Here is a 57,671-nt window from a genome sequence, read left to right on the forward strand (position 1 = left end):
GGCTTGCAAATAGAGCTAGTGATGCAGAGGTTTCAGTTGGAGAGATTAAAAAACGTGCACTTGATATTAAAAATAAAGCTTCAAAAAATATAGATGAAAGTAATATTATATACCTAGAAAATCGTACTAACATTTTGACTGCGATTGAAGAAGCTAAGGTAGTAGAAGAGATAAAAATTATGGCAGATTCTATTGGAGATATATCAGAACAAACTAATTTACTTGCATTAAATGCTGCAATAGAGGCTGCAAGAGCAGGTGAACAAGGTAAGGGCTTTGCTATAGTTGCAGATGAAGTAAGAAAGCTTGCAGAACAATCTTCGGGAGCTGTTGCGAATATTCAGGAGTTGGTTAATCAAGTGCAATTTGCAGTTACTAAACTTTCGCTAAGTGGAGAAGATGTACTTAAGTTTATGGATAATAATGTAAAACCAAACTATGAATTTCTTCATAACACAGGCATTCAGTATGAAAATGATTCTGAATTTGTTAATAAGATTACACAAGAAATTTCGTTTTCTTCAAAGCAAATGAATGATGTAGTTGAACAAATAAGCTCTGCAATACAGAGTGTTTCTGCTACAGCAGAAGAATCAGCTGCAGGTTCTCAAGAAATATCTAGTAGTGTTAATGAAATAACTATTGCCATTAATGATGTAGCAAAATCAGCTCAAAGTCAGGCAGAATTAGCCCAGAGACTTACTGCTATGATACAAAAATTTAAAGTATAAAAAAATCGCAGGCGACTGTGGAGTCGAAGATTTTTTTTACGCATCTGCCTTTTCGAACGTATGTGAGAAAAATGTGCACATTAGAAAAGGCAGCTATGCTGCATATAAGAACATTTTATTAGAAAAGGCAGCTATGCTGCATATAAGAACATTTTATGCAGGCGAATATGATTTGTTTTTTATTCTTTTCTCATACACAACTCAGTTAAAGAGTCTTTTTTATATATTATCCACAGATTTTACTGCACTATAAATTCCTAAAGAATAAAAAAATCCTTCTGTATTATTGATAATCTATTATATCAGTAATATAGAAGGATTTTAATCTTTATAAAAACTACTTAAATTCGGCACTATCTTTCAATTTTTCTGAAACAAAATCTAAAATTAATTGTCTGTGATTTGTTTTTATATCATTAAATCTATAGGCCGCCCTTTGATGTTTAGTATCATCAGTGTGATCAAGTCTAATTTGTTCACAAAGGGAAATTATATTTTCGCTTTTTATATTTAAAGAAATAATTGCTAATTTACTATCTAATTCAATTTTTGGAAGCACAAAATACACTCCACCAGCACTGATATTTACCGTGTATGATTTTTTTAAAGATCTGAGGTATTTTGGCTCAACAGCATTTAACTTTTCGTAATTTACTTCAGCTGGAAGTAGGGAATATTCTATATCCATAACAATAGGAAGTCTTTCATATTCTCTTCTTTCAATACCCAATAAAACTTGAGGTTTACTTATTAATACAACTTGTTCATGATCATTTTGAGTGCAGGCAAGTACAACAGATGAGCATTTAATTGCTTGATGCTTATTTATTAATATTATTTTTACGGGTTGATCCTTAGATAAGATTATATATGAATCTTGTCTAGAATTAATTGTTATGCCTAAACAATCACTTGAGATTTTTTTTATAATTCCGTCTACTAAGGTCTTTTCAGGCGTGATAAATTTAATTATTTCATTTTCTTTTAAAGTATTTATATCGATGAATTCCATTAGCAACACCTCTTAATATCATAAGTTAAAATATAATTTAAAACTCACTGGCTGTAAATATTAAAGTGATAATGATTTACTCTTATATAATAATATCATAGAATAATTTGTTATAAAATAGTTTGAGGGGATTTTAATAACTTGACAAAGTGCATGTCATTATGTTAAGTTATCAAGAGCGTACTTTTAATTTAGTTCAGAGAAGCTAAGAAGGAGGATAAATATGACAACTAATGAATTATACGAAAACACAAACGATTTTGTGGACGTGACAGAAAAAATACCTTTAAAGAGGGCAATTCCTCTAAGTTTTCAACATCTATTTGCAATGTTTGGATCATCGGTTTTAGTTCCACTTATTTTTAAAATTGATCCAACAACTGTCTTATTTTTTAATGGTATAGGTACATTACTATATGCATTTCTCACTAAGAAAAAAATTCCAGCTTATTTAGGTTCAAGTTTTGCGTTTATTTCACCGGTATTATTATTATATAGTCAAGGCTATAATTTTGAAACAATACAAGGTGGTTTTGTAGCGGCAGGAGTAGTATTTTCAATTATAGCAATAATTGTTGGTTATACTGGTATAGGATGGGTTGATAAATTGTTTCCACCAGCAGCCATGGGTGCAATTATAACTATAATTGGTTTAGAATTAGCAAGTACAGCCGCAGATATGGCTGGTTTCCCAGTAGGAGGAAGTAATACTCAAACCTTAAATGTTAGTTGGGTAATAGTATCTTCTATAACTTTAGTCACAGTAATATTATGTAATGTTTTATTAAGAGGTTTTTTAAAACTTATACCTATATTAATTGGAGTTGTAGTAGGTTATATTGTATCCTTATCTATGGGATTAATAGATTTTAGCACAGTAAGCAACGCAAGCTTCTTTTTATTACCTAATATAAAAGTTGCACATTTTGATATAAATGCTATTTTGACGATTTTACCTGCAACTTTTGTTGTAATAGCTGAACATGTAGGTCACTTAAAGGTTACAAGCAGCATTGTAGGTAAAGATTTAACAAAAGATCCAGGGCTTCATAGATCACTACTTGGAGATGGATTATCAACAATAATTTCTGGAATGTTTGGTTCGGTACCAACAACAACTTATGGAGAAAATATTGGAGTGTTAGCCTTAACTAAAGTTTATAGCGTATATGTAATTTGTGGTGCTGGATTAATTTCAATAATATTAGGTTTTTCAGGGAAGATGTCAGCGATTATAAGTACAATCCCAACTCCTGTTATAGGAGGAGTTAGTTTGTTATTGTTTGGATCAATAGCAACCTCAGGACTTAGAACTTTTATTGAAGGAAAAGTTGATTTTTCTAAGTCAAGAAATTTAATTTTAACCTCAATAATATTTGTTATAGGTTTAAGTGGAATAAAATTGACTTTTGGAAGTACTGAAATTAAGGGAATGGGATTAGCAACTTTAGTAGCTATGGTGTTAAGCATAAGCTTTATGATATTTGATAAACTTGGAATAATGAATGAAAAAGAATAATTATATAAACTTTAATTAAAATTAAGGATATGGAAAGATGGTTCCATATCCTTAATTTTTTTGTGATGCATTACCTTTTAGTTCAAATCGTAGATTTATATTCAATTTATGAATATATAAGATAATTTAAACAAAAACTACTCCTAAGATAATAAATAGGAGGAAAGTGTAATGAAAATAAATAAATATTTAAGAAAAATAAATTACTTTATGATTTTAACATTATTTATGAGTATGATCATAGGTGCAGATGCAACACCAAATTTTAAAGTAATAACTGGTAAGCAGATTATAGGAACTGTTCAGTATAATGGTTATGATCTTAACGCAAGAAAAATAAGTATTGAGGGAAGCAAAAATATTGTATATTGCTTAGAAATTAATAAAAACTATCCATCTGGTCAAAGTTTTTCTTCAATTGGAGACCTCAGTAAGAATACCGGAAATGTTGTAGCGGCTGGATACCCTAATAGATCTCCTGCAGAATTAAATTTAAGTGATGAAAATGAAGCATATTTTGCTACACAAATAGCTATATGGAGTGCAATGGAAGGCTATGATGTTAATAAATTTAAAGGTGAAAATCCATATGTTTTAGATGCTATAAGAAATATATATAATGATGGAATGAAAGGTGTATATACTAATAAAATAAGAACTAAAGCTTATAAAACTAATAATGAAGCAATTCAAGAAATTATTACTGTACATCTAGATGATTTAGTAGCGGAACAAAAAGCAGAATCTATACAAAAAGAATATCCACCTCAAGAAGGTTAATGGATAGTATAATAATTTGTATAGATATCCAAATTAATAATCAAACTTATAAATGAAATATATATACATCATTGAAAAATTATAATAGTAACACTACACTAGAAATTAGATACATTTTTCTGGAAGCAGGCTTAGAATCAGTTATGAGTTATGAGTTATGAGTTATGAGTTACATATGAAATTTCTTTAAAGATTTCGAAAATGTATAATTTAAGAAAAGCTTTTAGTTTTACTTCTTCAACTGATAACTGTTAGTTGTTAACTGTAAACTGATTTAAGTCCTGTGTAATAAAAATCTGTTTGATTTCATTTGTCTATTGGACAACAATAGCATTGCTGTTGGCTTTTATTGACACAAATAGTTTAAAATGATAATCTTTTGTTATATTATTGGAAGCCATTATAAATGATAGGTGGTGAGGAACTGTGATATTAAAAGATTATACTGAAGAACAGATTAAAAATTTGGTAGAAATTATAAAAGAATGTGTCAGAGAAAATAAATATACTATATCTTTAGACGAAAATAAAATGGAAAATCTTCAATTTATTGAGGAATATAATATAAATGAAAAGAAACGAATAAGTATTTTATGTGATTTAGATTATAAGGATTTTTGCTATGGAGTACAAAATATGAAGAATGGAATTGAACAAAATGATCTTTACGTTTTTTGTAGGCAAAAAGAATTATATAATATTGAAGATAAAAGAGAACTAATATATATTTACATGAAATTTAATGTAATATGGGATGAATTTCAGGAATATAGAGTGTTAGTCTCGTTACATAAAAGAAATAAGGCAAGTTCTTTTCTATTTAAACAAGATTAAGTGCTTCAAGATTAAAGGAGGAGGAGGATTTTTATGAAAAAATCTTTCTGTGAATATTGCATGAAAGAAAATGAATATAAAATAGAAAAAGTTGATAAAGTATCTATATTAAATGAAGAAGAAATAATTTATAAAGCTAATGAGACTATTTGTATTGAATGCGGAAATGAAATTTTTGTGACTGAAATATATGATTACAATTTAAAGCTTTTGCAAGAAGAATATAAGAAAAAGCATAATATTGTATCTGTTAATATTATAAAACGAATTATAGCAAAGTATTGCATTGATGAACGGACGTTATCTTTGCTATTAGGATGGGGAATTGAATCTGTAAACAGATATTTAGAAGGAGATATACCAGCAAATTCTCATAGTGATATTCTTGAAAAAATATATAGCAATCCCAATTATTACTCAATTATATTACAAACAAATAAAGATAGGATAAATGCTGTGGCTTATAATATAAGTAGACAAGCTGTAAAAGAAATTTTAAATAATAATATTTCAGAAGAAAAAATGGATGCAGTTATTAAATATCTATTGATTAGATGTGAGGATTTTACCCCTTCAATGCTTTATAAATTACTATATTACGTTCAAGGCTTTTATTATATTTTTACGGATAAATTTATCTTTACAGAAGATTGTGAAGCAGGTGCAAATGGTCCAATATATAAAAGTATATGGGATAGGTATAATAAAATTGGCTTTGAAGAAACAAATCAAGATATATTAGAAAATAGAAAATTAAAAATTGATGATGTGGAGCGAAATGTGGTTGAAAGCATAATTAAATTTTATGGCTGCTATAGTGGAAAAATATTGACTCAAATGACTCAAAATGAGGCACCTTGGATATTAACCAGAGCGAATGTAATGTATAAGAATGCTTTTGATGATGATAATTCTAATAACATAATAGATAAAAATTCAATTGCTGAATATTTTAAAGGTATTAAAGAAAAATATAATATGGTAAACTTACTAGATATACAAAAATATAGTACAGATTTATTTAATAACATATCAATGTAAAAGAAAGAGGTAACATATGAAAACAACAGTATTATTAATTAGACATGGAGAAACAGAATGGAATACCTTAGGGAAATTTCAAGGGTGTACAGATATAGAACTTTCTAAAGAAGGTATTAGACAAGCTGGTGTACTAAAAGAAAGAATTAATGGAGATTTTGATTATATATATGCAAGCCCACTTATTAGAGCATTTGAAACAGCAAAAATAGTTGCAGAAAACACAAATAAAGAAGTAATTATTGCTCCAGAAATAAGAGAAATTAATTTTGGAGAATGGGAAGGAATGACTATACACGAAATAAGAGAAAAATATCCAGAAGTTTTTAAAGCTTGGAGAACAGATAAAAAAGAAAGTTTTATTTGCGGTGGAGATTCTAGTATTCATAATGCAGCAAATAGGGCTACAAAATGTATTTTGGATATTGTAGAAAAACATAAAGGGAATAAGATTGCTATTGTTGCTCATGGAGGGATTATTAAAGCTGGACTTATAGGAATATTTGAATGGGATATGACTATGTACCATAAAATGGCATTAGGAAATACATGTATTAACACTGTTGTTTTTAATGATGAAATGATGCCGGCATTAATTGGATTAAATGACACAAATCATTTAAAATATGAAGCTAAAACTGTATAGAAAAAATATTTTTAATTTTTTTATTAGATAAAAGTGAAAAATATACATATAATATCGTTTACATAAGAAAAAAATTTATAAATATTATACTTTGGTATAATATACTTATTTTTATAATGCTATATAATAGTTAATAGAGAGAGAAAAACAAATTAAAATTTGTATATAATTGCTAAGGGTTTAATATATAGAGCAGTTATAGGAAAAGATAATGTTGATTTTATAGGGCGTTTATTAACAGGATACTTAATATGAATTCTTTAGATTCCCCTCAATTAATTCATTGTATTTATATAATAAATGAAAATCAACATTATCTTGGAAACAAAAGGAAAGACATAGAAAATGTTTTTTATAATCGCAATAAACTTAAGTTTATTACAAGAGGTTTAAAAAATAATTTTTATGCTTTTTTTTTATACATAAATCGATTATTATTTGTAAATATTTTATATAACTTGTAAAGGATATAATATGAAAAAATAAGTAGTTATGATATAATTTTGTGGAAAGTAGAAATTATAATTATAATAAGCGGTAAAGGCTTCGGGAGGAGGGAATATGGAATTTACTAATCTACACGATAGGTCACAATTTTATCGATTTCAAAATGAAATTCAGCAATACAATAATAACTGCTTATATTCTAAATCAACTACGATTTTGAGAGAGGCAATAAAGTGTTTTACAGATCATCCCGGACTTCATTATTTACTAGCCTTGACATATTATAATTGTAAAGAATACTTAAAAGCAACTGATTGTTTAAAAACAGCTATATATTATGACGAAAATAACAATAAGTATTTAGGTTTAATTGGTTGCTGTTTTTTTGAAATAAATGATTTTGAAAGTGCATATAATTATGCCAAAAAAGCATATGAACTCGATAATTATAATTTGAATGCTATTATAACTCTAGGTAAGATAGAACTATATAGGCATAATTATGAAGAAGCTATGCAATATGCATCTTTAGCTGTTGATATTGATGAAGAAAACTTTCAAGCCATAAGATTGTTAAGTAGATGCTATATTGCCAGAGGAGAAGATGAAAGCGAAGTTTTGGAAATTCTTAATAAAGCTAGGGAACTTGGTAATGATAACGAGCTTGACTTTGATATAATTAAATATTTATATATAAATGGTGAATATTTTGAGTGTTTAAAAGAGTGTAAGCGTTGCATTATTGAAAATACTGATTCATATATTTCTCAAAAAGCAACAAAATATGTTTCAAAAATATATGAAAAAGTTATGTTAAGTAAAGCTAGATTAAATCAAGAGCAAGAGTTAAGTTCAGGTAATGATGATAAAAGTGAAGAATATCTAATAAATGAAAGTAAAGTAAAATCATCTATTGATGACATTATGGATATGGGTCTAAAAAATGAAGATTTAGTTAAATCTAATGATGCGGATAATAATGAAAATATAAGTAATGTTGAAGAAGTAAATTCAAAAGAAATTAGTCAAGCTATTGATTCTAATAAAGGAAAAATTAAAAGTGAGGATGATAGAAATTCTAGTTCTTTAGAAGAAGCTTTAGAAAAACTTGAAGCATTAATTGGATTAGATAACGTTAAGAATGAAATAAAGAGAATTGTTCAGCTTATTAAATATGAAAATAATAGAGCAAATGTGTTAGGCATTGAGAAAAATATTAATCAATGTTATCATTTTGCTTTTTTAGGTAATCCGGGAACAGGAAAGACAACTGTAGCCAGATTAATAGGGGATATATTTTATTATTTAGGAATTTTAGAAAAAGGTCAATTGATAGAAGTTGATAGAAGTACTATTGTTGGAAGATATATAGGAGAAACTGCAAAGCTTACTAAAAAGGCAATTGATAAAGCTATGGGAGGAATTCTGTTTATAGATGAAGCATATTCTTTAGCTAAAGGCGGAGAAGGAAGCAATGATTATGGTGCAGAAGCTATAGAAGTTTTAATTAAGGCTATGGAAGATAATCGAGATAAATTTACTGTTATTTTAGCTGGTTACACAAAAGAAATGAGAAGTTTAATGAAATTGAATCCTGGACTTAAGAGTAGAATTAATTTAGATATTGAATTTGAAGATTATAAGGACTTTGAACTTGTTGAAATTGCAAAAAGCATGGCCAATGAAGATTATTACAAACTTGATGAAGAAGGAGAAAAGGCTTTTCTTGAAAAAATAAAAATAGAGAAAGTTGATGAGAATTTTGCAAATGCAAGAGTTGCGAGAAATATATTAGAATCAGCAATAAGGGAAAAAGCTTTTAGAATTGGAGATAGTGAAGTATCTAAAGAAGAGTTGGTAACACTAACGTCTGAGGACTTTGGAATAGATTTAGAATTTAATGCTCGTGATAAAATGATCGAATTACAAGATGAATTAGATAACTTAGTTGGTTTAAAGGATGTAAAAAATATTGTTAAAGGAATAGTAAATACGCTAGAACTTCAACATAGAAAAAAAGAGATGGGTATTGAATCTCAAGATATTTCATTAAATATGATATTTACAGGTAATCCTGGTACAGGAAAAACAACTGTTGCAAGAATTATTGGTAAAATATTAAAAGCTATAGGAGTTTTAAAGAAGGGACATATGGTTGAAGTAACTCGTTCAGATTTAGTTGGAGAATATGTTGGACAAACTGCACCTAAAACCCTAAATAAAATAAAAGAAGCTTATGGCGGAATACTATTCATAGACGAAGCTTATAGCTTAAATGGAACTACAGGCAATGATTTTGGTAAAGAAGCAATAGCAACTTTAATAAAAGAAATGGAAGATAGTAGAGATAAGCTTGTAGTAATAATGGCTGGTTATACCAAGGAAATGAAGGAATTAATAAATTTAAATCCAGGTATGGAAAGCAGAGTTAAGTTTACAGTGGAATTTTCTGATTACGATGCTAAGGAATTAATGGAAATATTTGATGGATTATGTAAAAAGGAAAGTTATATGCTTTCAGAAGAAGCAAAAATTGAAGTGGTAGCTATTTTTGAAAAACTATATGATAACAAAGATAAGAATTTTGGAAATGGACGATTAGTTAGAAAATATTTTGAAAAGATAAAAATGAAGCAGGCAGATAGGGTTATTAAAGAGGATATTAGAGATAAGGATGAATTACTTAAAATTATATTAGAAGATGTTAAAGGATAAAGTTGCTGCTATTAGTGTTTCTACAGTGTGATATTTATTGCGTATCAAAAGAGGAGGAAGCTTCTTTATGGATAATAAAAGAGAAGTGATTGAAAATTCTCATAAGAGAAGTGAAAGTTATGGTGTTATTAAGCAATCAAATTATTCTAATAAAATTCTTGTTGGAGAAGAGCTGGAAAATAAATTAAGTGAAAATAAGGAATTAATAGAAATATCAAAAATATATATTGATATGGTATTTTCAGCAGTAATGGACAATGAATTTATTATAGTATTAACAGATAAAGATGGATGTATTTTATATATTAAAGGAGCTGAAGAGAATAACAGTAAGCTTGGTGTTGATAATTTAAATGTTGGTGCCTATATGGATGAACAAAATATCGGTACTAATGCTATGGGAACAGCAATTTCTGAGGATAGATGTATTCAGATAACTGCAACAGAGCATTATATAGAAGGTTTTCATAAATTAACTTGTTCAGCTGCACCTATACATAATACGAAAAGAGAAATTATTGGTACTTTAAATTTAACTGGAAGAAGCAATATGAAGCACCCACATACTTTAGGTTTAGTTGTATTTGGCGTAAAAGCAATTGAAAATGAAATGGATAAAAAGGAAGTATGTGATATTTTAAATCAAACCTACAATTATATGGAAAGCGTAATAGATAATGTAGATAAAGGGATTATGATTATAGGTAAAGATGGAAAAATAGTTAATATTAATGAGCTTGGAGCAGAGATTTTTGATAAAGATAAACATTTGCTTATAAATGAACAAATTGATTATATTTTACCTGACTTAGGAAATATAATAGATGAATTAAATGATGGTAATAATGCTGTTATAAAAGAAATAAAATTTAAGCATAATAGTAATCACAAAATAAAGTTGATTTTCAAAGAAATAAAGCATAAAGAAAGCATTGTTGGAATGGTTGTAACCATAAGCACTGAAAAAGAAGAAAAAGATCCTAAGAATGATACTGGAGCGTATTTTACCTTTAATGATATTATTGGAGAAAGTGCAGCTATTGCTAATGTAATCATAAATTCCAAGATTATATCTAATAGCCCTTCAACAGTTTTAATTCAAGGCGAAAGTGGAACGGGTAAGGAAATATTAGCTCAAGCTATGCATAATTATAGTTTAAGAAGAGGAAATAAATTTATTGCAATTAATTGTGGCGCAATACCAGCTAATATTATAGAAAGTGAATTATTTGGATATGAGGATGGAACTTTTACTGGTGCAAAAAAAGGTGGTAATCCTGGAAAATTCGAAATTGCAAGTGGTGGAACTTTATTTTTAGATGAAATTGGAGAAATGACATTAGATGCTCAAGTAAAATTATTAAGAGTCCTTCAAAATGATAGAGTAACAAGGCTAGGGGGAAGTAAGGAAATCCCAATTGATGTGAGGGTAATAGCAGCTACTAATAAAAATTTAAAAAATGAAGTCAAAAAGGGTGCTTTTAGAGAAGACTTGTATTATAGATTATGTGTAATACCAATTACATTACCACCTTTGAGGGAAAGAAAAGGTGATGTAAAAATGCTTATAGATTATTTTCTTCGAATAAAATCGTTCAGTTTAAATAAAACAATACCAAAGATTGATGAAAAGTTATATAATGATTTGATTTCTTATAATTGGCCAGGAAACATAAGGCAACTAGAAAATTATATTGAAAATATAGTTAATTTGGATGGAAGATTATCCTTTGATTTATGGGAAGAAGGGGAAAGCTTAAATAAAAATGCTTCAGAAGCTTTAAAGCAAGAGAATATATTAATTGAAGAAAATTTCTATGCTAAAGATATAATAAATAATGAAGAAGTTTTTAATTTAGAGGAATTAGAAGTGGGAGTTATTCGCAAAGCTATACATGTGTACAATAACAATATGACACAGGCAGCTAAAGCGTTAGGGATTAGTAGAAATACTTTATATTTGAAGATTAAAAAATATAATATTGAAATGTCCTAAAATCATACGGTGTCCTAAAATAATACATATATTTTTTATAATGTGTATTATTTTAGGACACTTGTTTGTTAAAAATATATTTAAATTTTATAAAAGTGCAAAATATATTGGAGAGCAATTATAAAAAATATTAACTTTATTTATAATAGACGGTATAAAGCTATTTGAGTAAGTTCTTGTAAATAGGCTGAAATCCTTGTTTCTTAGTGAAAAAGCTTTGAAAATATACTTTTGATAAAGTATTATTGTAAAAAATCAGGATAAATTTGATAAATAAATAACAAGTTGGCATGGAAGTTGCTATATATATTTATGAGGATAAAAAATGACTGATTAATTTTAGGAGGAATAGTTTATGGCACGTTTTACGTTACCAAGAGATTTATATCATGGAGAAGGAGCTCTTGAAGTACTTAAAACTTTGAAAGGAAAGAAGGCATTTGTTGTAGTTGGCGGCGGGTCAATGAAAAGATTTGGATTTCTTCAAAAAGTTGAAAATTATTTAAAAGAAGCAGGAATGGAAGTAGAATTATTTGAAGGTGTAGAACCAGACCCATCAGTTGAAACAGTTATGAAGGGTGCAGAGGCTATGAGAAATTTTGAGCCTGACTGGATTGTATCTATAGGTGGAGGATCTCCAATTGATGCAGCAAAGGCTATGTGGATATTCTATGAATACCCTGATTTTACTTTTGAACAAGCAGTTGTTCCATTTGGATTACCAGAACTTAGACAGAAAGCTAAGTTTGTAGCTATTCCATCTACAAGTGGTACTGCTACAGAAGTAACTGCATTTTCAGTTATAACAAATTATACTGAAAGAATTAAGTATCCGTTAGCAGATTTTAACATAACACCAGATATAGCTATAATTGATCCAGAATTAGCACAAACAATGCCAAAAACATTAACAGCTCATACTGGTATGGACGCATTAACTCATGCTATTGAAGCATATACTGCATCTTTAAGATCAAATTTCTCAGATCCACTAGCAATTAAAGCTATTGAAATGGTTAATGAAAATTTATTTAAATCATATGAAGGTGATAAAGAAGCTAGAAACTTAATGCACGAAGCTCAATGTTTAGCTGGAATGGCATTCTCAAATGCTTTACTTGGAATAGTTCACTCAATGGCTCATAAGGTAGGTGCTGTATTCCATATCCCTCATGGATGTGCAAATGCAATATTTTTACCATATGTAATTCAATATAACAGAACTAAATGTGAAGAAAGATATGCTGATATAGCTAGAGCATTAAAATTAGAAGGTAACAATGATGCTGAATTAACTGATGCATTAATTGCTAGAATAAATAAATTAAATGAAAAATTAAGTATTCCTAGTTCAATGAAGGAATATGGAGTTACTGAAGAAGATTTCAAGGCTAATCTTTCATTTATAGCACATAATGCTGTGTTAGATGCATGTACAGGTTCAAATCCTAGAGAAATAGATGATGCTACAATGGAAAAATTATTTGAATGCACATTCTATGGAACTAAGGTTGAATTATAAAATATAAATTATTACGCTCATAATCAAATCATTATATATATATGTGGTAAGGGCTCTCAATATAGAGGGCTTTTACTGCTTTGAAAGAAATTAGGAACATTATGGTTATTGTGATAAATACATACATTATAGGAGGTACAAAGCGTGTACAAAATTGTTAGTAAAAGAGAACTTACGAATAATATATTCTTAATGGATATAGAAGCACCTAGAGTTGCAAAATCTGCAAAACCAGGTCAATTTATAATTATTAAAAATGATGATAAAGGTGAAAGAATACCATTGACCATTGCAGATTATGATGCAGGGAAAGGTACTGTAACTATAGTTTTTGCAACAATAGGAAAAGGCACTAAACAGCTTGCTTCATTTAATGAAGGAGATCATGTTGCCGATTTTGTTGGCCCATTAGGTGTACCAAGTGAATTTATTCATGAAGATTTAGAAGACTTAAAGAAGAAAAATATAATATTTATAGCAGGTGGAGTTGGTGCTGCACCAGTATATCCACAAGTTAAATGGTTGCATGAGCATGGAGTTGCTGTAGATGTTATTTTAGGAAGCAGAAATAAAGACTTATTAATTTATGAAGAAGAATTAAAGGCGGTTTCTGGAAATTTATATGTAACTACTGATGATGGTTCATATGGAGCAAAAGGAACAGGTTCAGATATGTTAAAGGAATTAGTTAACAATCAAGGAAAGAAATATGATCATGCAATTATTATAGGGCCTATGATAATGATGAAATTTACTTCTATGTTAACTAAAGAATTAAATATTCCAACTACAGTAAGCTTAAATCCTATAATGGTTGATGGTACTGGAATGTGTGGTGCTTGTAGAGTTACAGTTGGTGGTGAAGTTAAATTTGCTTGTGTTGATGGGCCAGAATTTGATGGACATTTAGTAAATTACGATGAATCAATGAGAAGACAAGCTATGTATAAGAGCGAAGAAGGAAGAGCAACACTAGAATTTGAAGAAGGAGATACTCATAACCATGGTGGTTGTGGATGCAAGGGGGATAAATAATGGATATGCAAGAAAGAATGAAAAGAACGCCTGTAACAGAACAAGCTCCAGAAGTAAGAGCTAAAAACTTTGAAGAAGTTTGTTTAGGCTATAATGATGAAAAGGCTATAAAAGAAGCTAGCAGATGTTTAAATTGTAAAAATCCTAAATGTGTTGAAGGATGTCCAGTGTCAATAAACATTCCAGGTTTTATAGCAAAAGCTAAAGATGGAGATTTTGAAGGTGCAGCTAAAGAAATTGCAAAATACAGCTCACTTCCTGCAGTTTGTGGTAGAGTATGTCCACAAGAAAGCCAATGCGAAGGTAAATGCGTTCTTGGAATAAAAGGCGAAGCAGTAGCTATAGGAAAATTAGAAAAGTTTACAGCTGATTGGGCAAGAAAAAACAATGTTGATTTATCAGATAAAGAAGCATCGAAAGGTAAGAAAGTTGCAGTAATAGGAAGTGGTCCTGCAGGGCTTACTTGCGCAGGCGATTTAGCTAAAAAAGGATATGATGTAACAATCTTTGAAGCTTTACACGAAGCAGGCGGAGTTTTAGTTTATGGGATTCCTGAATTTAGATTACCTAAAGAAGATGTTGTTAAAGCTGAAATTGAAAACATAAAGAAGCTTGGAGTAAAAATCGAAACTAATGTAATTATAGGTAGAACAATTACAATTGATGAATTAATTGAAGATGAAAAATTTGAAGCAGTATTTATTGGCTCTGGAGCAGGACTTCCAAAATTCATGGGAATCCCAGGAGAAAATGCAAATGGAGTATTTTCAGCTAATGAATTTTTAACAAGAGTAAACTTAATGAAGGCCTTCAAAGAAGAATATGATACTCCAGTTAGAGCAGGAAAGAAAGTTGCTATAGTTGGTGGAGGTAATGTTGCTATGGATGCTGCAAGAACTGCTTTAAGACTTGGAGCAGAAGCCCACATAGTTTATAGAAGAGGTGAATCAGAACTTCCAGCGAGAGCAGAAGAAGTACATCATGCTAAAGAAGAAGGTGTAATCTTTGATGTTTTAACAAATCCAACAGAAATCTTAACAGATGAAAATGGATGGGTTAATGGAATGAAATGCGTTAAAATGGAACTTGGAGAACCTGACGCTTCAGGAAGAAGAAAGCCTGTAGAAGTAGCGAATTCTGAGTTTGTTTTAGATGTAGATACAGTAATAATGTCACTTGGAACTTCACCAAATCCATTAATTTCTTCAACTACTAAAGGTTTAGAAATTAATAAGAGAGCTTGTTTAGTTGCTAACGAAGATGGTTTAACAACTAAGGAAGGTGTTTATGCTGGTGGAGATGCAGTTACAGGTGCTGCAACAGTTATATTAGCAATGGGAGCAGGAAAAAAAGCTGCTGCGGCTATAGATCAATATCTTAGTGAATAAACATTATAAAAATATTATTAAGCTTATGGCGTTTCATAATAAATAATACAAAAATTAAAAAACTGACACTCTATAATTTTAATAAGTATTTAATAGCAATTATTATGAAACCTATATATATATTTACCCTAAATTTGGGCTGCAGTAAAGAGATAATTATGGTCAACTCTTTATTGCAGCTTTTTATATGTTCAATTATAAATTATTTTGAAAATCTGGTTATCTTTTAGAGTTTATTAAAATGAAAGGTACTAATTAATTACAAATTATACAAAGTACATAAAATTACCATAAATAAAAAATATAAAAATGAAGATTATAAGAAGTGAAGAATTATATTTTTATAAAATTATTTGTGTGGGGGGAAAAGAAATTGAAAAATAGAATAAGATATTTTTTTATATTTTTGGCAAATACTCTTCTTATGATTTTTTTATTTGGGGAAAATATAAGCTATGCTTTTGCGGCTGAAACTGTAAATACAAATGAAGCTAAAGAAAAGATAATTTATTTAACCTTTGATGATGGACCTAGTTATAAGGTGACAGATAAGATTTTAGATATTTTAAAAGAAAATGAAGTTAATGCTACCTTTTTTTTAATTGGTAATCAAATAAAAGGTAGAGAAGAGGTAGTGAAAAGAATTTACAATGAAGGACATAGTATTGGGTTACATACCTATACTCATAAATTTAACAGAATTTATTGCAATGAAGATAAATTTATACAAGAAATGCTTGCATGCCAAATTGAAATTAATAATGTGGTTGGTATATCACCTAATGTGATTAGATTTCCAGGAGGTAGTTGTAAGCATTTAAGTAAAAGTTATTTAAATAAATTACATAGTAATAATTTAAAAATATATGATTGGAATATGGAAAATGCTGATGGACTAAATCCTAAGCTTTCACCTTATGTATTGTACAAAAAAGCTGTTGAGGGAAGTGAAAAATTGGGCGATATTACTTTACTGCTTCATTGCACAGATATGAATAAAAACACTTATAAGGCTTTACCTAAAATAATAAAATATTATAAAGCTAAAGGGTATCAATTTAAAACTATAACAGAGGAAACTCCTGAAATTTATTTCCCTATAAAAAAATAAATATAGTAATTAACAATCTTCAATTATAAATTGGCAGGAAACCATTTGGTAATTTATTCGATCTGTATGTATAGTTATAATTAGAACTTACATATTATAAGTTAGTAAGTATACTTAATTCAAATAGTAACTTGTAAAATTATTAGGTACAGTTTATAATTAAGCGTGTTTTACTTGGTAAATTATAAGGATATTTTAAGTATTTACTAAGCATTTTTATAATATAATGTACTTATAAATAAATGATAGAAGTGGAGTTACATAAATGGATTATAATGATGAAACTAAAATGAGGAAGAAGTTGATTAAGAGAGATTTTAATAAACTTGGATTAACTATATTAATGAATGAGCTTATAGCAAATGTCGTAATATTTATTTGTGTTGTGATTATCTTTATAGGAAAAATTTTAGTGAATCCTAATATATCACAAGATGGAATGTTAGATGTATTAAAAGATGGTCGATACAGTGGAACTTTAAGCATAATTGGAGTTGTTATAGCTTTTATTCCATTTTTAATTTATCGAGGGAAAACTTTCTTTCAGCATGACTTAAGAGTGGAAAATAAGAAGTTTAATTTGAAAATAGTATTAGTTTCAGCAGTTGTTTTATTATCCCTAAACAGTTTTTTAGGAATATTCGCAAGTTTATTAGAGAGCCTATTGAATTTATTTGGACTAAGTGCTAATTTCGCCTTGGAACAATTAGAATCTTTGAATGATTTTGCAATTCCAATGGTTATTTATACTTGTTTGGTAGCACCTATTTTTGAAGAGTTTATATATAGAGGTGCAATTCTTAGAAGTCTTGAAAAGTATGGAAAGAAATTTGCTATTATGGTTTCTGCATTGTTATTTGGAATGATGCATGGTAACTTTTATCAAATTTTTATGGCAATGGGAGTAGGGTTGATTTTAGGATATCTAGCAACAGAATACTCAATTAAATTAACAATTATATTACATATAATAAATAATGTTTCTGTACAAGCATTAACAATATTATCTCCTAAATTAGGAGATAATATTGTTAATATATTTGATATTTCCTTTTTAGTTATAGCAATAATAATTTTAATAGCAGTAATAATTAGAAAGCGAAAATCAGTTAAGGAATGGTTACTAAATAATAGTTTAGAAAAAGGTCTTATGGTGAAGTTTTTTACATCTATATTAATAGTAATAGTACTTTTGATTGATATTTTTGAAGTAATAAGCGGTATCGGCAAACTGTAGTATCTTGTAGAAACACAAATGTCCTTCTATTGTTGACATATATGGTCAGATAAGATAATATTAAAATTGTTGTTATTGGTTAAATAAACTAAGTAATAACAGGGTACTTAAGTAATTAATTAATGTGGATGATTAATTTTAAGTACAAAAAGCAATGGCAGTACATTATAATTTTGGCTATTTATAATGTACATAAATTAATCTTATACTAGGGGGACATACTTATGAAGAAAAGAATAACTTTGCTTTTGGCATTAGTTATGACAACTACGTTTGCTTTGACAAGTTGTGCAACAAAGGCTAATACAAAAGTAAACGTAGATAGCGATGTCATAAAAATTGGTGTCTTTGAACCAATGACAGGCGCTAATGCAGCAGGGGGAGAGCTTGAAGCAGAGGGAGCTAAACTTGCTAATAAAATTTATCCAACGGTTCTAGGGAAAAAAGTAGAATTGGTTTTTGCAGACAATAAGTCTGATAAAGTTGAGGCAGCTAGCGCAGCGGCAAACCTTATTGAGCAGGAACATGTTAATGCTATCATAGGAAGCTATGGAAGTGGATTATCTATGTCAGCAGGGGATATTGTACAGGAAGCTAAAATACCAGCAGTAGGAGTTACGTGTACTAATCCGTTAGTAACTGCAGGTAATGATTATTATTTTAGAGTTTGCTTTATTGATCCTTTCCAAGGAACTGTAATGGCAAAATATGCAGCAAATAAATTAAAAGCTAAAAAAGTTGCAATTCTTCAAGAAGTATCAAGTGACTATTCAGTTGGTATTTGTAAATTCTTTACGGATGAATTTAAAAAACTTACAGGGGATAATAATTCAATTGTAGCTAAAGCTAATTATACTACAGGGGATCAGGATTTTACTGCCCAACTTACAAATATAAAAGGCAGTAATCCAGATGTTATTTTTGCTCCAGGTAATTTTACTGAAGGAGCTATGCTAATTAAGCAGGCAAGACAACTTGGTATTACAGCACCTATAATTGGTGGAGATACTTGGGAAACACCAGAGTTCTTAGATATAGGTAAAGAAGATGTAGAGGGAACAGTATTTTCAACTTTTTTTTCAAGTGAAACACCTATAACTAATGAATCAAAGGTTTTCCTTGATGAATACAGGAAAGAATATAATAAGGAACCAGCAGCGGCTACAGCATTAGGATATGATGCATATATAGTGATTTTAGATGCAATTAAAAGAGCAGATTCAGCTGATCCAGTGAAAATTAGGGATGAAATAGCAAAAACTAAAAACTTTCCAGGTGCAGCTGGAGTAATAACTATAGATGAAAATAATAATGCAGTAAAGGATGCGGTTTTAAAAATAGTTAAAGATGGTAAGTTCACTTATCTAGATACAATAAAGCCAGAATAAAAATTAAATTAGTATAATGAGCAAAAAATCTCCAATTAGTTTTTAAGAAATTAATTGGAGATTTTTTTGTTCATGAAATTAAGAAAAATTAAGATGAAAGGTAAAACTTCAACCAAAATTATTCATCATTTATTATGTATGTATTTAATTATTTATATATGTACTTATTGGTGAAGAATTACTAAAGTGTATACAATTTGTGATTTTACTGTAACAAAGTTGTGACAATTTACAGTTAAAATACAAATATAGATTAAAGGAAATATAGATCAAAATAATTAAAATAGAAATTTTGAGGTGATGAAAATGAATAGTAAAATAATTTATTCAATTATAGTACCTTTATATAATGAAGAATTAGTTTTAAATGAAAGTTATAGAAGATTAAAAGAAGTTATGGTTTCAACAAAGGAAAATTATGAAATTGTTTTTGTAAATGATGGAAGTAAGGATAAGACCAAAGTTATGGCTGAGGAAATATGCGCTTCTGATGATAGTGTGAAGCTTATAAATTTTTCTAGAAATTTTGGTCATCAAGCAGCTATTACTGCAGGTATGGATTTGGCATTAGGAGATGCTATTATTGTAATTGATGCAGATCTTCAAGATCCTCCTGAAGTTATGCTTGAAATGATTAAAAAGTGGAAAGAAGGCTACGAAGTAGTTTATGGAAAAAGAATCAAAAGAGAAGGAGAAACTTTCTTTAAGAAATTTACAGCTAAAATGTATTATAGAGTGCTTAAAAGCATGACTAGTGTAGATATTCCTGTAGATACAGGTGACTTTAGACTTATTGATAGAAAAGTTTGCGATGCATTAATAGCGCTTCCAGAGAAAAATAGATATGTAAGAGGACTTGTAAGCTGGGTTGGATATAAGCAAACTTATGTAGAATTTGTAAGACAGGAGAGATTTGCAGGAGAAACTAAGTATCCTTTTAAAAAGATGATAAAATTAGCCTTCGATGGTATAACTTCTCTATCCTATAAACCACTTGTAATAGCGGGACATTTTGGTATATTAGCTTTTATTGCAGGAATAATTTTGATGTTTACTGATATAATAAAAGACTTATTTAATAAGAGTGGCTTTGTAAATTTCACTCTTATGATATCAATAAATATGATGATGTTTGGTGTAACCTTAGGATGTATAGGAATAATGGGTCAATATATTGGAAGAATTTTTGATGAAAGTAAAGGAAGACCTATTTATATAATTGATAGTACAAAAAATTATAACAATACAAGTAAAAAATATAAAGTAATTAACTTAGAACATAAAATTCTGTAGATGGGGGAGTTTAAGATGAAAGGGTTAAGATTAACAAAAGAAAAAATTTGTATTTCCTTGATTTTAATATTATCAGGAATACTGAATTTTGCAAATATAGCTATAGAGGGATATGGAAACGGATATTATGCAGCTGGCGTAAAAAGTATGACAATGAATCTTAAAAATTTCTTTTTTGTTTCCTTTGATCCAGCAGGCTTTGTAACAATAGATAAACCGGCAATGGGTTTTTGGCTTCAAGCTATATCAGCTAAAATATTTGGCTTTAGTGGCTGGAGTATACTTTTGCCACAGGCATTAGCTGGAGTTATTTCAGTTTATTTATTATATTATTTAGTTAAAAAATCTTTTGGAATAACAGCTGGGTTAATTTCAGCTTTGTGTCTTACAGTGACTCCTGTATTTGTAGCTGCAAGCAGAAATAATACCATAGATAACTTATTGGTTGTAACTTTACTTTTTGCATGCATAGCGCTTACTAAGGCAGCTGAGGCAGGAAAAGCAAAATACCTTTATTTAAGTTTAGTACTTGTAGGTATTGGTTTTAATATAAAAATGTTAGAAGCATATATGATTGGTCCTGCTATATATATAACTTATCTCCTTTCTTCAAAAATCTCTTTTAAGAAGAAAATAGGGCAACTTATTATTGGGTCAATTATTTTAGTTGCTGTATCTTTATCTTGGGCTGTAATTGTAGATTTAACACCAGCACAAAACAGACCTTATGTGGGTAGCAGTACTAATAATAGTGAATTAGAGCTCATAATTGGCCACAACGGTTTGGAAAGACTTGGTTTAAAAAGCTTGCTAAATGGTAAATTTGCTAAGAGTACAAATAAGGATGTTGAAGATAAAAATGCTGAGGCTTCAAAAGCTTATACTGAAAATATAAAGAATAGTAATGATCAAATGGTTGAAAGAGAAAGAAATGTTAATGACCAAGATGATATGACAGTTGGGAGAATGAATGGTAATGGTCCAGGTGGATCTGAAAATGGTAATAATCAAGGAATTCCACCAAATGGAGGTCAAAGTAATGGAGGTAATATGCAGCCACCAAGTGGAGGTATGCCAGATGGAGGAAATCAAGGTGGTGGACCAGGAGGGCAAGGCGGAACTCGAGGAACTTTTGGCTCAGAAGTGAAAGCTGGCATTACAAGATTATTTGCTAAGAGCAGCTTATCAGATCAAATAATATGGTTTTTACCACTTGCAGTATTAGGTTTTATAGCAGGTTTAATAAAGGAAAAATTAAATTTCAAGTTAGATAATAAAAGAAAAATATCCCTTGTATTATGGATAACTTGGTTAGTACCTGAATTTATATATTTTAGTTTTACAACTGGATTATTTCATCCGTATTACTTAACCATGATGGCTCCACCAGCCGCAGCCTTAGCTGGAATTGGAATAACAACCATGTGGGAACTTTATAAAGAGCGTAGTTGGAAATCGGCAATATTACCAATAGCTTTTGCTGTAACAGGTGCAACTCATTTAATGATGCTGAATTATTTTTCAAGTAACTTATCAACTATTATTAGAAGTATAATCATAATAGCAGTTATATTATGTTTTGTAATATCTGTCCTATTAGCAGTACTAATTATTCTGAAAAAGAATGATAATGATAATAATAATTTAGTAACTAATAAAAAAATATATTTATCAAGAATACTAGTTGGAATTGGAACAATAAGTATTTTAGTTACACCATTTATAGGGTCAAGTGCAGCAATAACTCATAGTGTAAATAGCAGCATCCCAAGTGCAGGGTTAGAGCTTCTTTCAAATGGAAGTAAAGTAAGCCTTAATGGAACACCATTTGGCAGGAGCAATGGAATGGATAATTCAAAATTAATTAATTTTTTAAAAAGTAATAAGACAACAGAAAAATATTTACTAGTTGTTTCTTCTTCGCAAAGCGCTGATAACATTATAATACAAACAGGTGAATCTGTAATGGCTTTAGGGGGATTTTCTGGCTCTGATAAGACAATGACCTTGGAACAATTTAAGGAATTAGTTAAAAATGGAGAAGTAAGATACGTATTATCAGGAGGTAGAGGACCTGGTGGAAGTAATGAGATTATGAATTGGGTAACTGAAAATGGTAAGGTAGTTTTAGAAAGCGAGTATAAGGATACTGTAACCAACAATAACATGGAAGAGAATGATATAAATAAAGATACAAATTCAAAGAAACAAGGTTTTGGAGGAATGAACTCTGAACAATTATATGATCTTAAAGATGTAGCAGCTACTTTATAATCAGTTAGATTTAAAAATAGAAATAAGAGGCAAGTTTATTATAGTGGCTATATTAAGAAGCTATAATTATAAAGGCTTGCCTCTTATTTAAATATATTGGAGAGGAAAGGAAATTAAAAGGATGGATATAGGTAATTTAAAAAAGCAAATATTTAAAATAAGCTTAGTATTTATAGTATTATTATCTTTATTTACCTGTGTATATTCAATTCAACATTATAATGGAAGTAATACTATGGGGCAAAATGTTCAATTTAATATACAAGGGTTTAATAATACTACTGATATAAATATACCTGAGAATATGCCACCTTCAAAGGAAAGAGCAAATTCAAATGGAAATATTACAATGCAAAATGAAAATGGACAGCCTAGAGAAGGTAAGAGTAATGAGCAAGAGAAAAATGGAGAAAGACGTATGCAGCCTGGGAAGTTTGGCGAAAATATGCAAAAAGGTGCTGGAAATACAAAATATCTATTTGGTCTCAGTATTTATAGTATATCATTTTTAATATTATGCTTCGGACTTTATTATTTATTTAGACGTAAAAAATTAGAATTTGATTTTAAGAATGAAAAAATATTGATAATGACATTATTATTAGTAGGATTTTTATTAAGAATTTCAGCTTCAACACTTATGGATGGATATAGTGGCGATATTAATTTATTTAAAAACTGGGCTATGACTGCCGCTAATGGTCTTTCAACTTTTTATTCAAGCGCAAGACAGGCAGATTATCCACCTCTATATATTTATGTTTTAGGATTAGTGGGGAAAATTGCTAATATCACAATGCTTAATTCGTATTATGTATTGCTACTTAAAATACCAGCTATAGCTGCAGATGTTATTACCGCCTTTATTATATATAAACTTGCAAAGAATTATTTGAATTCTGCTATCAGCATTTTTTTAGCTGCATTTTATATTTTTAATCCTGCAGTTTTTATAGATTCAACGTTTTGGGGACAAGTAGATTCATTTTTTACTCTATTAATTTTTATTGCAACTTATTTATTACATGAAAAGAAATATGCTTTTTCTTCTTCAATGTTTGCAGCTTCTATACTTATGAAACCACAAGGAATTATATTTCTTCCAATTTTATTTTTTGAGTTAGTAAGGCAAAGTAAGATAAAGAATTTTATGTTTTCAGCCTTGGCAGCCTTGGTAACTATATTAGTTATTATTATTCCATTTTCGATAAATCAACAAAATCCATTATGGATTGTAAGTTTGTATACAAAAACAATATCAGAATATCCCTATGCTTCTGTAAATGCTTTTAATTTTTTTAGCTTAATTGGCGGGAACTATAAAAGTTATAATACAAATTTGTTTATAGTTAATTATCATACCTTAGGAATGTTGTTTATTGTTATAACAACTTTAATTGGATGGTTTGTTTATATTAAAGGAAATAACAGAAAATATGTTTCAGCAATAGCTTTGCTGCAAATTGCAGGTGTCTTTACTTTTTCCGTTGGAATGCATGAAAGATATTTATTTCCAGCAGTGGCCTTAGCGGTTTTATCTTACATATATTTAAAGGATAAACGATTTATGATATTGGCTATTGGCTTTAGTATTACGAGTTATATTAATATTTCAACAATCCTATTTAATTTAAAAGCTTCAATATTTAATAATCTTATGGGAATTACGTCTATATTAAATATTGTGCTTGTTGCATATTTGTTAAAAGTCCTTTTGGATAATGTGGTTGAGAAATTTTCACTTAAATATAAAAGAATTGAAAGTGAAGCAATATAAAAAATATAAAATTGAAATCAATTTTTAGAAGAGAGTAACTTATAAAATCCTGGGTATATTAATAACGTACTATTAAAAACAAAGGAGGAGAAATATGAGCAGTGCAACTATGACTATTTCAGCCAAGAAAAAATTGGAAAATAAAGATCATAATGCTATAATAACAAATTCTACTTCTGAAACTCTGATTGTATTTGGTCCTATAAGAGAAACAGAAGGAGGAAACTATGAAAACTCATGGTATGTTCTTCATCCAGGAAAAACTACCCCAGGAAATTGGCAATGTGATGGAATTTATGTACCTAAGGATAGAGAATTTAAACAAATGAATGGACAAATTACACAAGGACCAGTAGCTATAAAGTATGGCAGTTTAATACCTGTGACAATAACTCAAGCTGGAAAGCAGTACTCAGAAAAAGATCATCATAATGAAGGAATATTTCATTCAAATGAAATTAATTGGGATATACCAAATTTTACAGCAGAGTATTGTCAAAACATAAGTATGGAAAAATATCAAATTCCATAAGCTTTTAGTGAGTATATATACCTGAACTTAAAAATCTGTGTATTATCATTATTATAATACATGGATTTTTTTATTTATCACCCATTACTTCTTAAATAAATTAAAATATTTAGGAGTTTAATTAATTAGAACTTATATATTTAATAAATATATGATATAGTTTACATAGCGATGTAAGTAATTTAGACATTGGTTTTTGACTAGTTGAAGGAGGTACAATTATGAATTTTTGGCAAAACAAATGTGTTATTGTAACAGGAGGAACTTCTGGCCTTGGTAGAAGCTTGGTTTTGAAGCTTATAGAAGCAGGAGCAAAAGTAGCTTTTTGCGGTAGGTCAAAAGATAAGATGGAAGAAGTTCTAAATGAAATTAATCCTGACCTTAGGGATAACATATATAATGATATTTTTGAAATTACAGAGGAAGATAAAATAATCACTTTTGTACAAAGTGCAGCAAATAAATTTGGAACAATAGATGTCTTGATTAATTGTGCAGGTGCAAATACAGCTAGAGCCCTTGTTGAAGAAATTAAAATAGAAGACATGGATTGGATGCTGAAAGTAAATATGATGGCACCACTTATGTTTATAAAAGAAGCCTATAAATATATGAAGGAGAAAAAAGAAGGACTAGTTGTTAATATTCTTTCAACATGCTGCTTATTTTCTAATGAAGGAATCGCAGCCTATACAGCATCAAAAGGTGCATTGGATAGCTTGACTAAAGTGTTTAGAAAAGAAGCAAGAAGGAATAATGTTAGGGTTTGTTCTGTATATCCAGGAGGAATAAATACAGCTTTTAGAGCTCAAGCTAGAGAAGAATACTTAAGTGCAGAAAGTTCTGCTGAAACAATATTAAGATCATTAGATATAGATAAAAATGTAGCTTTGGATGAAATTGTTTTACGACCTTTTGTAGAATCAAATTATTGTTAATGATAAAAGTCATAATTGAAGTTTGCGTAGCAAAGATTAATTGTGGCTTTTGTTTTTTAGTGATAAAATAGTAAAACAAATCTAAAAGGCTTTTTCATATTAAAATTTCTATAATGTATTATATTTTACATAAATGGATATAAGTATAGGAAAAAAGTAAAAATATATGTATAATAGGAATGAATGAATAGTGATTAATTAAATAGGAGGCGATTTTGTGAAAGTAGTAAAATCAGAATTTTTGTCTAATAGCAAAGCTGTTGTAAGGAAGCTTATTAGCATGTTATCTGAAGAATATAAATATGTTTCAGTACTAGGAACTGATATTAAAGGAAAGAGTTACAGAGTTTCAAAAACGGGAATAGAAGTAAATGATTCATTTTTAGTTGAAAGAGGTTTTGTTGTAAGAATACATAATGGTGTAAATTATTCAGAGTACTCATTTAATAATATAAGTGATGATACTTTAGGTGCTATTGTTAAAGAAATTTCAACAAAGCTAAACAAAGTAATAAAAGATATTTCTGTTAATTCATATGACATTATTGAAGAAAAAGAAATAAAGGAAATCTTCATAGGTGAAATGAAAATAGATCCAGAAGAAGTTGGCTCAGAGGTAATTATAAAGACTCTATCAGAAATAAAAGATGCAGCTTTGGCTCATTCAGATTTAGTTGTAAATATTGATGCTATTTACAATACTTATCATATATCAAAACTTTTTATGTCTAATAAAAAAGACTTAGAACAATCTTATATGCTTGGAGAAGGTTATATATTCTCTATAGCTAGAAAAGAAGAAAAAACTAAGTATTACTTTAAACCTTTCTCAGGCTTAAAAGGCTTCGAAATACTTGATGAACTTAAAGCGGAATATAAGAATGTTGTTGAAACAAGCATAAAGTTATTAGATGCTAAAAATGTTCAACCAGGAGAATATGAAGTTATTTGTGCTCCAGATGTTGCTGGATTAATAGCTCATGAGGCCTTTGGACATGGAGTGGAAATGGATATGTTTGTTAAGGATAGAGCAAAAGGGGCAGAATTTATAGGAAAGCAAGTTGCATCTAAGATTACAACTATGCATGATGGAGCAACAGCTGCTAATCATATGTCTTCATATCTTTTTGATGACGAAGGAACAATAGGAACAGACACTGTAGTTATAGAAAATGGTATTTTAAAAGCTGGTATTTCAGATATATTATCAGCAATCAAACTTGGAACAACTCCAACTGGGAATGGTAAGAGACAATCTTTTGAAAGAAAAGCATATGCAAGAATGACAAATACCTTTTTTTCACCAGGAAATGATAAACTTGAAGATATGATTGCATCAGTTAAAGATGGATATCTTCTTGAAGGTTCATATAGTGGTATGGAAGATCCAAAGAGCTGGGGAATACAATGTATAGCATCTTTTGGAAGAGAAATTAAAGATGGTAAACTTACTGGTAATATAATAGCGCCTGTGGTGATGACAGGATATGTACCAGATTTATTAAATTCAATTTCAATGGTTTCAGAAACAGTTGAACTAGGTGGTTCTGGCTACTGTGGTAAAGGTTACAAAGAATTTGTAAAAACTTCCTGCGGTGGTCCATACATTAAAGCGAAAGTGAGGTTAGGTTAATGTTAGAAAAAATAAAACAAATTCTTACTGAAAATAAAGACGTTGATGGATATAAAATCATAGAAAATAAAGTTGAAGCAAATGAACTTTTCTTTATTAAGAAGAATGTTGATATGGATAGAGCTAAAGATGTTCAACATTTTAAGGTAACAGTTTATAAGGATATAGAAGAAAATGGTGAAAAATATAGGGGAGCAGCATCTACTAATATTCATCCAACAATGAGTACAGAAGAAATGGAAAAGGCAATAAATGATGCATTATTTGCAGCACAGTTTGCTAAAAATCCTTATTACCCATTGGTAAAACATTCTACAAAATATAAAACAGTTGAAGCAGGTAAATTTTCAACAGAAACTTTACCTTATTGGATCAATGAAGTTACAAAAGCAACTTATAAAAAGGACAACTATGAAAAAGGTGGAATAAATTCTTGTGAAATCTTTTTAAATAAAGTATACACCCATGTGGTAAATTCAGAAGGTGTAGATGTTGAAGCAATTAATTACGAATGTATGGTTGAGTTGGTAGCCACTTGGAAGGAAACTGGCGAGGAAGTTGAATTGTATAGATGTCTTAATTTTTCAGAATTAGATTCAGACGAAATAGCTCGTGAAGTAGAAGATATGATTAATATATGTAAAGAAAAAGCAATTGCAAAGAGTACTCCTAATCTTGAAAAGGCTACTGTATTATTTACTGGTGAAGCCGTAAAAGAATTATTTAGTTTTTACTATACAAAAAGTAATGCAATTTCAGTTTATAAAAATGAATCAACATGGAAAATTGGCGATAAGATTCAAGGAGAAGAAGCTCAAGGTGATCTTATAACAATGACTGTAGATCCATTCTTAAAGAATTCAACTCATTCAGGAAGCTTTGATGAAGATGGCTTTCCATTAGAACCAGCAGCAATAATAGAAAATGGTGAGTTAAAGAGATATATTTCTAACAATAGATATGCACATTATTTACAAGTAGAGCCTACAGGAAATATTAGTAACATAGTAATAAGTGGTGGAAGCCAAAGTGTTGATGAATTAAGAAAAGAGCCACATATTGAAGTTGCAGTATTTTCAGATTTTACTATGAATGATGTGACTGGTGATTTTTGTGGAGAAATAAGATTAGCACGATATTTTGATGGTAAAAACACAATTCCTGTAACTAGCGGTTCTATCTCTGGAAATATAAATGAATTACATAAGCATATGTATTTATCTAAAGAAATTGAACAAGATAATAGTTTTATGGGTCCTAAGGGTGTTAAGCTGTTAAACGTAACAGTTGCTGGAATTGAATAAACTGCATGAGAATATCAAGAATAATTGCATTTATAATGATTTTTTTGTTGTCAAGTATATCTTTACTTGTTTATTTTCTTTATCCTAAAAGTGGCACTGCCGATAGTTTTTTGTTAAAAGATATAAATAAGGATTCAATAACAAGAATTAGACTTTATGAATACAATCTTGAAGAGGCTAGAGAAATTCAAGATAAAGCTAAGATTCAAGAGTTTCTATCACAACTAAGTAAATTAAACTTGGAAGAATGTAGTGACAATATTTCAGTAAATCATAAGGATGTATATGATATAATTCTTTCTAACAAGAACGGATATCTATCTAAAGATGGAACTGAAAAAATTTCAGAGTTGCAAATCTCTTTATATAATACAGGTTATATTGTTTGGGATAGAGAAGGAACTCTTAAATCAAAATATTTTAAAATTAAAGAGCTTCAAGAAGTACAGAAATTAAAAGAATTAATTTCAAATTAAAGATATAATCAAAGCTTGCAACGTCAGTTATTTTATTTGACGTTGTAAGCTTTATTTTTTCATTTGTGACCATATTGTAACAATAATATATTATAATTAAAGCATGTAAGTTCTATTTATGATCATACATTTCAATTCAAGAAATCACAAAATGATTTCCTTGTAGATTGATAATTGAACATTGATAATTGGAGTGATAGCATGAAAGAAAATAAAATTTTAGTAGTTGATGATGAACCATTAATAAGAAAGCTTGTTACAGATTTTTTAAAAAAACAAGGTTATATAACTGTTGAAGCAGAAGATGGTAAAAAGGCTATGGATTTATTTTGGAGTGAGGGAAATATAGATTTAATTATTCTAGATGTAATGCTTCCAGAATATGATGGATTTACAGTATGCAGAGAAATAAGAAAGAAGTCTAAAGTTCCAATCATAATGCTTACGGCAAGGGGTGAAGAATTTGACGAAGTTTTTGGTTTAGATATTGGTGCAGATGAATATATTTCAAAGCCTTTTAGTCCTAATATCTTAATAGCAAGGGTAAATGCAGTTCTTAGAAGAGCAGTAACAGCAGCAGAAACAGATACTGATGTTAAAAAGTATAATGGATTAATTGTTGATCATAATGCTCATCAAGTTACTATTGATGGATCTATAGTTGATTTAAGTCCAAAAGAATATGAGTTGTTAGCTTACTTATCTGAAAATTACGGAAAAGCTTTAAGTAGAGAACAAATTTTAGATAAAGTATGGGGCTATGATTATTATGGAGATTTAAGAACAGTAGATACACATATAAATAGATTGAGAATAAAACTTGGTGAAAAGAGCGAATTTATTCAAACAGTACGCGGTTATGGTTATAGATTTGAGGAATAAAGATGAGTAAGTCAATTAGATCAAAACTTTTTATATCAGTAACTTTTTTATTAGCCTTTTTTGTCTGTGTTTTATGGATGTTAAACAATTTATATCTTCAACAGTATTATATACAAAATAAAAAGGATTTACTTAAAGAGAATGCAAAAAATATAATTAGTATTTATAATGGAGATCCTAATGAAATTCAAGATGAATTAGATAGAACAGCAAATATTACAGGAAGTAATATTGATATTTTTGATAAAGATGGTAAAATGATTTATAAATCTTCAAGAAGAGGACCAATAGACAAAAATCCAGCAGATAATTCTAAAAATAATAGTAAAGATAATGTGCAACAGCTACCTCCATTAAATGGTTTTGAAAAAGATAAGCTTAACGAAGATAATGAGGATGGTTATAAATTTGAAACAAGAAGGGATTATCAACTACGAATAGATTTTTTGACCCTTTCAACAGATTTAAGTAATGGAGATAGACTTAATTTAAGAGTTGCCTTGGTTTCAATTAAAGAAAGTGTAGATGTAGCAAATAGATTTATACTTATAATAGGCTCAATAATTACAATATTGGGAAGTATATTGGCATTTTGGTTTTCAAAAAGATTCACTAAACCAATCGTTGAAGTGAATAAAATTGCTAGAAAGATGGCTAAATTTGATTTTAGTCAAAAATGTAATATTAGTGGAAAAGATGAAATAGGTCAGCTTGGTCAAAGCATTAATTATCTATCGTGCGAGCTAAATAGAGCAATTACAGAGTTAAATGTGAAAAATAAAAAGCTTGAAGAAGATATAGAAAAAGAAAGAAAAATAGATGAAATGAGGAAAGAATTTGTTTCAAGTGTTTCTCATGAACTTAGAACTCCACTATCTTTAATACAAGGTTATGCGGAGGGGCTTGCTTGTAATGTTAATGAAAGTGAAGAAGATAGAAAGTTTTATTGTGATGTTATTATGAATGAAACAAATAAGATGAACAAGTTAGTTAAAGATTTATTGAATTTATCTCAATTAGAATCAGGAGCTTTTCATATAGAAAAAACTGAATTTGATTTGATTTCATTAATAACTTATGTTTTAAATAAATACAAAGCAATTTTTGCAGAAAAAAATATAGAATTGCAGTTCGATTCAAGTGAAAGTATCATTGTATATGGAGATATGACAAGAGTAGAACAAGTAATTACAAATTATATTAATAATGCTATTAACCATATCGATGAAAAGAAGATAATTAAAATTGGTGAAGAGATTATCAATGATAAGGTAAGGATAAATATATTTAATACAGGTAAATACATTCCTGAGGAAGCTCTAGAAAAAATATGGAAGAGCTTTTATAAAGTTGATAAAGCAAGAACTAGAGCGTATGGTGGCTATGGGCTTGGATTATCAATAGTGAGGGCACTTATGGAATTACATAATAATGCTTGTGGTGTTGAAAATATTAATGATGGAGTAAATTTCTGGTTTGAAATGGATAAAGTCAATATTATTTAATAATACTTTTGTTAAAAAATGACGGTTGCTTTGCGACAGTCATTTTTTTTATGGATTTTTACAATTAAGAGGTTAAATTTGAAAATGGTAATACTTATTTATAAAAGTGTGCTATAATAATGGTAATATTTTACAAAAAGATAATTGTATATAAAAATATCAGTTTAGGGATGATAAGTATGGAAATCAAAAGGAGGAATAAAATGATAAAAAAACTTAAAAAGGGTTCCTATAAATCATCAATAAATATTCTATTAGCAAGTGTACTAGCAACAACAGCAGTATTCATGAATAATAGTGTAATTGCAAAAAGTATAGAAGTTAATAAGGTAATAACTGCAACTTCGAGCAATGAGGGTGGAAATAATTTTATTATTGATTCTCCAGTAAAATGTTACAATGATTTAAAAAAAGTACAGAAGATTGTAGATTTCAAATTTAAGTTACCAGACTTTCTTCCAGGTGGAAATAGTGCGGGATATATTCAAATTAGGAAGCTTTCAGAAAAGGATAATATATTAGAAGTATTTTTTCAAAATAAAGAAGGAAAGTTTTCATTTGTAATATCTGAAAGAGATCCTGTTGAAATCCTACAAAAAATAGAGAGGGATAAAATAAAAGCTATAGATAATTCTAAAGTTGAAGTTAAAAAAGAACCTTTAAAAATAGAGGATATAAAGGGATTAAATGTTACTTTGACAACAACATTGTCTCCTAGACTAATTGGTAACATATATTCTAAATTAAGTGAAAAAAATAGTGAATATTTTGTATGGAGAGATGAAAACATATGGTATAGTCTAGAATATAATTCATCATCTATAAGTGAAGAAGCATGTACTCAAGAAGTAAACTTATCGCAAGAGAATATAATAAAAATAGCAAAATCTATTAAAGCACCTGAAAACATAAAGAATGTAAATTATGAAGAAAATAAAAAAAAGATTGAAGAAAATATATTATTAAATATTTATGATAAGGAGGATCTAGAAAAGGCCAGATCTTTATTAGGTTATAATCCAAAGTTTCCAGTAAAAATTAACAATGATATAAATATCACAAGTTCAGTTTTAAGAAGATCAGTCGACGTAGATAAAAAAAATAACAAAGAAAATTATGAAATAAACAATTTCTATTCCAATAAGGATGGTTCAATTATATTTATTGAACAAAATAATTTAGAACTTTATGACAAGCTTTTTAAAGGTGAAATTAAATCAATTAAAGCTGAAAAGCTAAATGTTAATAATAATGAAGTTTATAAATATTTCGTTAATGGTGCAGTTTCAGAGGTTAATTATCTTTGGAAAGAAAATAATATATACTATACTGTTACTTTTTATGTTAATACAGATAATTCTGATGAAATTGTAAAGGAATTTATTAAGTCTAAACCCTTAGATTAAATCGTAAAGGAATTTATTAATTTTGAACAATTAGATTAAATTGTAAATGTATATATGAAATTACCAATAAGTAATATTCAACATGATCAAAAAATGATGATTTCTTTTGAATATTTTTTGACTATAATGATTATTTTAACAACATATAGATAATAGAATCATATATACAATGGACAATAGGTGTATATGGTTCTTTATTATTGTCTTAAGGAAAGCATAAAATCAAAGTAATTATAACTAAAATTATTCATAAGTCATCATTATTAATTCATTAATTTTAAGGGCAAATAAGCGTAGTGAATTAATACTTTTCAACAGGAGTTTTATAATTAAAAAAGTTTAGACTCTGAAATATTTCTTTCATATTAACATTTACACAATATAATATCCATAAAAAATTAAATTTTGAAATAGCAGAAAAATATTAATTAATATTTTGTCATTCACATCTAAGTATCTAATGTATATGTAAAAAAACATCACATATACATCTGTTTAAAATAAATGTTGGTAATGTTTAGAAACTTAATATTTAGGCAATTATTAAGAGGATTTGAATATTTAATTTATATTTTAACAATGAATTGAGGTAATTTTCTTGATAAAAACTGATGCAAATTTTAATTTATTAAATTCTCATATTACTGCATTGATAAAAAAGGATATCTATTTAAATAGAATTATTGAAAAATGTCCTACTTGTGAGTCAAAACACTACATTAAATATGGATCATTTAAAGGAATTCAAAGATATAAGTGTAAAGAATGTGGCAAAACCTTTTCTAATATAACAAAGTCCTTATGGAGTTATTCAAAAAAGGACTCTAGTAAATGGATCAAATTTACTGAATATGTGCTTGAAAGAAAATCCTTAAGATTCTGTTCAGAAAAATTGGAAATAAGCTTAGTTACAGCTTTTTATTGGAGACATAAAGTATTGCAGGGACTTAACTATGAGAGTGTTCCATCAAATTTAAGCGGGGATGTACATATTGCTAAAAAATTAATTCCTGAGAATTTTAAAGGAAGCAGAAACATGACTATAACAGTACGCCATAATATTTGGGTTGTAGCTGCAAAAAGCGGTGGAAATTCTATTATAGTTAAACCAATTTCAAGATGCCATTGGCATTTACCTAGCTTTAATAAAAAAATTTATTATTTAATTGATGAGAAAGCTTATATAGTTCCATATGGTGATCGATATATTTCTTTAGTAGCAAAAGCACATAATAAAAGGCGTACAAAAGAAGTTCAGAATGATAAAATAATATGGTCATTCCAATTTATTCTAGGAAAATGGTTGAAAAAATATCATGGTGTTGCTTCAAAATATTTAGAAAAATATCTTTCACTTTTTATATTATTTCTAACAAAAAAAGAGATGAACTATATGGAAATATTCAAGAAATTATCTCTTGGAAACAACTTCCTAAAAATAATGAATATATCTATGTTTAATACTCAAGGTATTAGTGTATTATTATAATTCTTAAGTTTAATTAACAACATTTATTTTAAACATTCTTACATATGAAATAAAATATAAAGATCTTTTTGCTTGCTATTTTATATTATTTAAACTTATGAAGTTATTTATAGAGATGAAGTTTTAACTAGAAATATTATTCTTGATTAAAGTGCAATAACTCCAAGTTAATATATCATTGAGTAATGTATTAAATTAAGATCTTGCAAATGTGGAGACAGGAATAGAAATACTATCAATGATTCTAGTATCATAAGCTTTAAACATTGTCAGGTTAGAAAAATATGTTTGGATTTCTAAAATATTTAATCTATTCTTTATAGAATTAGATATTTTTTGTAGTAAATATCGTTAAATAAAAAAAACGCTAATATGAAAAAGTATTTTAAATTATCAAATTTTTTAGTATTATAATAAATGAACTCTAACGTATCAATAATATCCTTATTATACTTTTGTTTGTTGATTTAAGTATAATTTGTATGATTGGAATTTGTTAGTGCGTTTTTAAAATTTAACTAGAATGAGGCTTTAAATTAATAATAAGCAACATAGGAGATAATGTATGTCTAAATCTATTTCAAAAAATGCTGTTTTTAAGGCAGTATTGAATGTAAGTAATATAATTTTCCCTATAATAGCAATGACTAAAGTGCTACCTGCAATTGGAACTGCCTTAAATGGATATTTAACAATGGGGGAAACGCTAACGGCTGTTTTCATGATTTTTGCCACTTTTGGAGTATCTCAATATGGATTAAGGGAAGTTAGTAGAGTTAGAGATGATAAAGAAAAGCTTGGCCAAACTATTACTAGTTTATTCTTGATTACAACAACTACAACGGCGATAACATCAATATTATATGTGATTTTTTTGATAATGCATGAAAGTGAAAAAGCTTATTTTTATACTTGTATGGTAATGGGGCTAAATATAGTATTTAATTTATTTAATGTTGAATGGATAAATGAAGCCTTAGAAAATTATGATTTTATTGCAATAAAAACAATGATAGTCAAAATTATATATAATGTTCTAACAATAATTTTTGTAAAAACCCAAACAGATTTTTTATTTTACATATACCTAACTTCGGCAATAAACTTTATTAACAATATAGCAAGCTACATATATATAAAAAGGAAAATAAAATTTGATTTTTCAAATATACAAATTATAAAACATATAAAACCAATGTTTTCGGTTGTAATCCTTGCAAATACATATATACTATATACTTGGTTTGATAAATATATAATCAATTCTGTAATGGGTTATGTAGAGGCTGGATATTATGGAACAGCACAAAAAATAATGTCCTTAATAGACATATTAATGTTTACTATAATTCAAGTTTCTATGGCTAGGCTTTCTAATTATTTAGCAAATCATTCAAAAGAAGTATATTTAAATTTGTTAAATAAAGTAGTTAAAATATATTTCTTGTTATTGTTTCCAGCATCTATAGGGTTACTTTGTGTATCTAAGCAGGTTATTTTATTATTTGGTGGAGGCACAGATATATATTTACCTGCTGTGCCAATATTAATGGTATTTTCGATTTATATGTTAACAATTGGAATCGATCGTATTATAGCAGACCAAATTATATATATTTTTGGAAAAGAAAAGAAAGATGCAAAGTTGGTATTGATTGGTGGAATAATAAACTTAATTTTAAATTTACTTCTAGTGGTTACTAATACCCTTACACCAACGAGAGTAATTACAATGACGTTGATTGCAAATTTAGCGGTTATAGCTATGGAATATAGATTGGTAAAAAAAGAAATAAAGCTGGATATAAAATTATTTTCATTGGCAAATTTTAAATATTTATATTATTCTTTAATTTTTATTCCAATAACTTATTTTATAAATGAAAATGTATCAAGCGTAATTTTATCTTGTACAATTGATGTAGTTGTATGTGGTATGATTTACTTAATAATATTATTAGTAACAAAGGACAAAGTGTTTTATGATTTATTAGATACTGTTTTAGAAAAGATTAAGCTAAAGATTTAAGAATGAATTATACAGAACAGTTAGAAAATAAGAATTAATAAATTAGAGAAAATATGTTTATTTTAAGGAAATAAAAAAATAAATAATTATATAAAAGAAATTTTGGAAAATGAATTTACAATTAAGTAATAAATGTAAACAAGATTAATTCGGTTTTTGATTGAAATTAATCTTGTTTTTTTATAGAATTCATAAAAAGCAGTATTCCAGTGATGTTTAAGGTTTTGAATCGGTATAAATAGATGCATGTTTATATCTAATGTAAATATTATGTTAAAACAATAAAAATATTGACTACATATAGATAATTATCTATACTAAAAGTGTACAAATAACATCCATTTTTGTTATGAAAGGAGCAAATTGTGGAAAATAAATATGAAAAAAATGCAAAAATATTAAAGGCTTTAAGTGATACAAATAGATTAAGGATAATTGATTTGCTTTCTTGTGGTGAAATGTGTGCATGTCATATATTAGAAAATTTTAATTTCACTCAGCCTACATTATCTCACCATATGAAGGTTTTAATTGATTGTGGATTAGTAGAAGCTAGAAAAGATGGTATTTGGAATTTATACAAACTAAATTTAAATAATGCAAATAGGCTGGTATTATTTTTTATGAATTTAATTACAGAAAATGATGAGTGTGAAGAAAAAGATAATAAATGTCATAAATCTGAGGATAATAAATAACAATATAGATAATTCAATGGAGAAAGAATGAAACAAGTAGATTTAACAAAGGGAAAACCATTAAAAGTTTTAACAGCATTATCAGTTCCGTTGATGGGAAGTTCTCTTCTGCAGTTTGCCTATAACTTAATTGATATGCTTTGGGTTGGTGGATTGGGCAGTAATGCAGTAGCTAGTGTGGGAAGTGCAAGCTTTTTTGTAGGTCTTGGGTATTCTATTAATTCTATGGTAGTTATTGGGACAGGAATAAAAACAGCTCATTCAATAGGAAGAAAAGAAGAAAATGAAGTTAAAGGATATATTAATGCAGGAATTATAATAAATACTATAATGGGTATTATTTTGGGGATAATACTAATTTTGGCAGGAAGAAATCTTATTGGTTTTTTACAGATTAACAATGCTGAAGTTGAAAAAGATGCATATTTGTTTTTAGCCATAAGTGGTCCTACAATTTTCTTTGCATTTTATAATATGCTTTATGCAAGAATATTAGGTAGTTTTGGAAATAATAAATTGGCCTTTAACATTAATGTTATTGGTATTATTGTAAATATTATATTAGATCCACTATTTATATATGTATTCAAATTAGGTGTTTTAGGAGCATCACTTGCTACAATGTCAGCAAATATAGTAATGTTTATAGTATATATGGCTAGAACTTATGGAATTATTAAATACGATTTTAAAGTGAAAATTGATGTAGAAAAGATTAAGGAAATATCAATTTTAGGACTGCCAATGGCAATGCAGAGAGTTTTGTTTACGGTAATAAATATATTTTTAGCGAGAATAATTGCAATATTTGGAGCTGAAGCTATAGCAGCACAAAAGATAGGACTTCAAATTGAATCAATTACTTATATGGTTGTTGGCGGATTACATGGTGCAATAGCAGCTTATACAGGACAAAACTTTGGTGCAAAAAAAATAGAAAGAATTAAAGATGGTTATAATACAGCTATAAAAATAGGAATAATGTATTCATTATTAACGGCAGTTCTTTTTATGTTTTTTAGCATACCATTTATAAAACTATTTGTTAAAGATGAACAAACTATTTATATAGCTCAAGCATACTTACAAGCTGTTGCATATTCACAAATTTTTAGTACAGTAGAAACTATATCAAATGGATTATTTACTGGAATAGGGAAACCTAAAATTTCATCAATAATAAGTATTGTATTTACTGCACTAAGGATTCCAATGGCTTTAATTTTAATTAAACCTTTTGGTTTAAGTGGAGTTTGGATAAGTATTTCTCTTTCAAGTATTTTAAAGGGAAGTACAGCTTATTTACTTTACATTATTGAATTTAAAAGAAAGAATAAATAAGTATATGTTCTATTGTCAATGCTTAAATATTAATTATAATTGTTAATTAACCAAGAAAGCCTTTCTGGATTTCTTGAATTTAGTTATGAAATATTATTCAGAGCTTATATATAGGAATTAGTATGGGGGGACAACATGTTAAATAAATTTAAAAGATTATTCACAAATTATGAATTGTTAAGTGGTAATTATGGAATAGAAAGAGAAGGTTTGAGAGTTGATGAAAGAGGAGGGTTATCTCAAAATAAGCATCCTCAAGTGTTTGGAGATAAGGTGACAAATCCTTATATAACAACTGATTTTGCTGAAAGTCAAATTGAAGTTATTACTCCACCTTTTAAAGATGTAAAAGAAACTTATAATTTTGCAAATGCCTTATATGATATTGCTGCAATGGAAATTGGTCATGAATATTTGTGGCCTCAATCCATGCCAAGTATAGTACCTGAGGATAGTAAGATTAAAATTTCTGAATATGGTGATAACGATAAAGGCAGATCAGCACAGAAATACAGGGAAAGTCTAATAAGCAAGTATGGAGGCAAAAGACAACTAATATGTGGTATACATTATAATTTTTCCTTTAGTGAAAACATAATTAATAAATTATATAAAGCTGAACTTGCTGAAAATAATAATATAACTTATCGAGAGTTTAAAAATAGCATTTATTTAAAGGTAACAAGAAATTATCTTAGATATAGGTGGCTTATAATTTATCTTTTAGGTGCTAGTGGAGTTGTCGACAAAAGCTATGTTGGTAAATGCTTAGGCTCTACTAAAAAAATAGCTGAAGATAGTTTTACTAACGAAGGAGCTTTGTCTTATAGAAATAGTGAATGTGGATATAAGAATAAAATAGATTTATTTCCTAATTATGATTCAGTTGAAAAATATATTGAAAGCTTGAAAGGTTTCATTAATGATAAGCTTATAGACAGCTATAAAGAACTATATAGTTCAATAAGACCTAAACCAAGTGATCCAAACGACTTTTTTAATTCACTTTTAGGGGATGGTATTCAATATTTAGAATATAGAAGTATTGATATTAATCCTTTTGAAAGAGGTGGAGTAAGCCTAGAGGATTTATATTTTCTTCAAATATTTAATTTGTTCTTGCTTGTAAAAGAGGAAAGTAATTATGAAGAATGGCAAAAAGAAGGAGTAGAAAACCAAAACATAATTTCTAGGTATGGGCAAAATAATGTAACATTAAAGAAAGATGGTAATCCTATTTCAAAAGAAGAATGGGGCTTAGAAATATTAGATCATATTAAAAATATGAATAATGAACTTAACCTTGGAAAAGAGGAAATTGTTGATTTAATGATTGATAGAATAAAAGATCATAAATTGACTTATGCTTATAAAATTGAAGAAAAGGTCAAAAAAGATGGGTATATTAATGCTCATATAAATATTGCTAAAAAACATAAAATAGAGTCATATAATAATAGATTTAAATTAGAAGGTTATGAAGAGCTGGAATTGTCCACTCAAATATTAATGAAGGAAGCTATTAAAAGAGGAATAAAAGTTGAGGTTTTAGATAAAACTGAAAATTTTATTTCCCTCAAGAAGAACAATAAAGTTGAATATGTAAAGCAGGCAACTAAAACATCAAAGGATAGTTATATAACTGTTTTAATAATGGAAAATAAAAGTGTTACTAAAAAAGTATTAAGAGATAATAATATTAAAGTTCCTGCTGGTGTGGAAGTAAATTCTTTGAAGGAAGCATTAGCTATAATTACTGATTATGTGAATAAACCAATAGTAATAAAGCCTAAATCAACAAATTTTGGAATTGGAATAAGTATTTTTAAAGATGGAACAGATGAAGATAGTTTAAGGAAGGCCTTTGAATTAGCCTTTGAACATGATAATACGGTGCTTGTTGAAGAGTTTATAAAGGGAAAAGAATATAGATTTTTAGTTATTGATGACAAAGTTGCTGGAATACTTCATAGGGTACCAGCAAATGTAAAAGGTGATGGAGTTAATTCAATAAAAGGATTAGTAGAAATAAAAAATCAAGATCCTCTTAGAGGTTATCATTATGTAACGCCTCTTGAAAAAATAATCTTAGATGAAAGTGCTGAATTATTTTTGAAACAGCAAAATAAAGATTTTAAGTATGTTCCAGAAAAAGATGAAGTTGTTTATTTAAGAGAAAACTCTAACATTAGCACAGGAGGAGATAGCATAGATTATACTGATGATATTTCTAACAAGTTTAAGGACATTGCAGTTAAGGCTGCTCAAGCAGTAAATGCAAGAATCTGTGGCGTTGATATGATGCTTGAAGATTATAAAGATGAAAATACTGGTTATGCAATAATAGAACTTAACTTTAATCCAGCAATTCATATTCATTGTTATCCTTATAAAGGTACTGAAAGAAAAATTGGAGTTGAAGTATTAAAAGTATTAGAACTAATTTAAATAAGAGGCAGGTTGAAATTTCAACTTGCCTCTTAGCAGTTAAAGAAGCTCTTTTAAAGGAGCTCCTTATAATATAATATAAATTATAAAGTTTCAACAGCTAAAGCTGATAAAGTTGCATTTGTTATTGTTAATCCAGCTGTTACAGAAATTAAGCTGCTTGGTTCAATTTGAACTGTATAGGTGGTATTTCCATAAGCAGGATTGCAATCACAGTATTGGAAAGAGAAAGATTCTGATTCAAGTACTCGTACTGCTTTTGCGAAAGTGTGAGTTCCACCTACTGCTTGTGGACATCCATCACGAACAGCTTTTACTATTACGAAATTTAAATTTACTAGAATATCTGCTGGTAGGGAAATTAAGCTTGTAAAAGTTAATAAAACCTTTGGATTACACATATTACTAGTATCGATAGAAACGCTAACAACAGGGATAGGTCTAGATAATGGTGTTGAAATTACTGCCAAAGGTCCAGCTCCACCAGTACTAACATTTAATAAAGCTCTTCCTGGTTCAGGAGCATTATTATAAATTTCACAATAGTCACTTTCAGTTCCGCATAAATTTCTCATAAGATACCCTCCATATTATCATAAGTTAATTAAAGTTTTTTTAATATATATTGAATTATCAATGTTCAACACTCAATTATTAATTAGGATTGGATTTCCTTTGGAAATTATAAAGTTTTGAACAATTTTCTTGCAATATATATTTAATCTTAGATATTTTGTCATAGTATATTGTATGAAGATGCTTAAAAAAGGTGAAGTCTAAAGAAACTGGATTTAGAAATTTTACGATTATAAATTTTAGTAATTGATATAATATTTACAAGGAAACTTATTTAAAGTATTATAAAATTAATTTTAAACATGAGGTGATTACAAAATGATAAAAAATGATTATATGAAAGAAGTAGAAAATACTTTGAAATTGGTAACTGAAGAAGTTGATATGGACATAATTAATGGTAATTTAGAGGAAGCCAAAGAAAGAGTTAATAAATGTCTAAAATCTTTGGTGGGAATTGATATAGGTACTGTAGATGTTTTTTCTTTTAATACATTAGAAGGTCTTATAAGCAAGGATATGCATTATAATGCTGAAAAGTTTATAGCCTTTGGATGTCTTATGAAGCTACAAGGAGATTTGGTATCTAAGGAAAATAATGAAACATCGAAAATTCAATATTATAGTAAATCTATAGAAGGGTTTTACAATGCTTATATGGAAGATGATGAAGTAGGAATTAAATTTATTAATGATGCTGCATTAGTAGCTGATGAATTAAGTAAATACGAATTTTCTATAGAGATGGATAGAAAGGTCTTAAAGATTTATGAGGCTGCTAATAGATTAGATAAAGCAGAAGATACCTTATATTATATGCTTAGAAAAACTAATAACGATGGAAGTATAATTTTAGAAGGAATTAAGTTTTATAATAGGCTTAAACAAATGGATCATGATAAGTTGAAGGAAGGTAATTTACCTTTTGAGGAAGTAGAAGATGGGATTTTAGAACTAGAAAAAAGATTAGGAAATTAAAATATGGGTATCCAACAATACTTATAGTACAAAGTTGGATATCCATATTAAAAATGTTTATCTAAAAGTTTCTCTTTTACTATTTTTAAGTTTGTAACCTGCTTTGTAATTGTAGATACAAAGATAACACCTAAGGCTAAAGCTCCAGCGATTGATATTGTGTTTAATCCAAGAGTAGCAGCAGCACTTATGTTTCCTAATATAGTTTCATACATGGTATAGTACATACCAGCACCAGGAACTAGTGGAATAAGCGCACATACAACTAAGGTTGTTACTGGAGTTTTTAAATATCTTGCAAAAATCTCAGAGTACATACTAATAATAATTGCTGAAATAAATTGTGCCATAATATCACCAACTCCATTTTGGGTTAAAGATAAATAGGAAAACCAGCTTAATCCACCGCCTATGGCAGCAAAAATTAAATATTTTCCTCTTATATTAAAAATTATTCCAAAGCCAAAAGATGCCACTAAGGCAACAAAAACTTGTTCAATCATAAAATTCACCCTTTTCTAGATTGTATTAATGGAAAACTACAGGGAATAAGCCAAATTTATTTATGAATAAGATTAAGACAGCACCAGTTCCAACTGCAATTGACACGGCAATTAAAAAGGCTTCAGAAGCTTTTGTAATACCTGATAAAAAATCACCAGCAATAGTATCTCTAATTGCATTTGTAATTGCAAGTCCGGGCACAAGTAGCATGATTGAACCTATAATAGTTTTATCCAAGTTCGAGCATATTCCTGATTTAAAAAACAATGCAGCAAAAAAAGCACATATTCCTCCACAGACTGAATTAACAAAGAATTCATTTATATTAAGCTTTTGAAATATAATTGATACTATTTTTATAAGAGCACCAATTATACAAGCACCAGCAAAATCTTTTATATCTCCTCCAAATACAATTGCAAAACATCCAGCTGTAATTGAGGACCAAAGTAAAGTGATTAAAAATGAATATCTATCACCCTCAGATATAGCTATAAGCTCATCATTAAATTTGCACATATCCATTTTCACAGTTTGAATTTTTCTTGATAGATCATTTATTTTATCTATTTTATTTAAATCAACACCTCTAGAAGTAATTCTTTTAACAAGAGTTGCAACTTCTTCTTTATAAGCAACTGTAACAATTATTCCAGTTGGTATGACAAAGCAATCAGCAGAATCCGCACCAAAGCCAAGACATATTCTGGTCATGGTTTCTTCTACTCTATAAGTTTCTGCACCACTTTCCAGCATGATCTTACCAGCAAGTGTGGTAACTTTAAGTAATTTATTAAGATCCATAGTCTTACTCCAATACATTATATTTTAAGTGAATTATAGCATATAATACATGATAGTTATAGAAAAAAATCTGTAATATTATTGTTTTTAGAATAATATAAAAAAACATTTTTATATTAAAATATGTTTACAAATTGTATTGATTTTTGAAGAAGTATTAACAAGAATATATAAATTATCAAAAAAATAGTTGATTAATTTACTAAGAAATCATATAATTTGAATATAAAAAAATATTGGGGTGATTATTAGATGAATTTTGAAAATATTCAAAAAGAAGACAAAGAAATTTATGACTTAATGGAAAAGGAATTAGAAAGACAGCAAAAAGGAATTGAATTAATAGCATCTGAAAATATTGTAAGTCCAGCTGTTATGGAAGCTATGGGCTCTTATTTAACGAATAAATATGCTGAAGGATATCCTGGCAAAAGATATTATGGAGGCTGTCATGTAGTTGATGAAATTGAACAAATAGCCATAGATAGGGCTAAAAAATTATTTGGTGCAGAACATGCTAACGTTCAGCCACATTCAGGTTCACAAGCAAATATGGCTGTATATTTTGCTGTTTTAGAACCAGGTGATACTGTTTTAGGAATGGATTTAAGTCATGGTGGTCATTTAACTCATGGTTCACCAGTTAATTTTTCAGGAAAATTATTTAACTTCGTTTCTTATGGAGTAGATAAAGAAACTGAAGTTATTGATTATGAAGAAGTAAGAAGAATTGCAAAAGAAGCTAAACCAAAGCTTATCGTTGCAGGTGCTAGCGCTTATGGAAGAATAATAGATTTTGCAAAGTTCAAAGAAATTGCTGATGAAGTTGGTGCTTTATTAATGGTAGATATGGCTCATATTGCTGGACTTGTTGCAGCAGGAGTTCATCCATCACCAGTGCCATATTGTGATTTTGTTACGACAACAACACATAAGACTTTAAGAGGTCCAAGAGGTGGATTAATACTTTGTAAAGAAAAATATGCACAAGTTTTAAATAAAAACATATTCCCAGGAATACAAGGTGGTCCATTAGAACATATTATAGCAGCAAAAGCTGTATGCTTTAATGAAGCTTTAGATCCAAGTTTTAAGGCTTATGGAGAAAATATAGTTGCAAACTGTAAAGAACTTGCAAATAAATTAATTGCAAAAGGCTTCAAGATTGTATCAGGTGGAACTGATAATCATGTTTTCTTAGTTGACTTAAATAACAAGGACATAACAGGTAAAGAAGCAGAAATTTTATTAGATTCAGTTGGGATAACTGTAAATAAAAATACAGTACCTAATGAAACAAGAAGTCCATTTGTAACTTCTGGAATAAGAATTGGAACAGCAGCAGTTACAACAAGAGGTTTTGTAAAAGAAGATATGGCAGAAATTGCAGAAATTATAGCTGAAGCAATTGATAATAGAGCAGGAGATTTATCATCACTTAAGGCTAGAGTAGAAGCATTATGTGATAAATATCCTATATATAAGTAACATAGTAAAAGCGAGGTTTCATTGTATTGTGATGAAGCTTCGCTTTTTTATTCTTTAGGAAATTATATTGTTGGACAATCTGTGAATAACTCTTGAAACAGACTAATCAACTAGGTTTAATATTTTAAAAGAATAAAAAATAAATCATATTCGCCTGCATAAAATGTTCTCATATGCAGCATAGCTGCTCTTTCTAAGGTGCACATTTTTCTCACATGCGTTCGAAAAGGCAGATGCGTAAAAAAAATCTCCGACTCCACAGTCGCCTGCGATTTTTTTATATCTAGGAAAGCATAAAAGTTTATAGACCGATGGAGTATATGGCTATATAGTATAAATGATTGATAATTACTTATTCATTAATTTCGTATCTAAGGAACTTTATTCAGCTTAGTATTTATAGAATTAAAGTAACATTTAAAGATTTCTTGAATACTATAGAATTGAAGTAAATTGGTTTTACGGAGGTTTATGAATGAATCCTTATCAACTAATTATCGCAGTTCAACAAAGAATGCAACAGGATCCGAATTTTGCTAATAAATTTAATCAAGCAATTATAGAATTAAATAAAATTCCTGGTCTTCAACAAAAAGTAGTTCAAATAGCACAACTTAACACAGAAGCTAAAAGACAAGAAGCAATGGATAAATTACCAAAAGATGCAAGAAATGCTGTTGCAAAAATATTATCTATATTAGAAGAATATAATATTCATTTTTAGCAAGGGTAACTTTGAAAAGCTAACCATTTGTATATAAAAAATACTTATTAAGAATAAAAAGAGTTTCTTATAGAAGTTACATCTATAAGAAGACTCTTTTTTGATATAAATAAAATTTAGGGAGAAAGCTAAATTAAATCAATTAAAAACCTCTCTTTTTCGCTTCTGCTCCACTTTTATTAAGGCTTGGTTCTTCAATAGTTGTATCGAAGCTGTTTTTTGCATATTGTCCTTGATCTTTATTTCCATTTCTTAAACCATTACTTTTTGAAAAATCTCTTCGGTTATTGTTTTGCATAAAAATCATCTCCTTTGTAATAGTACATATATATTATGTCTAAAATAATAATATTTAAATCCTTGTTTATATTATATTTTTATTAAAGAAAATTTATGAAGAATATGATATAATAAGATGCTTTATAAAAAAATGCAAAAAATTTAAAAAGATTGGGAGAATTAATTATGGAAATATCATCAATACTGATTATAGCTTTTATAGTGATCATGGATATTGTTCTTATTGTAAAGGATATAAAAAACAAGATTATATACAGTGGAACAAAAAAATTTAAGATAGCAATTCCATTAATGATTGTAATATTTGTTGGAATAACTCTTATGAATTCAAATTATAGAATGCAAGATATTATTGTGTGTGTAGCAATATTGCCTTTAGCCTTTGTGGGTAATAAAACTGGAATAACTGAAAAAGGGTTTCTATTTAATTCCTATGTAACTCCATGGGATAAGGTTGAGAGCTATTCACTAGATGATCAAGGAGAAAAATGTATACTTTCATTTAAAACAAATATGGGAGCAAGACGAATAATATTTAAACTAGAAGATAAGGCTGATATTAAAAAATATCTATTAAGTATAAATAAGTTAAGATATGTAAAAAAATAATTTAATGCGTAAAAAAAATCTCAGGCTCCACAGTTGCCTGCGATTTTTTTATTGACTATTTTATGATATAATTGATACATCTTATGGAAAAATGGTAATTGACTATAAGAAAAAAGACGTTAATAGCATGAAAAAAAGTTTATACTTTTTAATTGCTTGAGAGAGGAAGAATAATAAATGAGTAAAACTTTGGTGTTAGCTGAAAAGCCAAGTGTTGGTAGAGATTTAGCTAAGGTTTTAAAATGTAATCAAAATAAAGGTTCATATATAGAAGGTAGTAAATATATAGTAACTTGGGCAATGGGACATTTAGTTGGTCTTATGGATCCTGAGGGTTATGATAATAAGTATAAAGAGTGGAAAATGGAAACACTTCCAATGCTTCCTAAACATATGAAGCTTACAGTTCTAAAGAAAACAGGAAAGCAATTTAATGAAGTGAAAAAGCTGTTATTAAGAGATGATGTTAATGAAATAGTAATTGCAACAGATGCTGGAAGGGAAGGAGAACTTGTAGCACGTTGGACTTTAGAGAAGGTCGGTGTTAAAAAGCCTCTTAAAAGATTATGGATTTCATCGCAAACAGAAAAAGCTATTTTAGATGGATTTAGAAATCTAAAGCCAGGTAAAGATTATGAAAATCTTTATCATGCGGCTGTATGTAGAGCAGAAGCAGATTGGCTTGTAGGACTTAATGTAACAAGAGCATTAACTTGCAAATATAATGCTCAATTATCAGCAGGTAGAGTTCAATCTCCAACCTTAGCTATGATTGTATTAAGAGAAGAAGAAATAAGAAATTTTAAGCCAAAAACTTTTTATACTTTAGATGGGAAGACTAAAGCCTTTAACTTGTTATGGGTAAATAAAGATAATAATTCTAGAATTTTTGATGAAGAAACTGCAAATAAGATTGCTTCAAAACTTAAAAATTCAGAAGGAAAAATTGTAAATATAAATGAAGCAAATAAGAAAAAGTTTTCGCCAGCCCTTTATGATTTAACAGAATTACAAAGGGACGCAAATAAAATATGGGGATATTCTGCAAAGCAAACCTTAAATATAATGCAAAGACTTTATGAAAATTACAAAATATTAACTTACCCAAGAACAGATTCAAGATATATTACAACAGATATTGTTGCTACTATTCCCGAAAGATTAAGGGCAGTATCTACAGGAGAATATAGGATAGCAGCAGAAGAATTACTTAAAGGAAAGATAAATGGTCATAAAGGTTTTGTAGATAATTCAAAAGTAAGTGATCACCATGCCATAATACCAACAGAAGAAAGGCCAAATTTATCCCTTTTATCTTCTGAAGAAAGAAAAATCTACGATTTAGTAGTTAAAAGATTTCTAAGCGTTATGCTTCCACCTTTTGAATATGTTCAAACTACAATAGAAGCAGAGGTTCAAGGAGAAAAGCTTATAGCTAAAGGAAAAGTTATTAAGGCTAAAGGCTGGAAAAAGCTTTATGATAAATTAGAAGAAGATAATGACGAAGAAGATATAAAAGAGCAAGTATTACCTTTAGTGAATAAAGGTGACAGCATTAAAATAGAAAGTGTTAATGTGAAAAAAGGTGAAACAAAGCCACCCGCTAGATTTACAGAAGCGACTCTTTTATCAGCTATGGAAAGTCCACATAAATATATCAATGTTTCTAAAGAAGCAGCTAAAACTTTAGGAGAAACAGGTGGACTTGGTACAGTAGCTACAAGAGCAGATATTATTGAGAAGTTATTTAATTCTTTTGTTATAGAAAAGAAAGGTAAGGAAATATTACCTACCTCAAAAGGAAAGCAATTAATTGATCTAGTACCAGCAGACTTGAAATCGCCAATTTTAACAGCTAAATGGGAAAGTCAATTAGATGAAATAGCTAAAGGAAAAAGAGATGCACATATATTTGTCAAAGAAATGAAAAATTATTCAGTTGCGTTAGTAGAAGATGTTAAAGGAGCAAGTAGTAAGTTTGTTCATGACAACAAAACTGGAAAGAAATGTCCTAATTGTGGTAAGTATTTATTAGAGGTAAAAGGTAAAAATGGAACAATGAATGTCTGCCAGGATAGAGAGTGTGGATATAGAGAAAATGTAGCTAGGGTAACAAATGCAAGATGTCCAGAGTGCAAAAAGAAATTAGAATTAAGAGGCCAAGGAGAAGGAAAAATTTATGTTTGCCCTGGTACTAACTGTAATTTCAGAGAAAAGGCTAGTGTATTTGAAAAGAGATTTGACAAAGCTGGAAAGACTGATAAAAGAGAAGTTAATAATATTATGAAAAAAATGAAAAAAGAAGCAGAGGCTGATTTAAATAATCCATTTGCTGATCTTTTGAAAGATTTTAATAAATAACAAATACTAAAGGTAGAACAATACAATGATTGTTCTACCTTTAAGTGTTATTATATATAACTTGAATTTATAAGGAATAATGTTTTATTAAGAAGTTTATCGCATATTAATGAATAAAGGCAATGAAATTTGTGGGTTATTATGATATTATTAATATATATTTGACAATAACGTAGATAATTCTTGTTGCTTTTGTAAAAAATGATAAAAATTGAAATAAGGAGCTTCATGTTGGAATTATCAGTTTTGGCTTTAGATGGAAGATAAGGGGGAGAAAAAAATGTCGCAAAAAAAATTGAATTTACATAGTATTCGAATAAGATTAGTTATTAGTTTAGTTCTGATTTGTGTGATACCATTGATTATAGCGGGAGTAATTTCCTATAATCAATCAAAATCAATACTTAGCAAAAAATTAGATATTACAAGTGAACAGACACTTTCTGAGGTGAATAGCGGATTAAACAACTATTTTGCTGGATTTACAGAGAGAATTACAATGTTATCAAATGATTATAACCTAGTGAACGTTGATTATGGAAATAATTTTGATTACATACCTAATTTATTAAAAAACCTAAAAGAAAGTAATAAAGATATTTTTGATACATATTATGGAAGTGAATCTGGTAAGTTTTCAATATATCCAGAAACAAAGATGCCAGAGGGATATGATGCAACCCAAAGATCTTGGTATCAAGAAGCAATAAAGGCAAAAGGAAAACCTGTAATAACTAAGCCTTATAAAGATGCAGCTACAGGAAATACTGTTCTGGGTATTGCACAAGCAGTTATAAAGGATGGTAAAATTGTAGGTGTTGTTGGAATGGATTGTACATTAAGTACACTTTCGGATCGTATAGCAGAAAAAAAAGTAGGAAATTCAGGAGTTGTATTTATTACTGACACAGATGGAGTAATGATAGCTCATGCTGATAAAAGCTTAATTGGTGGAGATACAGTTACAAAATTATCTTATTGGAATGAAGTTAAGTCTGGTAAAGATGGATTTATTACTTATGATTATTATGGAGTACCCAAATTTGGTGTGTATGAAACTAATGAAATGACAGGGTGGAAGCTAATAGCTGGGTTGCAAGAAAGTGAATTGTCAAATGATACGAGAGCAATACTATTAAATACTGCTATAATAACAATTATAATGGCAATAATGGCAATAATTTTATCATTGATATTGAGTAAGGGCATCGCGACTAATATTCAAAATTTAAAAGAAGTATTTTCCAAAGCTTCGGAGGGAAATTTATCAGGAGTTGTAGAGGTTAAATCAAAGGATGAACTTGGTCAACTTGCAAATGACTATAATTCTATGATTAAAAATATAGGTAAACTATTAGAAAGTGCAAAGCTAACTTCCAATACAGTATTTGAGACTACTGCAAATCTTTCAAGTATGGCAGAAGAAACAACAGCTTCAATGGCGCAGGTTTCATTTGCTGTTTCAGAAATATCTCAAGGAGCTGTCAGTTTAGCTGAAAATTCTCAAGAAACTGCAACTGGTATTGAGGAACTATCTAAAAAATTAGATAAAATTGCAGACACGACTGAAGATATGAGTAATGTATCAGAAGAAACTAAAAGCTTAAGTAAACAAGGAATAAATACTGTAAATGTATTGATTAATAAAAATAACGAAACAATGGAGGCGACAACAAAAGTATCGGATATAGTTTCAAGTGTGAATGAAAGTGTACAGATGATTAGTTCAATTTCTAATGCTATAACGGAAATAACAGAGCAAACAAATCTTTTGGCACTAAACGCATCTATTGAAGCGGCACGTGCAGGAGAAGCAGGTAAGGGCTTTGCCGTAGTAGCTGAAGAAATCAGAAAACTTGCAGAAGAATCACAAAATTCTACAGAACAAATTAAGTCTATAATAGGTACTATTGAGTCCAAGGCAGAGATAGCTGTAGAGGCTATGGATAACAATAAGAAAATTAATTCTGAACAAAATGAAGCTGTAATAAGAACCGAATCAATATTTACTGAAATACTATTATCTATCACAAACTTAACAGAAAAAGTTGGAGAGGTTAAAATTTCAATAGATGATATGCAAGTTCAAAAGCAGGTTTTCGTTACTCAAATAGAAAATAGCTCAGCTATTTCTGAGGAAACAGCTTCATCAACAGAGGAAGTAACTGCATCAGCAGAAGAAGTATCTGCTACAATGGACAGATTTAGTCAGCATACAGAAGATTTGCAACATTTAGCTGAAAAATTGAAGAAAGAAATAGATAGATTCACAGTATAATTTAAAGGGATTAGCTACAGGTGCAAACCCCCTGAAGTCTAACCTGCGGAAAAAATTACTTCAATATTTTAGTTGGAGATTTTAAGTAAAATAATATAAGTGGTAGAAAAAGCAAACCTCACTATAAAATCAAAAATTATAGTGGGGTTTGCTTTTTCTAATGGGATTAATGTTCAGAATGAACAAATCCATTTTGAATTTTATCCGTTATAACTGAAGTTATTTCAGGTGTAATATCATCGAAATCAATTTGTTCGAGTATCCCAAAGATGCCGCATATAACAAATGATGCTATAGATTTATAAAGCACAGTCTGCATCTTACTATCTGCAGTTTTTTCTAACAAACGTTCAATAGTAAGTTTTTTTGTTTTGTATAATGATGATGAATATCGTGGAGTACTAAAAAAATGTATAGAGAGTTCTTTATTTTCATTAAACATAAATAGGATTTTTTCTATTATTTCAGGAAGATGATTAACTAATTCAGCAAAATCATATGGTTCCATAATAGAAATGGTTTTATCTACAATATTATTCAAAAATGCATCAGCACAATCATAAATATCTTTATAATGCAAATAGAAGGTACTTTTGTTAATGTCAGCCCTATCACATAATTCTTTTATCGTAATATCTTTAATGTCCTTTTCAGATAATAATTTAGCAAAAGCATATTGAATAGCTTGTTGTGTTTTTCTTATACGTCTATCTTTCATTATGATTCTCCTTTAATAGACAGATTTGACATTTTTGTCTATTAATAGCCTTATGGAATAAAATTGATTATTGAATGATTATTCATAAGTTTTTATAATAGACTAGTGTCTATATATAGATGATAGTCAATAAAGACTGTTATGTCAACAAGCATATTTATATAGAATAAAACTTATTAATTTAGATTAATTTTAATTTATGGAAGAAAAGTATTTAAGTTAGTTTTTCTAAAAAGCTAACATGAGTATTAGAGGAGGATGTTATGAAAATAAGAAACGCAGTAGTATTTATAGTTTTAGCAATTTTAATTAATGGATTTACTGGATGCACTTCAAAGTCAACTCTTACAGGAGATAAGTTAGTAAAGGAAAGTAAAGAGAATCTAACGATACAATCTAATGTAGATATGACAGATACAAATATAAATACACAAATCCCAGGTGAAATTAAAGAAGTAAAAGTAAAAGAAGGAGACACTGTAAAAAAAGGAGATGTTCTATTTATTATAAATAGTGATACACTTGGAGCTAAGCAAACTCAGGTTAAAGCACAAATAGAGGCAGGAAATGGTCAACTAAATGCAGCAAAGGCAGCTAGAGATGCTGCTAGTGCAAAGCTTGAATTAGCTCAAAATGGTGCAAGGCCTGAGGAGATAGACCAAGCTAAAGCAGGCTATGATCTTTCTAAAGTAACATATGATAGATTAAAGGTTCTATATGATGAAAAATCTATACCTAAATCAGATTTAGATAATGCTGAAACTCAATTGAAATTAGCTAGTGATAAATATGATATAGCTCAAAAAGGAGCTAGACCAGAAGATATAAAAGCTGCGCAAGCATTAGTTGAACAAGCTAATGGTTCTGTACAAGCTGTAGAAGGTCAAATAAAGCAAGCAGAGGGAGCATTAAAGGAAGTAAATGTAAATATTAATAATGCTACAGTTGTAGCACCAGAAGATGGTGTTATTACTCAATTAAATGTTGAAGTAGGAGAACTAGTATCAACGGGAATGCAGCTTGCAGTAGTTACAAAAACTAATGAACCATCTATATTATGCAATGTCAAAGAAACAGATTTGTCTAAAGTAGATTTAAATCAAGAAGTATCAGTTAAGATTCCTGCATATAAGGATGAAGAGTTTAAAGGAAAAGTTGTAAAAATTAATAAAAATGCAGATTTTGCTGTTAAGAGAGCAACTAATGATAATGGTGAATTTGATATATTATCTTATGGTGTAAAGATAGAACTTGAAGATATGAATAAGCCACTTCGTGCAGGAATGACAGCTTTTGTTGATTTTGGAAAGTGATGTGATAGTAGCTATGAAGGAGTTAGCAGTTAAACTTAAAAACATATTTTCAAAACATAAAGAAATTATTTTACCTGTATTAATGCTTTTAATAATTCCATCAATTTCAAGTTATATTTTAGGATATACATATAGTGCTCATTCAGTGAGGAATATTCCAACTATAATAGTTGATCATGATAATTCAACATTAAGTCAAAGTTTTGTAAAGCAAGTAAATACAAATGAAATCTTTAATGTGACAAATTATAGTCAAAGTGATGATGATGTAAAAAATTTAATTGAAAGAGGAAATGTAGTTGTTGGAATAATAATACCAAAAGAATTTTCTAAGGATTTGATTGATGGAAAAGCACCTAAAATGATGATTATATATGATGGGGCTCAAATGTCAGCTGTTAGTTCTGCAAAAACTAGAGCAGCAGAAATTCTTGGTACAATTAAAGCAAGCTATTTAATAAAGGTAGGAGAAGGTAAAACAGGAATAATGCCAGCGGTAGCTAAAAATAATGTTATTCCAATGCAATCAAATCCTATATTCTTGGGCAATCCAACGCGAAGTACAGCAAACTTTATACTTCAAGGAATGTTAATAGGAATAGCTCAAATTGGAATAATAATTCTTGGAGTTTTAATAGTGAAAGAAAAAGAAAATCCGATTTCGTTATTATCAAAAAGCATTGGTTTTGGAATTATAGGGGCAATTTCTATATTATTCTCCTTAATTATACAAATCAAATATTTTGAAATACCTTATAAAGGCTCTATAGTTGGAGGAATAACATTAACTATATTATTTAGCATTGTCACTATAAATTTAGGCGTTTTATTTAAATTGATATTAAAAGATAAGTTATCTGCTGTTAAAAATTCTAGTTTGATAATTTCAGGTACAACTCTAATTACAGGCTATACTTTTCCATTAATGGCTATGCCTGATATATTTAAAAAATTAGCTAAATTTATTCCATTTTTATATTATGGAGGTTCTATGAGAGATTTATCACTTTTGGGATTAAACTTTAATGATATTCTTCCAGAAGTATATGATCTTATTAAGTACTTAGTTATAACATGGATTGTTATGTTAATTATATTAGCAATTAAAAAAGTTTTAATAAAAAGGAATCTTTTAAAATATAAAATCGCCAAGAAGATTGTACAAAGGAGGCGTAAGTATGAGATTGCTAAGGCTCATAGGTAGAGATAAAAAGAATATTATTTCACTCAGTTTAATTCATATTATAACGGTTGTTTTTGTATGCTTTATTTTTAGTAAAATTTATGTAGAAAATATTCCATTTGGAATAGTAAACTTGGACAACTCATCTTTATCAAGAACAGTGATACAGCAGCTTAATAATAGTCCTGGGCTAAACATTACTTATTATGCTGATTCACAAGTTGAACTTGAAAAAGCAATTAAGGAAAAAAGGATTAGTGGAGGAATAGTTATTCCTAAAAATTTTAATAAAGATGTTGTGAGTATGAAATCTCCAAGCATTGCATTATTGATAGATGAAACAAATATGGTTGTTGGAAATAATATATATGCTTATGGTAGTAGCGTTATAGGAACAGTTAATGCTGGAATTCAAATGAGAGTTTTTGAAGGTAAAAATATGCTTCCAGATACTGCGAAAAAGACTATAACAAGTTTTTCTTATGTTGAACGTGTACTTTATGACACTCAGCTTAGTTATATGAAATATTTAATATATCCACTTATACCATACCTTATACAGGGTACTTTTTTAATGACTTTTTTAGTTCCTGAATTAATAAAAAATAGAAGGAAGTTAAATTTAATTAACATAAAGTCTAACGATGGCTTAAAAAATATTATTCTTATTTGTGCAAGAATTTTAATAATGATTTGCGTGAGTATAATATCAAGTTTTATTGGCTTATGTATTTTAGATAAATATTTTGGATTACCTCTTAGAGGAGATATTTTAGAATATGTTGCATTAATGTTTATATTTTTGCTTAATATTACAGCAATGGGATTTTTCTTTGCTGCTTTTATCAATAATATTATTTATTTTGTTCAATTCTTTTCAATGATTAATATAGTAACATTTTTGACAAGTGGTATTGCCTTTCCTGAATATATGATGCCTGAAGGCCTAGTTAGAATTATTAAATATTTGTGGCCATTTATGAATGTAGGATTACAGCTTAAGTGTCTAAACTTAAAAGGAATAGGTTGGGATGTTATATTACCATATATTAAAAATGGAATTTTTTATGCGCTAATATGGTTTCCTATAGGTATTGGATTATACTCTGGAAGGATTGCATTATATAAATATAAATTTAATAGTAAAAATAATAGAATTATTGAACTAAAAGAAGCGGAAGAGGAAGAAAGCTTTGAGGAAGAGATTAGTTAAATTGTATTAAATATATATAGTCCTATTATCAATGTTCAATTATCAATTGTCATTAGTCAAGAATCCTTTCGGAATTTCTTGGTGTAAGATATAAAACCTTAATTAGTACTTATATAGTGGAAAAATATAATTAGATTGTGAGGAAAATATAATGAAAAAAATTTATAAAAAGGCCGCTGCTATTGGAGTTGGATTAATTGTGATAAGCGGAAATATAGTTCCAGCTTTTGCGGAAGAAACATCAAAATCATCTGAAGCTATAGTTAAGCAAACAATAACAACTCAAAATTACGGACAAGCTGTTGATGGCAAACCAATTATTACATTAGATATTATTATTAAATCCGCTATTGATAATAGTGATAAATTAGCTTTAAAGTCTAAAGAAATAAGTATGTATAGAAATAAGATGGATCTACAAGATAAAACAAATGACTTTTATGAAAGTATTGGACAAAAAAAATATGATTTTCCCTATGATAAGCTTGAACTTCAAGAAAAGCAAACTAAGCAATCAAAAGATTTTTTAGCAGATCAAATAGCTAATGATATTACAGGAAAATATAATGCAATTATTTTAAAGCAAATAGATTTGAATAAGGCAAAAGATAATTTAGAAATCAAAAATAAAGAATTAGCTGATGTAAGAACAAAGGTAAGTGTTGGCATGGCTACTGATAATCAATTAAATGACAAAGGAATTGAAATAAAAGCTTTGCAGGATGATATAAAAGCAAAAGAGGATTCACTAAAAAATGCTACTGATTATCTAGGTGTTTTAACAAATTTTAATTTATCAAATTACACCCTAGATCAAAATATTGAATATGATGTATTTAGAATTGAAGGTTCAGAAGAAGAATACTTCGATGATAAAATTGATACTTATTTAAAATATAATGATGAAATGATTAAGCTTTCAAAAGATTATCTAAAGGAATTAAAAGATGATGGTATAAAAAATATTTTGAAAAATGACATTCCTTCAATACCTGATAAAACTAAATTTGCAGGAGTAGATAAGACTACAGGAATACCTAACTTTGATTCTAATGGGTATGCTTTAGCACTTATTGGTTATATGCAAAATCAGCAGATATTTTTGAAAAAATTAGATGCATATGGTTCCTATTTAGATGGCCAATATAACTTGGAAGAATCTAGGGTTAAAATAGATGATGCCAGAAAGAATCTT

46 protein-coding genes (2 of these 46 running past the window's edge) are annotated in these 57,671 nt (G+C 28.6%); 40 read left to right on the forward strand and 6 right to left on the reverse strand.

Annotation, left to right across the window (positions count from 1 at the left end; all coding sequences use genetic code 11):
- On the forward strand, nucleotides 1-731 hold the 3' end of the coding sequence (locus CSPA_RS13500; protein ID WP_015392855.1) for a methyl-accepting chemotaxis protein. It extends 985 nt beyond the left edge of the window; only the last 731 of its 1,716 coding nucleotides appear in the window; its start codon lies off the left edge, out of view; its stop codon occupies nucleotides 729-731.
- A gap of 337 nt (nucleotides 732-1,068) precedes the next feature.
- Here CSPA_RS13500 and CSPA_RS13505 read toward each other — a convergent pair whose 3' ends face one another.
- Nucleotides 1,069-1,743, reverse strand: coding sequence for a PilZ domain-containing protein (locus tag CSPA_RS13505; protein WP_015392856.1), 675 nt, complete (start codon nucleotides 1,741-1,743; stop codon nucleotides 1,069-1,071).
- Between the two features lie 223 nt (nucleotides 1,744-1,966).
- Between CSPA_RS13505 and uraA the strand changes: the two genes are divergently transcribed.
- From uraA to gshAB, 29 genes are all read left to right on the forward strand, one after another.
- Nucleotides 1,967-3,262 carry a uracil permease gene (uraA, locus tag CSPA_RS13510; protein ID WP_015392857.1) on the forward strand — a complete coding sequence of 432 codons (1,296 nt, stop codon included), beginning with the start codon at nucleotides 1,967-1,969 and terminating at the stop codon, nucleotides 3,260-3,262.
- A gap of 171 nt (nucleotides 3,263-3,433) precedes the next feature.
- A complete protein-coding gene (locus CSPA_RS13515; RefSeq protein WP_015392858.1) occupies nucleotides 3,434-4,042 on the forward strand; it encodes a thioester domain-containing protein in 609 nt (202 codons plus the stop codon).
- A 426-nt stretch (nucleotides 4,043-4,468) separates the two neighbouring features.
- On the forward strand, nucleotides 4,469-4,876 hold the full coding sequence (locus tag CSPA_RS13520; protein WP_015392859.1) for a hypothetical protein: 408 nt from the start codon (nucleotides 4,469-4,471) through the stop codon (nucleotides 4,874-4,876).
- Between the two features lie 33 nt (nucleotides 4,877-4,909).
- Complete coding sequence (locus CSPA_RS13525) at nucleotides 4,910-5,917, forward strand: type II toxin-antitoxin system antitoxin SocA domain-containing protein (RefSeq protein ID WP_015392860.1); 1,008 nt, start codon at nucleotides 4,910-4,912, stop codon at nucleotides 5,915-5,917.
- Nucleotides 5,918-5,933: 16 nt separating this feature from the next.
- Nucleotides 5,934-6,563, forward strand: a complete 630-nt coding sequence (locus CSPA_RS13530) for a histidine phosphatase family protein (protein ID WP_015392861.1) — start codon at nucleotides 5,934-5,936, stop codon at nucleotides 6,561-6,563.
- 561 nt (nucleotides 6,564-7,124) lie between these two features.
- Entirely contained in the window at nucleotides 7,125-9,725 is a 2,601-nt protein-coding gene (locus CSPA_RS13535) for an AAA family ATPase (RefSeq protein ID WP_015392863.1), read from the forward strand.
- Between the two features lie 67 nt (nucleotides 9,726-9,792).
- Nucleotides 9,793-11,721: a sigma-54-dependent Fis family transcriptional regulator gene (locus tag CSPA_RS13540; RefSeq protein ID WP_015392864.1), complete on the forward strand. Its 1,929-nt coding sequence runs from the start codon at nucleotides 9,793-9,795 to the stop codon at nucleotides 11,719-11,721.
- 355 nt (nucleotides 11,722-12,076) lie between these two features.
- A complete protein-coding gene (locus tag CSPA_RS13545) occupies nucleotides 12,077-13,243 on the forward strand; it encodes an iron-containing alcohol dehydrogenase (RefSeq protein ID WP_015392865.1) in 1,167 nt (388 codons plus the stop codon).
- Nucleotides 13,244-13,387: 144 nt separating this feature from the next.
- A complete protein-coding gene (locus CSPA_RS13550; protein WP_015392866.1) occupies nucleotides 13,388-14,278 on the forward strand; it encodes a sulfide/dihydroorotate dehydrogenase-like FAD/NAD-binding protein in 891 nt (296 codons plus the stop codon).
- The gene (gltA, locus tag CSPA_RS13555) at nucleotides 14,278-15,666 is read left to right on the forward strand and encodes an NADPH-dependent glutamate synthase (RefSeq protein ID WP_015392867.1); all 1,389 of its coding nucleotides are present in this window, start codon (nucleotides 14,278-14,280) and stop codon (nucleotides 15,664-15,666) included. Before CSPA_RS13550 ends, gltA begins: the two co-directional genes overlap by 1 nt.
- A 373-nt stretch (nucleotides 15,667-16,039) precedes the next feature.
- Nucleotides 16,040-16,777, forward strand: a complete 738-nt coding sequence (locus tag CSPA_RS13560) for a polysaccharide deacetylase family protein (RefSeq protein WP_015392868.1) — start codon at nucleotides 16,040-16,042, stop codon at nucleotides 16,775-16,777.
- Between the two features lie 265 nt (nucleotides 16,778-17,042).
- Nucleotides 17,043-18,014, forward strand: coding sequence for a CPBP family intramembrane glutamic endopeptidase (locus tag CSPA_RS13565; RefSeq protein ID WP_015392869.1), 972 nt, complete (start codon nucleotides 17,043-17,045; stop codon nucleotides 18,012-18,014).
- Between the two features lie 224 nt (nucleotides 18,015-18,238).
- On the forward strand, nucleotides 18,239-19,402 hold the full coding sequence (locus CSPA_RS13570; protein WP_015392870.1) for an ABC transporter substrate-binding protein: 1,164 nt from the start codon (nucleotides 18,239-18,241) through the stop codon (nucleotides 19,400-19,402).
- A 306-nt stretch (nucleotides 19,403-19,708) separates the two neighbouring features.
- Nucleotides 19,709-20,695, forward strand: coding sequence for a glycosyltransferase family 2 protein (locus CSPA_RS13575; protein ID WP_015392871.1), 987 nt, complete (start codon nucleotides 19,709-19,711; stop codon nucleotides 20,693-20,695).
- A gap of 15 nt (nucleotides 20,696-20,710) precedes the next feature.
- Complete coding sequence (locus CSPA_RS13580) at nucleotides 20,711-22,969, forward strand: glycosyltransferase family 39 protein (RefSeq protein WP_015392872.1); 2,259 nt, start codon at nucleotides 20,711-20,713, stop codon at nucleotides 22,967-22,969.
- Nucleotides 22,970-23,090: 121 nt separating this feature from the next.
- Nucleotides 23,091-24,746 (forward strand): glycosyltransferase family 39 protein, encoded by a 1,656-nt coding sequence (locus CSPA_RS13585; protein WP_015392873.1) that lies wholly within the window; start codon nucleotides 23,091-23,093, stop codon nucleotides 24,744-24,746.
- 94 nt (nucleotides 24,747-24,840) lie between these two features.
- The gene (locus CSPA_RS13590) at nucleotides 24,841-25,278 is read left to right on the forward strand and encodes a hypothetical protein (RefSeq protein WP_015392874.1); all 438 of its coding nucleotides are present in this window, start codon (nucleotides 24,841-24,843) and stop codon (nucleotides 25,276-25,278) included.
- Between the two features lie 221 nt (nucleotides 25,279-25,499).
- The gene (locus tag CSPA_RS13595; protein ID WP_015392875.1) at nucleotides 25,500-26,216 is read left to right on the forward strand and encodes an SDR family oxidoreductase; all 717 of its coding nucleotides are present in this window, start codon (nucleotides 25,500-25,502) and stop codon (nucleotides 26,214-26,216) included.
- A 217-nt stretch (nucleotides 26,217-26,433) separates the two neighbouring features.
- Nucleotides 26,434-27,849 carry a TldD/PmbA family protein gene (locus tag CSPA_RS13600; RefSeq protein ID WP_015392876.1) on the forward strand — a complete coding sequence of 472 codons (1,416 nt, stop codon included), beginning with the start codon at nucleotides 26,434-26,436 and terminating at the stop codon, nucleotides 27,847-27,849.
- A complete protein-coding gene (locus CSPA_RS13605; protein ID WP_015392877.1) occupies nucleotides 27,849-29,153 on the forward strand; it encodes a metallopeptidase TldD-related protein in 1,305 nt (434 codons plus the stop codon). The genes CSPA_RS13600 and CSPA_RS13605 overlap by 1 nt, the downstream gene beginning before the upstream one ends.
- 5 nt (nucleotides 29,154-29,158) lie before the next feature.
- Nucleotides 29,159-29,629, forward strand: coding sequence for a hypothetical protein (locus CSPA_RS13610; protein WP_015392878.1), 471 nt, complete (start codon nucleotides 29,159-29,161; stop codon nucleotides 29,627-29,629).
- Nucleotides 29,630-29,830: 201 nt separating this feature from the next.
- Nucleotides 29,831-30,511 carry a response regulator transcription factor gene (locus tag CSPA_RS13615; RefSeq protein WP_015392879.1) on the forward strand — a complete coding sequence of 227 codons (681 nt, stop codon included), beginning with the start codon at nucleotides 29,831-29,833 and terminating at the stop codon, nucleotides 30,509-30,511.
- A 2-nt stretch (nucleotides 30,512-30,513) separates the two neighbouring features.
- A complete protein-coding gene (locus CSPA_RS13620) occupies nucleotides 30,514-32,016 on the forward strand; it encodes a HAMP domain-containing sensor histidine kinase (protein ID WP_015392880.1) in 1,503 nt (500 codons plus the stop codon).
- Between the two features lie 203 nt (nucleotides 32,017-32,219).
- Nucleotides 32,220-33,422 (forward strand): hypothetical protein, encoded by a 1,203-nt coding sequence (locus tag CSPA_RS13625; protein WP_015392881.1) that lies wholly within the window; start codon nucleotides 32,220-32,222, stop codon nucleotides 33,420-33,422.
- 598 nt (nucleotides 33,423-34,020) lie between these two features.
- On the forward strand, nucleotides 34,021-34,911 hold the full coding sequence (locus CSPA_RS13630; protein WP_015392882.1) for a transposase-like zinc-binding domain-containing protein: 891 nt from the start codon (nucleotides 34,021-34,023) through the stop codon (nucleotides 34,909-34,911).
- Between the two features lie 565 nt (nucleotides 34,912-35,476).
- A complete protein-coding gene (locus CSPA_RS13635) occupies nucleotides 35,477-36,940 on the forward strand; it encodes an oligosaccharide flippase family protein (RefSeq protein WP_015392883.1) in 1,464 nt (487 codons plus the stop codon).
- Nucleotides 36,941-37,305: 365 nt separating this feature from the next.
- Nucleotides 37,306-37,638, forward strand: a complete 333-nt coding sequence (locus CSPA_RS13640) for an ArsR/SmtB family transcription factor (protein ID WP_015392884.1) — start codon at nucleotides 37,306-37,308, stop codon at nucleotides 37,636-37,638.
- 27 nt (nucleotides 37,639-37,665) lie between these two features.
- Nucleotides 37,666-38,979 carry an MATE family efflux transporter gene (locus CSPA_RS13645; RefSeq protein WP_015392885.1) on the forward strand — a complete coding sequence of 438 codons (1,314 nt, stop codon included), beginning with the start codon at nucleotides 37,666-37,668 and terminating at the stop codon, nucleotides 38,977-38,979.
- 135 nt (nucleotides 38,980-39,114) lie between these two features.
- Entirely contained in the window at nucleotides 39,115-41,427 is a 2,313-nt protein-coding gene (gene gshAB, locus CSPA_RS13650; RefSeq protein ID WP_015392886.1) for a bifunctional glutamate--cysteine ligase GshA/glutathione synthetase GshB, read from the forward strand.
- A gap of 83 nt (nucleotides 41,428-41,510) precedes the next feature.
- On the opposite strand, the gene CSPA_RS13655 is transcribed toward gshAB, so the two are convergent.
- On the reverse strand, nucleotides 41,511-42,002 hold the full coding sequence (locus tag CSPA_RS13655) for a DUF4489 domain-containing protein (RefSeq protein WP_015392887.1): 492 nt from the start codon (nucleotides 42,000-42,002) through the stop codon (nucleotides 41,511-41,513).
- Between the two features lie 319 nt (nucleotides 42,003-42,321).
- Between CSPA_RS13655 and CSPA_RS13660 the strand changes: the two genes are divergently transcribed.
- On the forward strand, nucleotides 42,322-42,981 hold the full coding sequence (locus tag CSPA_RS13660; RefSeq protein ID WP_015392888.1) for a DUF6483 family protein: 660 nt from the start codon (nucleotides 42,322-42,324) through the stop codon (nucleotides 42,979-42,981).
- Nucleotides 42,982-43,028: 47 nt separating this feature from the next.
- On the opposite strand, the gene CSPA_RS13665 is transcribed toward CSPA_RS13660, so the two are convergent.
- Together CSPA_RS13665 and CSPA_RS13670 are read right to left on the reverse strand one after the other, a co-directional pair.
- A complete protein-coding gene (locus CSPA_RS13665) occupies nucleotides 43,029-43,484 on the reverse strand; it encodes a threonine/serine exporter family protein (protein WP_015392889.1) in 456 nt (151 codons plus the stop codon).
- A 25-nt stretch (nucleotides 43,485-43,509) separates the two neighbouring features.
- The gene (locus CSPA_RS13670) at nucleotides 43,510-44,289 is read right to left on the reverse strand and encodes a threonine/serine exporter family protein (protein ID WP_015392890.1); all 780 of its coding nucleotides are present in this window, start codon (nucleotides 44,287-44,289) and stop codon (nucleotides 43,510-43,512) included.
- Nucleotides 44,290-44,541: 252 nt separating this feature from the next.
- On the opposite strand from CSPA_RS13670, the gene glyA reads away from it, so the two are divergent.
- Both glyA and CSPA_RS13680 read left to right on the forward strand, forming a co-directional pair.
- Nucleotides 44,542-45,777, forward strand: a complete 1,236-nt coding sequence (gene glyA / locus CSPA_RS13675; protein WP_015392891.1) for a serine hydroxymethyltransferase — start codon at nucleotides 44,542-44,544, stop codon at nucleotides 45,775-45,777.
- A 475-nt stretch (nucleotides 45,778-46,252) separates the two neighbouring features.
- Nucleotides 46,253-46,501: a hypothetical protein gene (locus tag CSPA_RS13680; RefSeq protein ID WP_015392892.1), complete on the forward strand. Its 249-nt coding sequence runs from the start codon at nucleotides 46,253-46,255 to the stop codon at nucleotides 46,499-46,501.
- Nucleotides 46,502-46,643: 142 nt separating this feature from the next.
- Here the strand turns inward: CSPA_RS13680 and CSPA_RS30155 are convergent, their stop codons facing one another.
- Entirely contained in the window at nucleotides 46,644-46,799 is a 156-nt protein-coding gene (locus tag CSPA_RS30155; RefSeq protein ID WP_015392893.1) for a hypothetical protein, read from the reverse strand.
- A 167-nt stretch (nucleotides 46,800-46,966) separates the two neighbouring features.
- Here CSPA_RS30155 and CSPA_RS13685 point away from each other — a divergent pair, with 167 nt between their 5' ends.
- From CSPA_RS13685 to CSPA_RS13695, 3 genes are all read left to right on the forward strand, one after another.
- Nucleotides 46,967-47,410: a DUF5673 domain-containing protein gene (locus CSPA_RS13685; RefSeq protein WP_015392894.1), complete on the forward strand. Its 444-nt coding sequence runs from the start codon at nucleotides 46,967-46,969 to the stop codon at nucleotides 47,408-47,410.
- A gap of 177 nt (nucleotides 47,411-47,587) precedes the next feature.
- Nucleotides 47,588-49,771 carry a DNA topoisomerase III gene (locus CSPA_RS13690; protein WP_015392895.1) on the forward strand — a complete coding sequence of 728 codons (2,184 nt, stop codon included), beginning with the start codon at nucleotides 47,588-47,590 and terminating at the stop codon, nucleotides 49,769-49,771.
- A gap of 280 nt (nucleotides 49,772-50,051) precedes the next feature.
- A complete protein-coding gene (locus CSPA_RS13695) occupies nucleotides 50,052-52,049 on the forward strand; it encodes a methyl-accepting chemotaxis protein (protein ID WP_015392896.1) in 1,998 nt (665 codons plus the stop codon).
- A gap of 166 nt (nucleotides 52,050-52,215) precedes the next feature.
- Here CSPA_RS13695 and CSPA_RS13700 read toward each other — a convergent pair whose 3' ends face one another.
- A complete protein-coding gene (locus tag CSPA_RS13700) occupies nucleotides 52,216-52,767 on the reverse strand; it encodes a TetR/AcrR family transcriptional regulator (protein WP_015392897.1) in 552 nt (183 codons plus the stop codon).
- Nucleotides 52,768-53,030: 263 nt separating this feature from the next.
- Between CSPA_RS13700 and CSPA_RS13705 the strand changes: the two genes are divergently transcribed.
- The 4 genes from CSPA_RS13705 to CSPA_RS13720 form a co-directional block, all read left to right on the forward strand.
- Nucleotides 53,031-54,080 carry an HlyD family secretion protein gene (locus tag CSPA_RS13705; protein WP_015392898.1) on the forward strand — a complete coding sequence of 350 codons (1,050 nt, stop codon included), beginning with the start codon at nucleotides 53,031-53,033 and terminating at the stop codon, nucleotides 54,078-54,080.
- Complete coding sequence (locus CSPA_RS13710) at nucleotides 54,070-55,284, forward strand: ABC transporter permease (RefSeq protein WP_242838586.1); 1,215 nt, start codon at nucleotides 54,070-54,072, stop codon at nucleotides 55,282-55,284. Before CSPA_RS13705 ends, CSPA_RS13710 begins: the two co-directional genes overlap by 11 nt.
- On the forward strand, nucleotides 55,259-56,476 hold the full coding sequence (locus tag CSPA_RS13715; protein WP_015392900.1) for an ABC transporter permease: 1,218 nt from the start codon (nucleotides 55,259-55,261) through the stop codon (nucleotides 56,474-56,476). The genes CSPA_RS13710 and CSPA_RS13715 overlap by 26 nt, the downstream gene beginning before the upstream one ends.
- Nucleotides 56,477-56,627: 151 nt before the next feature.
- On the forward strand, nucleotides 56,628-57,671 hold the 5' portion of the coding sequence (locus CSPA_RS13720) for a TolC family protein (RefSeq protein WP_015392901.1). The gene runs 261 nt beyond the window's last position; 1,044 of the gene's 1,305 nt are visible here — the first part of the coding sequence; its start codon is at nucleotides 56,628-56,630; its stop codon lies beyond the right edge, outside the window.

It is taken from the genome of Clostridium saccharoperbutylacetonicum N1-4(HMT), assembly GCF_000340885.1.
GTDB classification, from domain to species: domain Bacteria; phylum Bacillota; class Clostridia; order Clostridiales; family Clostridiaceae; genus Clostridium; species Clostridium saccharoperbutylacetonicum.

Bases quoted from the DNA above. Each gene is read 5' to 3' on its own strand.
- CSPA_RS13570 (WP_015392870.1), top strand. From the start codon at position 18,239: ATGAAGAAAAGAATAACTTTGCTTTTGGCATTAGTTATGACAACTACG.
- CSPA_RS13635 (WP_015392883.1), top strand. From the start codon at position 35,477: ATGTCTAAATCTATTTCAAAAAATGCTGTTTTTAAGGCAGTATTGAAT.
- CSPA_RS13680 (WP_015392892.1), top strand. From the start codon at position 46,253: ATGAATCCTTATCAACTAATTATCGCAGTTCAACAAAGAATGCAACAG.
- uraA (WP_015392857.1), top strand. From the start codon at position 1,967: ATGACAACTAATGAATTATACGAAAACACAAACGATTTTGTGGACGTG.
- CSPA_RS13645 (WP_015392885.1), top strand. From the start codon at position 37,666: ATGAAACAAGTAGATTTAACAAAGGGAAAACCATTAAAAGTTTTAACA.
- CSPA_RS13620 (WP_015392880.1), top strand. From the start codon at position 30,514: ATGAGTAAGTCAATTAGATCAAAACTTTTTATATCAGTAACTTTTTTA.
- CSPA_RS13540 (WP_015392864.1), top strand. From the start codon at position 9,793: ATGGATAATAAAAGAGAAGTGATTGAAAATTCTCATAAGAGAAGTGAA.
- CSPA_RS13655 (WP_015392887.1), bottom strand. From the start codon at position 42,002: ATGAGAAATTTATGCGGAACTGAAAGTGACTATTGTGAAATTTATAAT.
- CSPA_RS13610 (WP_015392878.1), top strand. From the start codon at position 29,159: ATGAGAATATCAAGAATAATTGCATTTATAATGATTTTTTTGTTGTCA.
- CSPA_RS13605 (WP_015392877.1), top strand. From the start codon at position 27,849: ATGTTAGAAAAAATAAAACAAATTCTTACTGAAAATAAAGACGTTGAT.
- CSPA_RS13575 (WP_015392871.1), top strand. From the start codon at position 19,709: ATGAATAGTAAAATAATTTATTCAATTATAGTACCTTTATATAATGAA.
- CSPA_RS13505 (WP_015392856.1), bottom strand. From the start codon at position 1,743: ATGGAATTCATCGATATAAATACTTTAAAAGAAAATGAAATAATTAAA.
- gltA (WP_015392867.1), top strand. From the start codon at position 14,278: ATGGATATGCAAGAAAGAATGAAAAGAACGCCTGTAACAGAACAAGCT.
- CSPA_RS13665 (WP_015392889.1), bottom strand. From the start codon at position 43,484: ATGATTGAACAAGTTTTTGTTGCCTTAGTGGCATCTTTTGGCTTTGGA.
- CSPA_RS13515 (WP_015392858.1), top strand. From the start codon at position 3,434: ATGAAAATAAATAAATATTTAAGAAAAATAAATTACTTTATGATTTTA.
- CSPA_RS13715 (WP_015392900.1), top strand. From the start codon at position 55,259: ATGAGATTGCTAAGGCTCATAGGTAGAGATAAAAAGAATATTATTTCA.
- CSPA_RS13660 (WP_015392888.1), top strand. From the start codon at position 42,322: ATGATAAAAAATGATTATATGAAAGAAGTAGAAAATACTTTGAAATTG.
- CSPA_RS13585 (WP_015392873.1), top strand. From the start codon at position 23,091: ATGGATATAGGTAATTTAAAAAAGCAAATATTTAAAATAAGCTTAGTA.
- glyA (WP_015392891.1), top strand. From the start codon at position 44,542: ATGAATTTTGAAAATATTCAAAAAGAAGACAAAGAAATTTATGACTTA.
- CSPA_RS13690 (WP_015392895.1), top strand. From the start codon at position 47,588: ATGAGTAAAACTTTGGTGTTAGCTGAAAAGCCAAGTGTTGGTAGAGAT.
- CSPA_RS13580 (WP_015392872.1), top strand. From the start codon at position 20,711: ATGAAAGGGTTAAGATTAACAAAAGAAAAAATTTGTATTTCCTTGATT.
- CSPA_RS13535 (WP_015392863.1), top strand. From the start codon at position 7,125: ATGGAATTTACTAATCTACACGATAGGTCACAATTTTATCGATTTCAA.
- gshAB (WP_015392886.1), top strand. From the start codon at position 39,115: ATGTTAAATAAATTTAAAAGATTATTCACAAATTATGAATTGTTAAGT.
- CSPA_RS13700 (WP_015392897.1), bottom strand. From the start codon at position 52,767: ATGAAAGATAGACGTATAAGAAAAACACAACAAGCTATTCAATATGCT.
- CSPA_RS13565 (WP_015392869.1), top strand. From the start codon at position 17,043: ATGGATTATAATGATGAAACTAAAATGAGGAAGAAGTTGATTAAGAGA.
- CSPA_RS13590 (WP_015392874.1), top strand. From the start codon at position 24,841: ATGAGCAGTGCAACTATGACTATTTCAGCCAAGAAAAAATTGGAAAAT.
- CSPA_RS13545 (WP_015392865.1), top strand. From the start codon at position 12,077: ATGGCACGTTTTACGTTACCAAGAGATTTATATCATGGAGAAGGAGCT.
- CSPA_RS13530 (WP_015392861.1), top strand. From the start codon at position 5,934: ATGAAAACAACAGTATTATTAATTAGACATGGAGAAACAGAATGGAAT.
- CSPA_RS13625 (WP_015392881.1), top strand. From the start codon at position 32,220: ATGATAAAAAAACTTAAAAAGGGTTCCTATAAATCATCAATAAATATT.
- CSPA_RS30155 (WP_015392893.1), bottom strand. From the start codon at position 46,799: ATGCAAAACAATAACCGAAGAGATTTTTCAAAAAGTAATGGTTTAAGA.
- CSPA_RS13670 (WP_015392890.1), bottom strand. From the start codon at position 44,289: ATGGATCTTAATAAATTACTTAAAGTTACCACACTTGCTGGTAAGATC.
- CSPA_RS13695 (WP_015392896.1), top strand. From the start codon at position 50,052: ATGTCGCAAAAAAAATTGAATTTACATAGTATTCGAATAAGATTAGTT.
- CSPA_RS13615 (WP_015392879.1), top strand. From the start codon at position 29,831: ATGAAAGAAAATAAAATTTTAGTAGTTGATGATGAACCATTAATAAGA.
- CSPA_RS13595 (WP_015392875.1), top strand. From the start codon at position 25,500: ATGAATTTTTGGCAAAACAAATGTGTTATTGTAACAGGAGGAACTTCT.
- CSPA_RS13685 (WP_015392894.1), top strand. From the start codon at position 46,967: ATGGAAATATCATCAATACTGATTATAGCTTTTATAGTGATCATGGAT.
- CSPA_RS13705 (WP_015392898.1), top strand. From the start codon at position 53,031: ATGAAAATAAGAAACGCAGTAGTATTTATAGTTTTAGCAATTTTAATT.
- CSPA_RS13525 (WP_015392860.1), top strand. From the start codon at position 4,910: ATGAAAAAATCTTTCTGTGAATATTGCATGAAAGAAAATGAATATAAA.